The 57,671-nt window shown below is 62.7% G+C and carries 48 protein-coding genes (1 of these 48 running past the window's edge); 23 read left to right on the top strand and 25 right to left on the bottom strand.

Annotated elements, in window-relative coordinates; all coding sequences use genetic code 11:
• Both SAB01S_RS12695 and SAB01S_RS12690 read right to left on the bottom strand, forming a co-directional pair.
• A protein-coding gene (locus SAB01S_RS12695) for an aspartyl protease family protein (RefSeq protein ID WP_013039112.1) crosses the window boundary here: on the bottom strand, nucleotides 1-522 show its 5' portion. Its footprint begins 681 nt before the window's first position; 522 of the gene's 1,203 nt are visible here — the first part of the coding sequence; its start codon is at nucleotides 520-522; the stop codon falls past the left edge of the window.
• Between the two features lie 289 nt (nucleotides 523-811).
• Nucleotides 812-1,384, bottom strand: a complete 573-nt coding sequence (locus SAB01S_RS12690) for a recombinase family protein (protein WP_009824027.1) — start codon at nucleotides 1,382-1,384, stop codon at nucleotides 812-814.
• Between the two features lie 191 nt (nucleotides 1,385-1,575).
• Between SAB01S_RS12690 and SAB01S_RS12685 the strand changes: the two genes are divergently transcribed.
• From SAB01S_RS12685 to SAB01S_RS12675, 3 genes are all read left to right on the top strand, one after another.
• On the top strand, nucleotides 1,576-2,976 hold the full coding sequence (locus SAB01S_RS12685) for a TnsB C-terminal domain-containing protein (RefSeq protein ID WP_004212864.1): 1,401 nt from the start codon (nucleotides 1,576-1,578) through the stop codon (nucleotides 2,974-2,976).
• The gene (locus tag SAB01S_RS18125) at nucleotides 2,903-3,781 is read left to right on the top strand and encodes an AAA family ATPase (RefSeq protein WP_009824028.1); all 879 of its coding nucleotides are present in this window, start codon (nucleotides 2,903-2,905) and stop codon (nucleotides 3,779-3,781) included. The genes SAB01S_RS12685 and SAB01S_RS18125 overlap by 74 nt, the downstream gene beginning before the upstream one ends.
• Nucleotides 3,782-3,934: 153 nt before the next feature.
• Nucleotides 3,935-6,901 (top strand): Tn3 family transposase, encoded by a 2,967-nt coding sequence (locus tag SAB01S_RS12675; RefSeq protein ID WP_021224430.1) that lies wholly within the window; start codon nucleotides 3,935-3,937, stop codon nucleotides 6,899-6,901.
• A 520-nt stretch (nucleotides 6,902-7,421) separates the two neighbouring features.
• On the opposite strand, the gene SAB01S_RS12670 is transcribed toward SAB01S_RS12675, so the two are convergent.
• From SAB01S_RS12670 to SAB01S_RS12630, 9 genes are all read right to left on the bottom strand, one after another.
• Nucleotides 7,422-8,909 (bottom strand): efflux transporter outer membrane subunit, encoded by a 1,488-nt coding sequence (locus SAB01S_RS12670; protein WP_050763085.1) that lies wholly within the window; start codon nucleotides 8,907-8,909, stop codon nucleotides 7,422-7,424.
• 7 nt (nucleotides 8,910-8,916) lie between these two features.
• A complete protein-coding gene (locus tag SAB01S_RS12665) occupies nucleotides 8,917-10,422 on the bottom strand; it encodes an MDR family MFS transporter (RefSeq protein WP_009824031.1) in 1,506 nt (501 codons plus the stop codon).
• Between the two features lie 53 nt (nucleotides 10,423-10,475).
• Nucleotides 10,476-11,624 carry an HlyD family secretion protein gene (locus SAB01S_RS12660; protein ID WP_009824032.1) on the bottom strand — a complete coding sequence of 383 codons (1,149 nt, stop codon included), beginning with the start codon at nucleotides 11,622-11,624 and terminating at the stop codon, nucleotides 10,476-10,478.
• Nucleotides 11,625-12,192: 568 nt separating this feature from the next.
• Nucleotides 12,193-12,666 carry a hypothetical protein gene (locus SAB01S_RS18120; protein ID WP_009824033.1) on the bottom strand — a complete coding sequence of 158 codons (474 nt, stop codon included), beginning with the start codon at nucleotides 12,664-12,666 and terminating at the stop codon, nucleotides 12,193-12,195.
• A 149-nt stretch (nucleotides 12,667-12,815) separates the two neighbouring features.
• Entirely contained in the window at nucleotides 12,816-13,394 is a 579-nt protein-coding gene (locus SAB01S_RS12650; RefSeq protein ID WP_225870697.1) for a DUF4142 domain-containing protein, read from the bottom strand.
• 399 nt (nucleotides 13,395-13,793) lie between these two features.
• A complete protein-coding gene (locus tag SAB01S_RS12645; protein WP_186378984.1) occupies nucleotides 13,794-14,378 on the bottom strand; it encodes an ABC-type transport auxiliary lipoprotein family protein in 585 nt (194 codons plus the stop codon).
• A gap of 110 nt (nucleotides 14,379-14,488) precedes the next feature.
• Nucleotides 14,489-15,418: an MlaD family protein gene (locus tag SAB01S_RS12640; RefSeq protein WP_009824036.1), complete on the bottom strand. Its 930-nt coding sequence runs from the start codon at nucleotides 15,416-15,418 to the stop codon at nucleotides 14,489-14,491.
• Entirely contained in the window at nucleotides 15,418-16,206 is a 789-nt protein-coding gene (locus SAB01S_RS12635) for an ABC transporter ATP-binding protein (RefSeq protein ID WP_009824037.1), read from the bottom strand. The genes SAB01S_RS12640 and SAB01S_RS12635 overlap by 1 nt, the downstream gene beginning before the upstream one ends.
• Nucleotides 16,203-17,312 (bottom strand): ABC transporter permease, encoded by a 1,110-nt coding sequence (locus tag SAB01S_RS12630; RefSeq protein WP_031291247.1) that lies wholly within the window; start codon nucleotides 17,310-17,312, stop codon nucleotides 16,203-16,205. The genes SAB01S_RS12635 and SAB01S_RS12630 overlap by 4 nt, the downstream gene beginning before the upstream one ends.
• A gap of 222 nt (nucleotides 17,313-17,534) precedes the next feature.
• Here SAB01S_RS12630 and SAB01S_RS12625 point away from each other — a divergent pair, with 222 nt between their 5' ends.
• The 6 genes from SAB01S_RS12625 (at nucleotide 17,535) to SAB01S_RS18720 (ending at nucleotide 23,256) form a co-directional block, all read left to right on the top strand.
• Entirely contained in the window at nucleotides 17,535-18,029 is a 495-nt protein-coding gene (locus SAB01S_RS12625) for a MarR family winged helix-turn-helix transcriptional regulator (protein WP_009824040.1), read from the top strand.
• Nucleotides 18,022-19,635, top strand: coding sequence for an ABC1 kinase family protein (locus SAB01S_RS12620; protein WP_009824041.1), 1,614 nt, complete (start codon nucleotides 18,022-18,024; stop codon nucleotides 19,633-19,635). The genes SAB01S_RS12625 and SAB01S_RS12620 overlap by 8 nt, the downstream gene beginning before the upstream one ends.
• Nucleotides 19,636-19,705: 70 nt before the next feature.
• Nucleotides 19,706-20,647, top strand: coding sequence for an MlaD family protein (locus SAB01S_RS12615; protein ID WP_009824042.1), 942 nt, complete (start codon nucleotides 19,706-19,708; stop codon nucleotides 20,645-20,647).
• 215 nt (nucleotides 20,648-20,862) lie between these two features.
• Nucleotides 20,863-21,735: an alpha/beta fold hydrolase gene (locus SAB01S_RS12610; RefSeq protein ID WP_021245287.1), complete on the top strand. Its 873-nt coding sequence runs from the start codon at nucleotides 20,863-20,865 to the stop codon at nucleotides 21,733-21,735.
• Between the two features lie 160 nt (nucleotides 21,736-21,895).
• On the top strand, nucleotides 21,896-22,660 hold the full coding sequence (locus SAB01S_RS18115; RefSeq protein WP_021245286.1) for a class I SAM-dependent methyltransferase: 765 nt from the start codon (nucleotides 21,896-21,898) through the stop codon (nucleotides 22,658-22,660).
• 92 nt (nucleotides 22,661-22,752) lie between these two features.
• Entirely contained in the window at nucleotides 22,753-23,256 is a 504-nt protein-coding gene (locus SAB01S_RS18720; protein ID WP_174401673.1) for a hypothetical protein, read from the top strand.
• Between the two features lie 148 nt (nucleotides 23,257-23,404).
• Here the strand turns inward: SAB01S_RS18720 and SAB01S_RS12595 are convergent, their stop codons facing one another.
• Entirely contained in the window at nucleotides 23,405-24,643 is a 1,239-nt protein-coding gene (locus tag SAB01S_RS12595; protein ID WP_021245284.1) for a site-specific integrase, read from the bottom strand.
• A 176-nt stretch (nucleotides 24,644-24,819) separates the two neighbouring features.
• Here SAB01S_RS12595 and SAB01S_RS12590 point away from each other — a divergent pair, with 176 nt between their 5' ends.
• From SAB01S_RS12590 to SAB01S_RS12555, 8 genes are all read left to right on the top strand, one after another.
• On the top strand, nucleotides 24,820-26,475 hold the full coding sequence (locus tag SAB01S_RS12590) for a TnsB C-terminal domain-containing protein (RefSeq protein WP_169802572.1): 1,656 nt from the start codon (nucleotides 24,820-24,822) through the stop codon (nucleotides 26,473-26,475).
• Entirely contained in the window at nucleotides 26,472-27,395 is a 924-nt protein-coding gene (locus tag SAB01S_RS12585; RefSeq protein ID WP_062733450.1) for a TniB family NTP-binding protein, read from the top strand. The genes SAB01S_RS12590 and SAB01S_RS12585 overlap by 4 nt, the downstream gene beginning before the upstream one ends.
• Nucleotides 27,313-28,575: a TniQ family protein gene (locus tag SAB01S_RS18110; RefSeq protein ID WP_083951338.1), complete on the top strand. Its 1,263-nt coding sequence runs from the start codon at nucleotides 27,313-27,315 to the stop codon at nucleotides 28,573-28,575. Before SAB01S_RS12585 ends, SAB01S_RS18110 begins: the two co-directional genes overlap by 83 nt.
• A 63-nt stretch (nucleotides 28,576-28,638) precedes the next feature.
• Nucleotides 28,639-29,052, top strand: a complete 414-nt coding sequence (locus SAB01S_RS12575; protein ID WP_127691887.1) for a hypothetical protein — start codon at nucleotides 28,639-28,641, stop codon at nucleotides 29,050-29,052.
• 59 nt (nucleotides 29,053-29,111) lie between these two features.
• On the top strand, nucleotides 29,112-30,392 hold the full coding sequence (locus SAB01S_RS12570) for a TolC family protein (protein WP_062733445.1): 1,281 nt from the start codon (nucleotides 29,112-29,114) through the stop codon (nucleotides 30,390-30,392).
• Nucleotides 30,392-31,639 (top strand): efflux RND transporter periplasmic adaptor subunit, encoded by a 1,248-nt coding sequence (locus SAB01S_RS12565; RefSeq protein ID WP_062733443.1) that lies wholly within the window; start codon nucleotides 30,392-30,394, stop codon nucleotides 31,637-31,639. Before SAB01S_RS12570 ends, SAB01S_RS12565 begins: the two co-directional genes overlap by 1 nt.
• Complete coding sequence (locus tag SAB01S_RS12560) at nucleotides 31,629-34,835, top strand: efflux RND transporter permease subunit (RefSeq protein ID WP_062733441.1); 3,207 nt, start codon at nucleotides 31,629-31,631, stop codon at nucleotides 34,833-34,835. Before SAB01S_RS12565 ends, SAB01S_RS12560 begins: the two co-directional genes overlap by 11 nt.
• Before the next feature lie 60 nt (nucleotides 34,836-34,895).
• Nucleotides 34,896-36,227: an MFS transporter gene (locus SAB01S_RS12555; protein ID WP_062733439.1), complete on the top strand. Its 1,332-nt coding sequence runs from the start codon at nucleotides 34,896-34,898 to the stop codon at nucleotides 36,225-36,227.
• 42 nt (nucleotides 36,228-36,269) lie between these two features.
• On the opposite strand, the gene SAB01S_RS12550 is transcribed toward SAB01S_RS12555, so the two are convergent.
• The 7 genes from SAB01S_RS12550 to SAB01S_RS12520 all read right to left on the bottom strand — a co-directional run bounded on the left by SAB01S_RS12550 (nucleotide 36,270) and on the right by SAB01S_RS12520 (nucleotide 41,626).
• Nucleotides 36,270-36,599: a DUF6488 family protein gene (locus SAB01S_RS12550; RefSeq protein ID WP_062733437.1), complete on the bottom strand. Its 330-nt coding sequence runs from the start codon at nucleotides 36,597-36,599 to the stop codon at nucleotides 36,270-36,272.
• Nucleotides 36,600-36,629: 30 nt separating this feature from the next.
• On the bottom strand, nucleotides 36,630-37,223 hold the full coding sequence (locus SAB01S_RS12545) for a hypothetical protein (protein WP_062733436.1): 594 nt from the start codon (nucleotides 37,221-37,223) through the stop codon (nucleotides 36,630-36,632).
• Nucleotides 37,220-37,882 carry a HupE/UreJ family protein gene (locus SAB01S_RS12540; protein WP_157078342.1) on the bottom strand — a complete coding sequence of 221 codons (663 nt, stop codon included), beginning with the start codon at nucleotides 37,880-37,882 and terminating at the stop codon, nucleotides 37,220-37,222. Before SAB01S_RS12540 ends, SAB01S_RS12545 begins: the two co-directional genes overlap by 4 nt.
• Before the next feature lie 168 nt (nucleotides 37,883-38,050).
• Complete coding sequence (locus tag SAB01S_RS12535; protein WP_157078341.1) at nucleotides 38,051-38,377, bottom strand: hypothetical protein; 327 nt, start codon at nucleotides 38,375-38,377, stop codon at nucleotides 38,051-38,053.
• A gap of 153 nt (nucleotides 38,378-38,530) precedes the next feature.
• Nucleotides 38,531-39,199 (bottom strand): superoxide dismutase, encoded by a 669-nt coding sequence (locus tag SAB01S_RS12530; RefSeq protein WP_157078340.1) that lies wholly within the window; start codon nucleotides 39,197-39,199, stop codon nucleotides 38,531-38,533.
• Nucleotides 39,200-39,269: 70 nt separating this feature from the next.
• Entirely contained in the window at nucleotides 39,270-40,670 is a 1,401-nt protein-coding gene (gene chrA, locus SAB01S_RS12525; protein ID WP_174525652.1) for a chromate efflux transporter, read from the bottom strand.
• A complete protein-coding gene (locus tag SAB01S_RS12520) occupies nucleotides 40,667-41,626 on the bottom strand; it encodes a chromate resistance protein ChrB domain-containing protein (protein WP_062733429.1) in 960 nt (319 codons plus the stop codon). Before SAB01S_RS12520 ends, chrA begins: the two co-directional genes overlap by 4 nt.
• A 29-nt stretch (nucleotides 41,627-41,655) precedes the next feature.
• Between SAB01S_RS12520 and SAB01S_RS12515 the strand changes: the two genes are divergently transcribed.
• Complete coding sequence (locus tag SAB01S_RS12515) at nucleotides 41,656-43,029, top strand: alginate export family protein (RefSeq protein ID WP_083951334.1); 1,374 nt, start codon at nucleotides 41,656-41,658, stop codon at nucleotides 43,027-43,029.
• 74 nt (nucleotides 43,030-43,103) lie between these two features.
• Here the strand turns inward: SAB01S_RS12515 and SAB01S_RS12510 are convergent, their stop codons facing one another.
• The gene (locus SAB01S_RS12510; RefSeq protein ID WP_062733427.1) at nucleotides 43,104-43,988 is read right to left on the bottom strand and encodes a recombinase family protein; all 885 of its coding nucleotides are present in this window, start codon (nucleotides 43,986-43,988) and stop codon (nucleotides 43,104-43,106) included.
• Between the two features lie 458 nt (nucleotides 43,989-44,446).
• Here SAB01S_RS12510 and SAB01S_RS12505 point away from each other — a divergent pair, with 458 nt between their 5' ends.
• Both SAB01S_RS12505 and SAB01S_RS12500 read left to right on the top strand, forming a co-directional pair.
• Nucleotides 44,447-45,613, top strand: a complete 1,167-nt coding sequence (locus SAB01S_RS12505; protein WP_009824067.1) for a hypothetical protein — start codon at nucleotides 44,447-44,449, stop codon at nucleotides 45,611-45,613.
• Nucleotides 45,614-45,694: 81 nt separating this feature from the next.
• Nucleotides 45,695-46,102: an antitoxin Xre-like helix-turn-helix domain-containing protein gene (locus SAB01S_RS12500; protein WP_009824068.1), complete on the top strand. Its 408-nt coding sequence runs from the start codon at nucleotides 45,695-45,697 to the stop codon at nucleotides 46,100-46,102.
• 6 nt (nucleotides 46,103-46,108) lie between these two features.
• Here the strand turns inward: SAB01S_RS12500 and SAB01S_RS12495 are convergent, their stop codons facing one another.
• The 5 genes from SAB01S_RS12495 to SAB01S_RS12475 all read right to left on the bottom strand — a co-directional run bounded on the left by SAB01S_RS12495 (nucleotide 46,109) and on the right by SAB01S_RS12475 (nucleotide 51,996).
• Entirely contained in the window at nucleotides 46,109-46,627 is a 519-nt protein-coding gene (locus tag SAB01S_RS12495) for an RES family NAD+ phosphorylase (RefSeq protein ID WP_009824069.1), read from the bottom strand.
• 65 nt (nucleotides 46,628-46,692) lie between these two features.
• Nucleotides 46,693-47,043: an antitoxin Xre/MbcA/ParS toxin-binding domain-containing protein gene (locus SAB01S_RS12490; protein ID WP_009824070.1), complete on the bottom strand. Its 351-nt coding sequence runs from the start codon at nucleotides 47,041-47,043 to the stop codon at nucleotides 46,693-46,695.
• A gap of 1,296 nt (nucleotides 47,044-48,339) precedes the next feature.
• Entirely contained in the window at nucleotides 48,340-49,605 is a 1,266-nt protein-coding gene (locus SAB01S_RS12485) for a replication initiator protein A (protein WP_021224606.1), read from the bottom strand.
• 184 nt (nucleotides 49,606-49,789) lie between these two features.
• Nucleotides 49,790-50,800: a ParB/RepB/Spo0J family partition protein gene (locus tag SAB01S_RS12480; protein ID WP_009824073.1), complete on the bottom strand. Its 1,011-nt coding sequence runs from the start codon at nucleotides 50,798-50,800 to the stop codon at nucleotides 49,790-49,792.
• Nucleotides 50,797-51,996: an AAA family ATPase gene (locus SAB01S_RS12475; RefSeq protein WP_031297396.1), complete on the bottom strand. Its 1,200-nt coding sequence runs from the start codon at nucleotides 51,994-51,996 to the stop codon at nucleotides 50,797-50,799. The genes SAB01S_RS12480 and SAB01S_RS12475 overlap by 4 nt, the downstream gene beginning before the upstream one ends.
• A gap of 404 nt (nucleotides 51,997-52,400) precedes the next feature.
• On the opposite strand from SAB01S_RS12475, the gene SAB01S_RS12470 reads away from it, so the two are divergent.
• From SAB01S_RS12470 to SAB01S_RS12460, 3 genes are all read left to right on the top strand, one after another.
• Nucleotides 52,401-52,727 carry a single-stranded DNA-binding protein gene (locus tag SAB01S_RS12470; protein ID WP_009824075.1) on the top strand — a complete coding sequence of 109 codons (327 nt, stop codon included), beginning with the start codon at nucleotides 52,401-52,403 and terminating at the stop codon, nucleotides 52,725-52,727.
• Between the two features lie 61 nt (nucleotides 52,728-52,788).
• Nucleotides 52,789-53,655, top strand: coding sequence for a DUF7146 domain-containing protein (locus SAB01S_RS12465; protein WP_007688081.1), 867 nt, complete (start codon nucleotides 52,789-52,791; stop codon nucleotides 53,653-53,655).
• Nucleotides 53,656-53,721: 66 nt separating this feature from the next.
• A partial coding sequence (locus SAB01S_RS12460) for a strawberry notch-like NTP hydrolase domain-containing protein (protein ID WP_174525651.1) occupies nucleotides 53,722-57,671 on the top strand: 3,950 nt, incomplete at its 3' end.

Below are 57,671 nucleotides of genomic sequence, written 5' to 3'. Positions count from 1 at the left end.
GAGAAACGTGCCTGACTTGACGACCGCCATACGCCTTTTCGCGAAATCGAGCGCGATGCAGCTACCCGTGAACATATCGGCACCGAGGAGGATATCGATCGGTCGTCCGAAGGCCGCCGACACTGAACTCAGATCACCAACGACGGCAAAGGGTAAGCGACGGGTTTCGCGGGCGAGCTGTACGTCGATGTCGCGGACCAGCAGCACCGGGGCCTTGGCGCTCAGCCCGCTAATCATGCGCCGCTCACCATCGTTCAAGCCGAGCTTCGCCGCGAGCGCCGTGCTCATGATCGACGCGCCGCTGCCACTGTCGAGCACCGCCCGCACCGGCACTCCGCGCACTTGTGCCGAAACAAGGAGGGTATCACCCGTGCCGACTTCCAGCGGCTCCCATTCGAGGTGAGCCGCACCGAAGTTCCACGAGCCCGCAGACCGGGAAGTCTGTCGCGCGAGCGTTGGAGAACCGAGCACCAAGCCGGTTCCACAGGCCACCAGCCGCGCCACTAATGAGCGTCGAGACATACCGATTGCTTCAACACGGGCCGTCAAAAAGCCACCTCCAGCCCCCCGTCCGCAGGAGAGCAAATTGCGGTTACATGCTCCAGCCACTGGAGGAGCAAGTGCTTTTGGTGCGCCCGAAAATCCTCAGAAGCGCTTGGAGAACTTTAGATGAAGGATGGTGCAGACCGCTTAGATGCCTTCCCGATAACGAACGGTTCCGGGGGACGCTGGGCCGATCGGGACCGCGAACGGTGTAAACGCTCGCGCTAAGTGGCGGCATTCTGATCGCGCTATTTGTCGGCGAGCGTCGCTACGCGGCTACCGGCTTGGTCTCGGCCGATCGCACATAGGCGTAGAGTTTTGGCTTGGAGATGCCGAGCATCGAGCAAATCTTGGCGATCGGCATCGTGTTCTCGTGGTAGAGCCTGACGGGCAGGTCGCGCTTGTCCTTGCCGAGTGCGGCCGGCCGGCCACCCTTCTTGCCGCGAGCGCGGGCTGCGGTGAGACCGGCCTGGGTCCGCTCGCGGATCAGGTTGCGCTCGAACTCCGCCAATGCCCCGAACAGGTGGAAGGTAAGCTTGCCCGACGTGGTGGTCGTGTCGATCGCCTCGTGCAGGCTCAGCAGCCCGACCTTTTCCTCGTCGAGGTAGGTCATCCATCCGATCAGATCACGGAGCGAGCGGCCGAGCCTGTCGAGGCGCCAGACCACCAGTGTGTCGCCGGCGCGAAGCAGCTCCTTCACCTTTTCCAATCCAGGGCGAGCGGCAGTCGCCCCGGAGGCCTTGTCGGTGATGACCTTCTCGCAGCCGGCAGCCTTCAGCGCATCACGCTGGAGGTCCAGGTTCTGCTCGGCGGTCGATACGCGGGCGTAACCGATTTTCATGCGTAGGGCCGGTGGCGCCCCGATCGGGCGCGGTTTGGGAAGAAAGTCGTCATCGGCAGGTCTATGTTGCCCTAGTTTTCTTTACCGGGTAGATTTACGTCGAACAGGCCGGTTTGGCAACGCGAGCGGACTCGCATGGCGATGGGCAGGCAAATCTCCGTTTTCCTTACCTGCGACACGGACCGTCGGCGGTGACGCATCCGGCGCTTGTCCCGCCGCTGGCGATCGAGCGCTACCGCGTCCTTGAACCGCACCTCGCCGATGGCATCCCGCTCGCGGACCTCGCCCGCACCGGCACGCTGAGCGAGCGGACGTTGCAGCGCTGGCTCGGGCGCTACCGTGCCGAAGGACTTGCCGGTCTCGCGCGTCTGCCGCGCAACGATCGGGGCAGGCTGCACCTGCCGGAACATCTGGTCGAACTGACCCGCACTCTCGCCACCAAGCGCCCGCGACCCCCGGTCGCCGCCATTCACCGAAAGGTGCAGGAACTCGCCATCGCGCATGGACACCGAACCCCCAGCTATGCGGCCGTCGCGCGTGTCGTCAGGGCGATACCGGCAAGCCAGATCGCCGCAGCCTCCGATCCGGCCGTCTACCGCGACCAGCACGAGCTAGTGCATCGGCGCGAAGCCGCGACCTCGAACGAGATGTGGCAGGCCGATCATACCGTTCTCGACATTCTCGTGCTCGATGATGCCGGAACCCCGGTGCGTCCTTGGCTGACCGTCATCGTTGACGATCACAGCCGAGCCATCGCCGGTTACTTCCTCAGCCTCGATGCCCCCAGTGCCCTCAACACGGCGCTCGCCTTGCGGCAGGCGATCTGGCGCAAGCCCAATCCCGAATGGATCGTCAGCGGCATTCCCGAACAGCTTTACGTCGACAACGGCTCGGATTTCATCTCCGAGCATATCGAGCAGGCGTGCATCGCCCTCAAAATCCGCCTCATCCATTCGCTGCCGGGGCGTCCTCGCGGGCGCGGCAAGATCGAGCGGCTGTTCCGCACCATCAACGACATGTTCCTGCCCGACCTGCCCGGCCACCTGATCGCGGGCAAGCCGCTGTCGGCGCCAGTGCTCACGCTCGACGAGCTGCGCGCCCGCTTCGAGGCGTTCGTGTGCGGCGTCTATCATCGTCGCCCGCATGGCAGCACCGGCGAACCGCCGATCACGCGCTGGCAGAAGGGCGGGTTCCTGCCCGCAATGCCCGACAGCCTTGAACAGCTCGACATGCTGCTCGTGCACGTGCCCAAGCCCCGTAAAGTGCTGCGCGACGGCATCCGTCTGATGGGCAGGCGCTATGTCGAACCCACGCTCGCGGCCTTCGTCGGCGAGCAGGTCGAGGCGGTCTATGACCCCCGCGACCTGACCGAGATCCACGTCTACCACCAGGGCCGGTTCGTCTGCCGTGCGCTCAGCTCCGAGCACGCTGGGCACCCGTCGTTGCGCGCGATCCAGCGCGCCCGGCGCGGCGCGAAGGAGCGCGACAAGCAGGTGCCTGCCCCCACGGAGACCTTCGATGGCGACCAAGAGGATACGGCTTCCCGGCCCACCACCTACCGAGGGCTCCGGCTCTACGCCGCTGACGATTGAGTTCCTGGTCGAGCAGCCGTTCCTGGCGACCCGCGAACATGCCCGGTTCGTCGAGTTTGCCGAAGCCTGCGCGCACTACCGCTATATCGGCGTGTGTCATGGCCGGCCGGGCGTCGGAAAGACGCGATCGGCGCGCGAGTTTTCCAGCTTCCCCGACCTGGGGGAATATGCCGCGCTCCGTCCCATTGCCGCGCTCCTTGGCGAAAAGGTCGCTCGCTGCCGCGCCGTCTTCTACACCGTGTCGGTCAGCAACACGCCCAAGACGATCGACGCGGTGTTGGGCCTCAACCTCATTAAGCTGGGCTATGCCCGGCTGACGGTCGCGGGCGGCTCGCAGGACGAAATCACCCATGACGCCGCCCGCATCGCCTGCCCCCTCGTCATCGTCGACGAGGCCGACCGCCTGACCATAAAGTCGCTCGAACATCTCCGCGACATGGCCGATCGCCACGGCTTCGGGCTGATCCTGATGGGTATGCCGGGCTTGGAGAAGCGCCTCGCCCGCTATGCCCAGCTCTACTCGCGGATCGGCTTCGTCCACGAGTTCAAACCGCTTACCGAGACCGAAATGCGGCTGCTGCTCGCGACCCACGCCGGCGATTTCGGGATCAGCTTCGACCCGGCCCAACTCGACGCGATCGAAGCGCAGGCAGCCGTGATCCGCATCACGCGCGGCAACTTCCGGCTCATGGAGCGCCTGTTCGCGCAGATGCGGCGGATCATGACCCTCAACCGCGTCGAGGAGGTCACCGCTGACATCGTTCAGGCCGCGCGCGATTGCCTCGTCATCGGACCCGGCAACTGACAAATAGCGCGATCAGAACGCCGCCATTTAGCGCGAGCGTTTACACCAGATTTTCCGTGTGGTCCCGATCTGTCGCGGAACTTACAAGTTTTGCGAAACCTCGCGTCCCTGGCGCGGCAAGGCTACGCTTACTGGTTGACGGGAGTGAGTCGTATGGCCCGACGCGACCTTCTGACAGGAGACGAGCGCCGAGCACTGTTCGGCGTACCGCTCGACCGCGCCTCGCTCGCCAAGTTCTACACCGTCATGCCCGAGCATCGGTCGCTGATCGAGGCGAGGCGTGGCGACGCCAACCGGCTTGGCTTCGCGCTCCACTTGGCGCTTCTGCAGTATCCAGGCTTTGGATTACGACACGACGAGGTGGTGCCCGACTTTCTGGCCCATTACATAGCGGACCAACTCGGCTTGCGATCGAGCACGCTGGCTGGCTATGCCCACCGCGCACAGACCCGGCTCGAGCACGCCTGGGAAGCAATGGGAAGTCTGGGCCTGCGCGGCTTCGAGCCCGGCGACGTGGGGCGCGCACTTGACGTCGCGACCGAGGCGGCGAGAGGAACCGAGCGCGGCATGGCCATTGCGACTGCGATCATCGACGACCTTCGCGCAGGCCGCATCGTTCTTCCGGCGCCAGCCCGCATCGAGCGGATCGGGATCGCAGGAAGGGCAAGGGCGCGCAAGCTCGCGGCCGACATCGTGGTGGCCGCACTCACGCCAGGGCAGGTCGGCGCCCTCGACGCTTTGCTGGTCGCCGATCAGAAAAGTGGGGTGACCCCGCTCGCGTGGTTGCGCGACACGGGCGACAGCCCATCCGCCCGAAATCTCGCCGGCATCCTCGCTCGCCTGTCCTACGTCCGCGGCATCGGCATCGACGCGCGGGTGGCCGAGAGCATCCACGAGCGCCGATTTCGCCAACTCGTACGTGAAGGAGCAGTTGCGCCGGCATTCCTCCTCTCGGACTATTCGCTCCGTCGCCGGCGAGCGACCTTGGCCGCGGCCATGATCGACCTTGAAGCCCGGCTCGCCGATGCCGCGATCGAGATGTTCGCCAAGCAGACCGGGCTCCTATTCGCCAAGGCGCGAGCCTCGCAAAAACGCCGCTACGAGGCGACCACCAAGGACGTCGGCCGCCTCATGCGAATGTTCGGATCGACGATCGGTACGCTTCGTGTCGCGCGCGAAGACGGGCTTGATCCTTGGTCTGCGCTCGAGACCGGCGTTGGCTGGGACCGGTTGATGGGTGTGGCCGATGAGGTGTCCGCGATCGCCGATCTCGCTCGTGACGAGCCGTTGGTCAGGGCGTCCGACAAGTACATGACGCTTCGTCGATATGCGCCGGCTTTCCTGGACGCATTCCGGTTCAAGGCCACGGGGTCGCGCGATGGCGTGCTCGCGGCCGTAAAGCTGGTGCGCGAGTTGAACGCGACCGGCAAGCGCGAGGTGCCGATCGACGCACCCATGCCATTCCCGAAGAGCTGGAAAGCCGCGATCACGGAGGGCGGAAGCATCGATCGGAGACGATATGAGACGGCAACCGTCGCTATGGTGCGCGAGCGGCTTGGCTCGGGAGACCTGTGGGTGGAGGGTACCCGCGACCACCTTCGCTTCGATGCCTATCTGCTGCCCCGCTCCGAGGCCGCAGCAATCGCCGGTAATCTGCCTTTCGACACCGACGTGGACCGCTACCTCGACGGACGTGCCAAGTTGCTCGACTGGCGGCTGCGCCGGTTCGGCAATGCACTGAAGCGCGGCACGCTCGACGGCGTCGAGCTGAGGGGCAACGAATTGCGCGTCACCCCGGTCGCGGCAACGACACCCGCGGCAGCCGACCAGCTCGATGCACTCGTTGATCGGATCATGCCTAAGGTCCGCATCACCGAGCTTCTGGCCGAGGTGGCGAGACGCACCGGCTTTGTGTCAGCTTTCCCCGAACTCCGTTCGGGGCGGACGCATCCCAATCCCGAGGCCCTTCTTGCGGCCATCCTGGCGGACGCGACCAATCTCGGGATCGAGCGAATGGCTAACGCCAGTCAGGGTATCAGTTACGCGCAGTTGGCGTGGACACACAGCTGGTATCTCTCGGACGAGAACTATGCGGGCGCGCTGCGCCACCTGATCGATGCGCAGGCCGCCCTGCCGCTCACCCGGCTCTGGGGAGACGGCACCACGTCGAGTTCGGATGGGCAGTTCTTCAGGAGCGGTCGCCGCGGGTCCGCCGGTAGCGTCAACCTGCATTACGGCTCGGAACCCGGGCAGAAGATCTATACCCACGTCGCCGACACCTATGCCCCGTTCCACGCCCGGCTGATCTCGGCGACCGCGGCCGAGGCGCCCTACGTCCTCAACGGTTTGGTCGCCCACGGAACCGGCATCGAACCGGCCACCCATTACGCCGACACCGGCGGCAGTTCCGACCATGTGTTCAGCCTGGCGCATCTGCTCGGTTTCCGGTTTGTCCCGCGCCTGCGCGACTTGGCAGACCGCAAGCTCGGCACATTCGAGGGCCAGAGTCGCTACCCTTCGCTGGCGCCCCTGATCGGCCGCCCGATCAACACCTCGGTGATCCGCGAGAGCTGGGACGAGCTGGTCCGTCTGGCCGCATCCATCAAGGCCCATGCCGTGCTGCCGTCGGTCATGCTGAAGAAGCTGGCCGCGCACCGCCGTCAGAACCGTCTCGATTTCGCGCTCCAGGAGGTGGGCCGCATCGAGCGCGCACTGTTCACAATCGACTGGTTGGAATCGAAGCAGCTCCGGCAGCAGTGCCAGGCCGGACTGAACAAGGGCGAAGCGCGGCATTTCCTCGCCCAGGCCGTCTTCGCGCACAAGCAGGGCCGGTTGCGGGATCGCACGTTCGAGGACCAGGCGCTCAAGGCATCGGGGCTGAACTTTGTCACCGCCGCCATCATCTATTGGAACACACTTTATATGGGCCGGGCAGTCGATCACCTACGCCGATCGGGCGAGCCTGCCCCCAACGAGTTGCTTGCGCATGTCGCGCCGCTGGGCTGGCGGCATATCAGCCTCACCGGCGACTATCTTTGGCAGAACACCGGCCATGGCGTCGATAACGACGGCTTCAGGCCGCTCAATCTTGGCGTCGAACCCATCGACCAAGTTGCATGAAGGGGGTCGAAGCTCATCTGACCCCGCAATGTTGCCTCTATGTTCAACTTACCGCTGTCCGTGTAACAAACCTTGAAGTGCCCCCTTCGTCGATCTATGGTCGTGAGGTCGTAAGCTTGGCTGGTCTTACAAGCGCCCCCATCTTCCGTCTGCGGGTGATGCCGTCTGTCGGGTACAAGGTCGTATACGCGGTCAGGACAACTCCCCGCGGGATAGATCTTCGTCGGACAGAAAATTCTATTCAATCACACGTCGAGGCCGATAAACTGCTCTATGGTTGTCTCCGGTCCGATGTTGCGTCCGGCTATGCGGTCGTGAATCCGTATTTCATCCTATCGGGGGCAACCCCCGTCAAACACATCGCAATCGCCCCGGGGCGCGTTACCCCGCGAAACTCTGTATAATCGCAAGGGCCGCAGGATGGATGCCGAACAGGCGGGTTGCCCTGTGCCAAAAGTCATCATTGGCGGTGGGCAGGGCCGCCGATTCTTGTATTGGCAAGTCCGGACAGATACCATCATTATTTGCTCATAAGGGCTGAGGCTTGACTCCCAGCTTCTGTCCATCCCAGTCCAAGCGACTTCTGTATGGCAACATAGCTGGCGGTGAGGGCCGCAACCGCACTGTGCAGGTTTGCCTCTGCAAGCCGCTGCTGGCGGTCAGCCTCAAGAGCGTCGCCTCTCGAAATGACCTGCCGCGCATAGCGCTGCCGCATCAGCGTTGCCGCTTCATCTGCTGACCGCTTGATTTCGGCAAAAGCGGCGACGTTTCGCCTTTGCTGTGCAAAGCGCGCAAGCGACGTCTCCGCATCCTCAAGCGCGCCGAGCACTACCTGCCGATATTGTGCCTCGGCTTCATCGCGACCAGAGCGTGCCTGTGATATCGCCGCTGACGTTCGTCCAAAATCGAGCAAGCCCCATTGCAGCTGAGGGACGGCGATGTTGGAAATATTGCCCAGATCTACCAGGTCTCCGATCGACGTGCCGCCAATCCCGAGAATCCCCATGAAGCTGATTTTCGGAAAACGAGCTGCTTCCGCGACTCCTATCCGGGAAGTTGTGGCAGCGAGACTGCGCTCCGCAGCGCGGATGTCGGGACGGCGACGCAGGAGCGCCGAAGGGTCTCCGATCGACACCCGCGCAGGGGGCATCGGGATATCGCGCCGTGGCGTCAATAGCGGATCGAGAGATCCCGGCGCTTCACCGGCGAGAACCGCTAGCGCATTCATATATATTACGATCTCAGCATCGGCTGCGGCGAGATCGCTGATCGTGGCCTGAACCGCGCGGTTCGCTTGGCCGACAGTAAAGGCCGGGATTGTGCCTTGCCCGAAACGCTGCCGGGCTAGGGCGAGCTGCTGCCGCTGAATGTCGAGACCTTCGCGAAAAGCGGCGGCGCGCTGCTGCCGGTCACGAAGATTGGTATAGGTCTGCGCGACTTCAGCGCTGAGCTGGACCTTTGCGTCTGCAACATTATACGCCGCTGCCGCCGCCAGCGCGTTTGCCGCTTCGATTTTTCGCACCTGCCCGCCCGCGAGATCTATTTCCCAGTTTGCGTTCAGACCAAGGTTGTAGAAACGCAGAGACGTGTCCGCATCCTGGGCGGATGAAGGCGCCGGAACAGGTGTGGGTGTAGTACTTCCTTGACTGGTCTGGAGATCGATCCCGGGAAGATCGGCAAATATGGCCGTGCCCTGAGCACCAGCCGTCGGCAGGCGGTTTGCTCGCTCCTGGCGTACAGACGCACGGGCTTGGCGAAGTCGGGCCTGCGCAACATCAATCGAGGGATTCGCGACAAGAGTGCGCCGCTCGAGCTCATCGAGAACCGGATCTTGCAGCGTCGCCCACCATTCGGCGAGTTCAGGCTCGCTGGTCGATGCATCTGCTGGTTGACGAACGAATGTTGGCCGCGGCGCGGCTTGGCCGAGCTCTGGTGGTCCGGAATAGTCCGGGCCGACCACACATCCACCAAGGAGCAGCGGAAGGATGAGACCACTTAACTTTGCCATTACCACCTCAATGCATCGTCAGCGACATCCCCTTGGGGAGCGGGCGAAGGAAAAACACGAACGGGAGCGTCACAAAAGTCGCTACCGCCATCGTCAAAAATATGTCGTTATAGGTCATGACGAACGCCTGCTGCTGAATAGTGCCAGCGAGCGACTGAAGGCCGGCGTCCATATTTCCCAGAGTATGAGACATCCCCGCGATATACTCCTGCACGCTTGGATCGTTTGCCCACAGCGTTTCCTCCATCCGTCGGCTGTGGAGTGACATGCGCTGGTCCTGGAACGACGTCAGGGCCGCCAGAGCGAATGAGCCACCGAGGTTTCGCGCAGCATTGAAGATGCCCGAGGCATCTCCAGCATCCTCCTTGCTGACTGAGGTAATGGCGGCTTGGTTCAGAAAGAGCATGACAAAGATCATCCCCACCCCGCGCAGCAGCTGACCGGTAGTAAAGGCTTCGCCTGCGGATTCCACTGTGAGACTGGTGTTCACAAAGCAGCTAGCAGCCATAAGCGCGAGGCCAGCACCAACGGCCAGCCTGATGTCGACAAACCGCATCAGAAACGGTACGAATGGCATCACAAAGAAGGCAGGAACGCCCATGAGAAAAATGACCTGTCCGGTCTCGAGGGCATTATAGTCGGCGATAAGCGACAGGAATTGCGGGATGACGAAGGTCGATCCGTACATCACCATGCCCAGCGCTAGCGCCATTATAACGACGCTGCCGAACTGTCTGCTCATGACGATTCGCAACTTAAGGACGGGCTTTGTTGCCCGGATCTGTCCGATCCCCAACATCACAAACCCTGCTACTGTTATAAACGTCAGCCGGATGATAAGCGTCGATTCGAACCAGTCTTCACGGTGCCCCTCCTCGAGCACGATCGTCAGTCCTCCAAGGCCAAGGATCAGGCCTATAATACCCAACCAGTCGGCCTCGCGAAGATAGACCCAATTCGTACGTTCGTGCGGCAGGCCGAGCAACAGGAGCAAGAGGAGTATCCCGCAGACCGGCACATTGACGAAGAAGGCATAATGCCAGCTCAAATTTTCCGTCAGCCAGCCACCGAGCAAGGGGCCAAGAACGGGCCCCAAGATTACTGTCATTCCGAAAAGGGCCATCCCGATAGGCTGCTGGGGTGGCGGGAGTCGCTTTGCGACAATCGTCATGGCGGTCGGTATCAGCAGCCCTCCCATAAGGCCCTGCCCGGTTCGTCCGATGATCATCGTCATAAGGTCGGTGGCGATGCCGCATAGGATGGAGAACCCGGTAAAGGCAGTCACGGAAATGAGAAGGAGGGTTCTCAGTCCCAAAAGCCGCTCCAGCCAAGCGCTCAGCGGAATGACGACGATCTCGGCAACGAGAAAGGCGGTGGCGATCCACGTTCCCTCAGTGCCGGTTGCTCCGATTTCGCCTTGGATCGTTGGCAGTGCCGAGTTGACGATCGAGATGTCGAGGGTCGCCAGCAGTGCGCCGAGCGAGCCGGCAGCCACAGCGATCCAAGCGGTCAAGTCCGCACGCGCGGAACGAGCTGCGTCTGGAGATGCTGTGACCGTGACCACTGTCAACGCTTCCGGCTTACGGCCTGACGGAGTCGATCCATCTCTCCTCTGGCTGAACGCGTATCGACCGTTACTCCAACCGACATTCCCGGCACAAGGAGCCTGCGCACTTCGAGAGGAGCATCGATTGCAATGCGTACAGGCACGCGCTGTACGATCTTTGTGAAGTTTCCGGTCGCATTCTGGGGGGGGAGCACCGAGAACTGGGCGCCCGTGCCAGGAGCGACACTGGCAATACGCCCGGTCAGTTCGACGCCAGGGAGCGCATCGATTTCGATGCCAACAGGCTGGCCGACGCGCATAAGCCCCAGTTGAGTCTCTTTGAAATTCGCCTCTATGAACAATCGATCGACAGGAACCAGTGTCATCAGGCGCGTACCGGGCTGCACGAATTGCCCGACACGGACAGCCAGGTCGCCCACACGGCCATTGATGGCAGCCTTAAGCACTGTCGATTCGACGTTGACGCGCGCCACCTTGAGTTGGGCACGCGCGGCCTCTGCTTGCGACTGGGCCTGACGTACCTGCGCGCTCAGTGTACCGACACGCCGTTGCGCGGCAATCAGCGCGGCATGCGCAGCATTGGTTCGCTCGCGAGCTTGCCGTGCCTGCGTCTGAAGCTGCGCGAAACGCTCCCCTGGCTCGGCGCCGGATGCGGCAAGCGGCTGATATCGCGTAACCTGCTGTGCGGCGAAAGCAGCCTCGGCGCGCGCCGCGTCGAGCTGGGCTTGCGCTTGCGCTATGGTTGCCTGTTGTTCGGAAATCTGAGAGCGCGTCGTATCCCCCGCAGCCGTTGCCGTTTCGATCTGGCTGGTAATCTGTTCAGTCTGCGCCCGATATTCGCGGGGATCGAGTTCAGCTAGAGACTGCCCCTGCCGAACCGTCTGATTCTCGATAACGAACACCCGTTCAACATATCCGGCGATCTTGGGCGCTGTGATGACGGAATCCGCCGCAACATAGGCGTTGTCGGTCACCTGCATGTATCGGCCCCGGTTCTGATGATCCAAGTACCAGACAAGGCCACCAATGAGCAGCAAGATCGCGCTAATGAGCATCGCCAGGCGAACGCGTGGCGATTTAAGCGGGGACGCTGCCGATTCGCCGAGGCCCTCAGGATCCGCCGAAGCAGTGGCCGACTTGTCCGCCATATAAATTACAATTCCCCATGATGCGCGGTGCGGTTCTGCTCTTGCAGCATTAAAGGGCGCTCGGCAATTGCATATTATATGGAACCTCAGCGTTTACGCCCCTATCATTCGCTCTTGCCCGACGCCGCTGGACCGGTACTAACCATCAGCCGCCCTATCAGGCTGTAGCTCCCCCCAACTTCACGTCAGAATCAGAATATACCGAGGAACGATTTGTTAAGCTGGGGCACAAATACAGAAGCTGAACGCGCATGATGCCCACCATTTCGGCGAGAAGATTACTGGTGCCTACAGGACGGTCGATAAAAACTGAGCCGAGATCCGATGTCCAGGTTCAATCCGCGCAACGATGGGCTATCGTGATATGAGCAGCGCCATCCGAAAATTGCCGTGCCACTTTGATTGGATGGGTGCCGTCACCTTGTCCGACAGCGATATTATGGGCGGTCTCGACCGCTAGTACTTTCTTGTTAGTCTCGCCGGAGTTATTGCCCTGCAATGCCAAGCTCACGAGATAATGCGCAGCCTCACACAGCGGCATTGAATTCAATAGCGTCAGCTTTCGTCGTTAATTTTTACTACCCGGACAGCGCCGTGCGAGCGCTGTTCCACGAAGAAAGCCGCGGCGCGCGAAGCCGGCGTCGATTGCTGACGCCAGGCGTCTTTCGGCCGGAGCTGCGCCCGAAATCTCCCGAACTAAGCCCCGAAACGGTATGATTGTGTTAACAATAGTTTTTCCTCCAGCCTCGGCTAGCCGACCAGGCCTGTTCTCTTTTTTGTTGTTGCCGACGGCAAAATCAGGTCCGAGGACGCTATCGAGCTCCGTGGTTGCGGCCTTGATCTGCGCACAGGATTTCAAACCGGAGAGGCCATATGGATTTTCTTGCGCTCTTTCCAGAATAACTGGAATTTCAGTTTTGGCCGCGCCAATATCTTTCGCCGGCTGAGTGACGATTTCCCGACCGCGGTCAACTGTCTCATCTTTTCTGGCGGGTTGCTCGGGGCTTTGTCCAAGAGCCGCCATGGCAAAAATAAGTATCATCATCCGCCAAATATCCTGAAGACAAGGTTGAAAGCATAAACACGACCGCTGTGGGGTTCACTGTTGCCGCGCTTGAAATAACAGCAGATGCCCACAAGGGCATGACGATCACATTGAGTGGCGCCCGTGAAGAACGGGCGCCACTATGATCATTGACCGCCGGTCAATGCTGAAGGAAGAAGTGCCTTCCCGTTGGTGAGTTCTTGCTCAAGTGTGGGAACGGCGGTGCCCGCGACTTGCTTCAAGGCTGGGTCGGTGCCGTCTTGCGCATAGCCTTTGTTGATGGCCCATGCCGCCTGCAGTACCTGGGCGGACTGGGATAGATAAAGATTATCGAAGCTGCCGCGCGGCGTCTTCTGGAGCAGCTTCACGAGTGCGGCTCTGTCGGAGGAAAGCGATGACGATGGCGCTTTTATCGTCCGCTGATCGTTGCGCAGCGCCGCCATGAGAGCTTTCTGGGCGATTTGCGCTTCTGTCTGAACACGTTTGGCATAAGCCTTCACATCGTCACGCTGGGCCTTGGTCACGGCGAGCTGCGCCGCTTTTATTTGATAGAGGTTCGCATCCGATGCAGCCATCACAAACGCTGGCTCATTCTGTCCAGCTATCGGTGTCGTGCCGGTATCCATGCTCGACATTGAACCTGTGTTCGTTGGCGAAACAGCTTGGGCAAGAGCCCCTGAACCTGAAAGCGCTAGCGCGCCCGCGGCCATAATGACTTTCAGCATAGTACCTTCTCCGTAGAATAGATTGCGAGCGGTCAAGTGGCCGCATCACGTTAAACGTGACCACGTCGTAACGATGCTGTTGGATAATCGTTCCACCATCACCCGCATTGCATAAATTGAATTGTCAAATCAATAGCAATTGAATCGGCAGCAGATTCCATTGGCTAATCGGATAGAAATATTAGGAATTGCAAGATTTGACTTATCACATGGTCGATATGCTATCGCTTATTAAGACCTGGAACCCGATATTCACTATCTTACTTAATTTGGCTCCGATCGGGTCGGTCCTTCAAATAAAAACAAAACTCGTAGATACCTACGAAGGTATCCGGCGCATGGCGATTTTGTACATGCAATTACGCCCGAAAGTTGCTGAGATCGGCGACAGGCTCATGATCAATTTATCTCCTGCTTGCGATCCATCCGATCCTTGGATGTATCTAGCGCGCGCTCTGTGGAATGCTTCCGCGCTGTATCCGCGGACCAATCCGTCAATTCTGTGGTTGAGCGAGCTACTGCACGATCGAAAGCGGCGACTATCCCACTTGTGGTATTTGCGGAAGCTGGCTCCTGCACCAAGAAGCGCTTGGCCTCGACGGGACGACGATCAGAAAGATCAAACAGGGTTGCATCGCCTTCGATAATGACAGTGGGCGGTGCTTTTTCACCCCCATCTAGGGCATACCTTGCTTCGAATCGCTCGATATCAATCTGCAGCGCATGCGATGCCCCGGTGGCGTTTCTCACGCCCGTCAGGCGCACGTCAGGTGCCCGCGCCGCATATTGACGCATCAGCGCCTGGGTGAAAAGATCGGGGACCGGCGCCACCCAACGAACCCCCTTGAGGTAGAGCGCACGCTCCCCCCGCGTGGTGAGCATGCGATCGCCCTCCACCTCCTGCGAGAACCGGGGGCGAAGCAGAGATACAGAGCGAGTCGGGAGCGCACCCTGCATCCCGGTGACGGGCGTGGGGTCAACCACGCCAAACCTGAAAAGGTCAGCGCGCTCGCCGCCGCCTAGCAGGTTTCCACAGCTAGCCAGCAGCAAGGCGCTCGACAGAAGTGCAAAAGTCCGATTCCTGGTTGATAATGTCACTTAGGCAACTCCAGTTCAGTACCCCGGCTTTTGGCCAGAGCTTCGCGGGGACTTTGTCGGATCCCGCGAATTAGCCCGTCCAGCGATTCAGCTGTTTCTTGCAATGTCAGCATAGTCGCATTGATATTAGGGATCGTGGTCGTGCCGATATCGGCGCTTTGCGTGTCGAGTTTGGCGATCACGCCGCGAGCCTCATGAACTGCCGATTTGAGCTCGTTTGCCGCTTGGGAGATGTCGGCGAAGGCGCGCTTGCCATCGCCATCGGCAATCTGCCGAACGGACGAGGCCGCGCCCTGAATATCGTCAGCCGCCCGATCCAGTTTGGCGAGCGCAGAACCGGCATGGGCGAACATGGTCCGATTGGCCGCCAGTTCCGCCGTAGTCATTCGGACATCGCGAATGGCGCCGCCGATGTTGGCGATATTACGGTCAGACAGGACCTTGTTCACACGGCTCAGTGCCTCGGTCGCGCTTGCCACCACCTGTCCGCCGCCTTGCAGCAACGAAGACATAGCGTTGGGCTTGCTGGGGATGACAGGTCGCTTACCGTGATCATTGGTCTTGAGAAGGGGCTTGCTCGGCGTGCCAGCGCTGATTTGAACGATGCTGACCCCTGAGATGCCCTGACTTTCAGAGGATGCGACCGAATCTTCGCGGACCGGTGTCCCGCGCGTCAGTTCGATATCCGTGATAACACGGTTGGGGTCGCGTTGGTCGAGGCGGATTCCGCCGATTTCCCCGACCTTGATGCCGTTGAACTGCACTTCGCCTCCAACGCTTAAGCCTCTGACCGGCCCATGAAACACGATCTGGTAAGAATCACTTCCTTTGGCCGAACCGCCGAGCCAGACAACAAAAACAAGCGTGGCGATAAGCAACGCGATGGAGGCGGCGCCTACCAGAGCATAGTTGGCATGGCGTTCCATCAGCTTTCTTTCTCTTTTTTGGCGGCACGGCCTCGCGGTCCCAGAAGATAGCTCCGGATCCACGGGTGATCTGACCGTTCAAGTTCTTTGATCGTTGCAACAGCGGCGATTTTCTTGTCAGCGACAACCGCAACGCGGTCGCAAATCGCGTACAGAGTATCGAGGTCGTGGGTGATTATGAACACGGTGAAGCCAAGAGCATCCCGCAATGTTCTGATAAGATCATCGAATTCGGCTGCAGCAATTGGATCGAGGCCGGCAGTCGGCTCGTCGAGAAAGAGGATATCCGGATCCAGCGCGATTGCGCGGGCTACCCCCGCGCGCTTGCGCATTCCGCCAGATAGCTCGGCAGGCTTCAAGCAGCCTGCATCTTCCGGCAAACCAGCAAGCTTGATCTTCAGCCTTGCAAGATCGTGCACATACTCATGTGTGAGTTTCGTATGTTCTAGAAGTGGCGCCTCGACATTTTCCTGTACGGTGAGAAAGGAGAATAATGCGCCTTGCTGGAACATCACCCCAATCCGACGCTCGACTTCACTGTGCGCTTGCGGATCGCGGATGTCCTGCCCGAATATCTCGACGGATCCGCCATCGGGCTGCTTGAGGCCCAGGATAGTGTTGAGCAGCACCGACTTACCGGAACCCGATCCGCCAACCACACCCAATATCTCACCGCGCTTGACCTCAAGGCCGAGATCCTCATGGATGACCTTGTCGCCAAAAGCCGTGCGCAGGCCTTTGACGCGAATGGGCACGTCTTCGGCATCGGTTTCCAGAGGCGCGCTCACAGATCGAGCGCCATGAAGATCACCGCGAAAATCGCATCGAACATAATGACCATGAAGATTGACTGGACGACCGCGGATGTCACATTTTGACCAAGGCTTTGGACATCGCCGCCGACCATAAGGCCATGCCGACAGCCCGCAGCAGCGATGATCAGAGCCAGAAACGGCGCTTTGCACATGCCTATCCAGAAATGCTTAATGTCTACCGTTTCGAGCGTACGCTGGATGAAAAAGACCGGGCTGATATCAATCGTCACCCAACTGACCAACAGTCCGCCAGCAAGACCGCCGATATCCGCGCAGAAGGTCATGAGAGGCATCATGAGAAGCGCGGCTAATATGCGCGGGATTACCAGCGCATCGAAACGGTCCACACCCATAACCTGCATCGCATCGGTTTCCTGGTTCATCCGCATCGAACCGATCTGAGCGGCAAAGGAAGATGCGGAACGTCCAGACAGAAGGATGGCGGTGATCACTACGCCGAACTCGCGCAGGATGGCCACGCCCACCAACTGGATCGTGAACACCTCAACGCCAAGCGTTGTCAAAAGGTTGGTGCCAACAAGCGCAATGACCGCGCCGATGAAGAAGGTCATGATAAAAACTATCGGAAGCCCATTAATGCCCGCGTCCTGCATGAAAGCGACAAGCGGCGTCATGCGCAATCGGCGAGGATTGCCAAGCGTACGGCCGAGCGCGATAATAAGCTGTCCAGTGAACACCAGCATCTGGTAGGCGTCACCGGCGGTCCCGATTACCTGACGGCCGAAGCGCTCGAAAAATCCTAGAACACCAGTGACGCCAGCCTTACCGGACGACTCTTGTTCAAGGGCAGGTCGAACAAGGTCTATCAGCCTTTGCAAATCCTCTCTTTCGCCAAAGTCAATTTCGGCGCCTGGAGCCATGGACCGCAAAAGTAGGAGGGCACCAGCAGTGTCGATCCGCCCTAGAGCAGAAAGATCGAGACGCTGCACGTCTAGACTCCTGGCCGCCTGGGCATCCAGGCGCCCTTCCGCATCGCCCAAAGCAAGCGAAGTCCAGTCACCGCTCACATGCAGAGTCTGGCCGCCACCCTCGTCAATATGCCAATCTGCCGCGATCATCGCACTGGCAGCATGGGAATTGAACAGCGGACGATTTCGGCTGCTGCTGGCATCAACGCCACGCAGCGCATATCTTGAACTACGCCATGGTCAAGCATTGGGGTCTCACGATGACGATCGAGCAATGGCGCGCCAAAGGCCAAGAGCGGTCAGCTTCGTCGCAGTCATAACTTTATCCTCTCCTCTTGCCATGCCATCAAAGATTGAGCAAGGACATAACATATGGAACCTCAGGAAGTTCATTTGCGCGCGCTCGCGACGGCCTTTGGCTGGACCTGGTACAGAATGCGGCGGCTGATCGACGCGCACCTTGCGTCCCAAGGTGCATCGATGGCCCGTCTTAAGCTGCTAGTATATCTCGCCGAGCAACCCAGCCGCTCAACCGATATTGCAAGCTTCTTCGATCAGGCCCCGCGCACGGTAACCCAGGCGATTGACTGGTTGGAGCAGAATGGTCTGGTCACACGCTCGCCCGTTGAAGAGGACCGCCGTGTAAAGCTCGTGGAAATCACGGACGCAGGCAGGGCGATGCTGGAGCAGGCCCTGCCACTCTACGATGGCATTGTGGCAAAGACCTTCGGCAGCTTGACCGCGGAAGAACTGGAAGCATTGGATAGGGCGATCCTTCACCTCGACAAGGTCGTGGATCAACTCGAAACGCAAGCTGGCTTCCGCCAAGGTCGGGTCCCCACGCTCAAGGCACATAACGATGGCTGATCCTCATTTGATGGACGGGCCTGAAGCGGTCGCATTGAAGGAGCGGGAGCGGTTCGCACAAATCCTGCTTCTGTTCGGGCGACATGGCCTCAAGGGAATGGCCTCCCGGCTAGGTCTCAGACTGGGTGGTGAGGAACCATTTGATAGCGCTCGACCAGAAGCAGTCGTTGCGCTGCTGCAAGATATCGGTCCTGCGGCGGTCAAGTTCGGGCAGATTCTTGCAATGCGAAGTGATCTGTTGGAGCCCGATTGGATCGATGCGCTTTCGAAACTTCAGGACCGGGTTCCGCCGCTGCCGTTCGCCACCGTGCGACCACTTATCGAAGAGGCGATCGGCGGAACTGTGGAAAGCTATTTCGCCTCGTTTGAAGACGAAGCGATTGCGGCCGGCTCGATCGCTCAGGTCCATGCAGCAACGCTGCTCGACGGCCGGGACGTTATCGTCAAGGTCCGTCGTCCCGGGATCGAGCGGATTGTCGACGCCGACCTTCGGCTGCTGCGCCGCGTCGCCCGGATCGCAGAGCGCCGCATCCCCGAGATCGCGCGACTCAAGCCGGACGAACTGCTGCGCCACTTCGCTGAAAGTATCGATCGGGAAATGGACCTCGGCGCGGAAGCTCGCGCCAGCGATACGATCGGAGAGTATCTCAAAGCTTTCGGCGTGCGAACGGCTCGCTTCGACTGGGAGTTGTCCGGCAGGCGTGTCAACATACAGGAGCGGTTTCGAGGCCTCGCGGCAAGCGATCTGGAGGCGGCACGGCAGGGCGACCTTGATCTCACGAGCCTCGCCAGCACCTATGCGCAGGCGATCCTCCACATGATCGTCATCAATGGTCATTTCCACGCCGATCCCCACCCCGGCAACGTCTTTTTCCTGGAGGACGGAACGCTGGCGCTTATCGACTTCGGAGCGGTGGGGACGCTTCTGCCGAGACGCCGGGAGGAATTGGTACGGCTTGGCCTGGCGATCGCGGCGGCGGACACAAGCGGGGTCGTCGATATTCTGCTGCTTTGGGCGGGCGACCCTGATGTTGACCGTGTCAGGCTGGAAGAGGCCCTGGACGAACTGATCAACCGTTTCAGCAATGTTCTGCTGGAGCAAATTGACCTTACCGACATTTTCAAGATGGTCTTTGCGATACTGCGCGACTTTCATCTCGCGCTCCCGCCCGATCTGGCACTGGTGCTCCGGACGCTGCTCACAGCAGAGGGATTTGTCCGGCGCATCGATCCGACATTTGACATCACTCGAGAACTGGCTCCGCTGGCAAAGGAACTGATGCGCGAGCGAACGAGTCCTGCGCGATTGCGTGGCGAAGCGGGCAAGCTATTTGCAGCGCTTGGAAGAGCCGCCTTGTCAACGCCGAGCCTGGTGGGACAGATCGAGAGAGTTGCGCGTACCGGGTCTATCACCGTCAGTATCGCACCCAGGGATCTTGAACGATTGCGCGGCGATGAGCGCAACAGCAGAGCCACTCCCCAGCTCTACCCCGCAGCATTGGGAATATGTGCTGCAATCCTTTTCGCCTCGGAACCGATGATCGCCGGGCTGCTGGCGGTGCTTTCCATTGCCCTGGCAATTGGCGAACGAGTGAAGCGGCGATGATCACGTTCCAAATCTCGCGAAAAGTCAAAGCTTATTTGTCGCGCTGCCGGCTCCAGGATTTCTAGGTCGCATGGAAACGCGTTCGAACTGGTTGAAGGTGAGCCTTGTTGTCGGCCTGCTCATAGCCGCCGTCATTGGGTTCACCCTGTGGCTCATCCAGTCGCGTGAGGCTGACGGGGCCACGTATGAGGTGCAGTTTAAACAATCGGTCGACGGCGTTCAAATCGGATCGGGCGTCAACCTTCTTGGTGTTCCCGTCGGGAAAGTAACCCAGGTCCGGCTCCAACCTTCAAATCCGGGTACGGTGATGGTCCGGTTCGTCCTTACCAAGGACATCTTACTCCATCGCGGCGTGACAGCGTCGATCGATAAATCATTCTTCGATGGATCGGCAGAAATAAGCCTGGCGGGAAGCAACAAGCGTGAACCGGCACTTACAGTTCAAGCGGGACAGCCATTCCCGCTTGTGCCAGTGAAGACCGGCGGTCTCCTGAGCGGTGATCTCAATCCAGGCGAGATGATCGCCAAGATATCGTCAGGTGCCGAGAGCATCTCAAAGAAGCTGGACCCTGCCGGTCAGCGATCAATCGAGGAACGTCTTGGCCAACTCGCGCTGCGCTCGCGGGACTGGAAAAGCGATGCCAGTCAAATCGCGGCGGAGGTCCTGCAGGAAGACAGGATCCATTCTCTAGGGAATGTGATGGCTCGGGCGGGAGACGACGCGGAGAGGCTTCGCCTGAGGCTCGAGGCATCGCGGGGCGGTCTTCGCGACAGCCTCGGCCGGCCCTTGCATGATGCCGAAGGCAAGGCCCGGTCTCTGGGCCTATCCATTGCACACGCACGGCCCCGGATCAGGCAATTGGAAGGGGATGCGCAACAAATCGCCGAAACCGCCCGCTCCGTTCGCGAACCAGTTCGACGCGTGGGCGATGCGGCCAAGAAGATTGACCGGGAAGGCTTGGGATCTCCCAAACTACCTGACTACCGGCCCACGACTGAGGAACGGAAATAGATGATCGCGATCGACCGCTCAGGAACGGACCAACCCTCGTCTTCATGCACAGGCGCGCAATCAGCTTCTGTGAAGCACGAAGTCAGGACGATAGAACGACCCTCTCAATTCTTCGCGCGTGTGTGGATGCAACGTCCTGAAGTGGCGCAAAGGCAACGCCAAAAATGGACTAAGGGGTTTATCTTCAATCGGGCCTGCAAGACCGAGACTGGTGGATGACCGGGAAGAATCGCACAATCGATGGAGCCGCTGGTATCAGCCTGGCTGTTGAAGTGAAGGGCGAGTGCGGGGCGATGCCCGTCTTGCTTGCCCACGGGGCGGGTCAGACTCGCCGCGCCTGGAAGCGGGTAATGCAAGATCTGGTCGAGGCGGGGTTTCGCGCTATCGCTATCGACATGCGTGGGCATGGCGACAGCGACTGGTCGAGCGCAGGTGCCTATGACGTGCGCGACTTTGCGGCCGATCTCGTCGCGGTAGCATCAAGAATGGATCGCAAACCGGCTCTGGTAGGCGCCTCCCTTGGCGGCCTTGCCGGAATGATAGCCGAAGGAGACCTCGCCCCAGGCAGCTTCGCGTCGCTCACTCTTGTAGATATAGCCCCGCGTATCGATCCGGGCGGCGTGATGCGGGTGGTCAGCTTCATGCAAGAACATGTCGAGACTGGCTTTTCGTCTCCGGAAGAAGCTGCACAAGTCATTGCGCGCTACATGCCTCATCGTCGCAAGCGCAGAGCGGGTGATGGCCTGCGGCACTATCTCCGGCATAAAGAGGATGGCCGCTATTACTGGCACTGGGATCCAGCATTTATTAGCAATATGGTGGCTGCACATTGCAGCGATACCGCGCATCAGGAGCAGCAAGTCAATATATTATACAAGGCTGCCGCTAATTTGACGCTACCGCTTCATCTGATCAGGGGCGGATCTAGTGATCTTGTCTCGAAAGGCGCTGTCGAACATCTACGCGAATTGGCGCCGCATGCTGAATATACCGACATAATCGATGCCACGCATATGGTCGCAGGCGATGCAAACGACGCCTTTTCTGCCGCAATTCTCGGCTTTTTAGGGCGCCAGTCGACCTCCTAGAGGGACGAGCATGGGAGAAGAGATTTTGCTCCAGATCATCGAGGGTCGGACGACTTGCTGTGCAGAGCGCCATACATTGGTGGGTTTGCCTAAGATGACACTCGGTAACTGGCTGCTGCCTCGCTCACTGGACTGCTATCCATAACGAAGGTGACGAAAGTTGACGACCAAAAATCTGACCGGCATGCTGGCCAAAAAGATGCCGCAGGAAACAGGCACCGCGCGCACAAAGGGCGAAACCCTGTTCCAGCTATTCTTTGCGCTCATCCAATGGCCTTGGCTGTTGAAAAGCCTTTATGGGGGAAACAAAGCTGAAAAAAATGCTGTTCTTGAGCGTATAAACCTTGAACAGGACGCCTTGCCTCATCTTGGCAGCTGGAAAGCAGACACTTACCTTCTTCACAGGATTGTTGATGAGATTGAAGTCCGACAACCGAAAAATGTTGTGGAATTAGGTTCCGGAGTAACTTCGCTGGTTATCGCCAAAGCATTGTCGCTTCACGGTGGCGGGCATTTATACAGCTACGATCAGTATGAACCGTTCGTTGAGCAGATGGGCATTTGGCTCGCTGAGCACCACCTGTCGGCAAGTTTCAGCCATGCTCCGCTGAACTTTCGGGACAAGGCCTGGCCTGGATTATGGTATGTCTTGCATCACCTTCCAAAGACAATTGATCTGCTTGTCATAGATGGACCGCCTTGGTCAATACATCCCTTTACCCGAGGAATGGCGGAACGCCTTTTCGAACGTATCGCACCGGGAGGCCTTATCATGCTCGATGATGCAGCAAGACCAGGAGAAAGATACGTGGCGCGACGCTGGAGGAAAACCTGGAGAGACTTCGAGTTCAAGTTCGAAGGCAAGGGCGCCAAAGGCCTGCTAACGGGACGGAGGATCGACGGATCAGATAATCGCCAAAAGTGACGCTGCAATGCATTATCGACTTCCGTTGCTGATTCGGTTTGATCATTCCCAAGGGTTCCGGACGAGTCTTTGAAGGGCACGTCCGGAGCCTTTTGAGCACCAATGCTGCATTGGAGCGGATCATCTTGCCCATCCTCGAAGCATGGCGCAGCATGCGCAGCCAGACCGCAGAGCTCGGGAAGCAGCTCGTTTGCGGGGCACCAGAGCGACGCGTGCAAGCTGGCAGTCATAATGCATCAGATGCTGAAGACTGGCGAGCTGTTCGACAGGTCAGCAAACGCAAAGCCTTAAACCAGTTCACGAGGAAGCTAGAAGGAAAAACCATAGCCGATCACGCCGGTATCCGGCGCCCGGTCGTCTCGTCGGGACGTTGGTCAGGCCATTCCGTCCAACAACGTTCCAGTTGCAATTACTGTCGGCAAAATGCGCGCACCACACTGGAAGGCCTCTCTTGCGAAACCCATCATGCGGCGGAACATGTCGACCGCGCAGACAACCATGCTCCTGGCAGCGCCCACCTTAAAGGCGCCAGGGTACCGAGCCTGTCGATCTTTATGACTGCAGCTGCCTGTCATCCCGCCACGGCAGCCCAGTGATGTTGCGAAAAGGTGCTTGCTCAGCGGTTCGCGATTAGACAACACCTTGGGCACAATCTAAGAAAGCCGTTGCACCGCCCCGTGCTGGCACCAAAGAAGGCCTCGAAATACAAAGGGGCTAGGGAGCAGCTGTCGATACCGGGCGCGGTCATTTCAACCTGTCCATCAGGCGGCCGACGGCGCCCGCTTCGGCGGCCAAATTACGGTTGTAGCTCAGTGGCATTCGTGGCGACTTCCACCGCAAAGCATCCATGATACCCGCGAGATCCTCGCCACTCGCGAACAAATCCTGGTTCAGCCCGATCCGTGTCGAGTGCGCGCTGATCCCTTTTAGCAATCTGGCCAAATCCTCGGCTGTCAGATCGGGCAGCGCGCCGAGGTCGAACGCCCGCTTGATGATCGACCGGAAAATCGGCCCGATCGAGCCCGGGTGGAGCGCCAGGCTGCCGATGTCATATTCGACGCGCGCCTTCACGGCAGGCTTCGAGAGTGTCTTGCGCAGGTCCCAAGCCTCACGACCTGAAATGCTGTCGATCGCCCGACCGCGCACGGCGGCGCGCGCCTTGTAGCGCCGCACCTGCACCCGCCGGAACAGCGGCCCGGCCGATAGCTCGGCAGCCTCGGTCCAGGCCATGATCGCCGCGACGGTGCGGGGGCTAAGATAGGCGGTCGCCCCCTCCCCGTCCTGATCGCCCTTACTGCGCAGGATCTGCAGCAGGCGTGACTCGGGGTCGATCGCCTCCTCGATATGCTCGACGGCCACCGCCACGAGTTCGGAGGCTCGCAGGCCGGTATCATAGGCCGCCGACAGCAATGCACGATCGCGAAGGCCCGGCAGATCGTCTCCGCAGCTCTCTAGCAGCGCGCGGATGTTGAGCCCACGCGCCTTGTCACGCTCGACGTCGCGCACCGGGCCCTTGAACCGCAGCGGCCGCGCCTGCTTCTGCGCCGTCCCCTTCTCACGGCGCACGGCCTGCAGCCGCAACTTGACCAGCGGCGCCGGCGTCGGATCCTGGCGGTCGAGCAGTTGATGAATCTTGGCGATCGACGCCTTGTACCGGGATAGCGACGCTGGACGGCTCCCCTTCCCCGCCCGCGCATCCAGATAATCGGCCACGGTCTCAGCCGTCGCCGGCAGCGCGATCCGGTTGGTGCGCCGACACCAGCTGTCGAATGCTTCGATGTCGGACTTGAGCGCGCGGATGCTGTGAGGCGACGAAGCGGCCTGATAGGCGGCGATCAGCGCCTCGTTGACGGCAATGCGCTCGCCCGCGCGCATCTGCACGATCGTCCAGGCAAGGTCGGCCGGCGCGCTAACGGTTGGCAGGATCGCCTCAGGCGCCGCCACAGCGTTTTCTGACCCTTCTAAGCCGGTTTCGGTGCCCATCCTGCGCCACGCTCCTCAGCGGCTGTCAGCTTGACCAAACCGACAGACCGAAATTGCTAGGTTTTTCAATCTTCATCTATCCCAAATACCTCCGGACTCTCGCCCGTCCATCCCGTTTCTGATACAATACCGGTGGACCCGGCAACACGAGTCCCTGGCAAGATCGGGGATAGGTCATGGCCGAAACGGGCACAGCTCTTACGAGAGCGGATTCTACAGCCTGGAGCATTGCTTGCAATCGCGAGCCGGCTATTCGTTCGCTTGCCAGCCTGCCCAAGATTACCCGCGCCGCGATGTTGAATGCGAGCGCGGAGCTGGGCCTGAGCAGGTCGCGCGTTTTTGAGCTTGTCGCCCGCTATCGCGCAGAGCCCGTTACCAGCTCCCTGGTCGATCGGCCCGAAGGTTTTCCCAAAGGGCGTCGCCGATTGGCGCCGGAGATCGACCAGGTAGTCGCCTCCGAAATCGAGCGGTTCTACTTGACGCGCCCCAAGCCGACCCTCGCGCGATTGCTACGCGAGATTCGGCATGCCTGTTATGAACGCGGCCTTCGCGCCCCGACACGCAAGACCATCGCCGCGCGCGTTGCCGCGATTGACCGAGAACGCCTCACCAGGGCGCGCGACGGTGCGAAGGCAGCGTCTGATCGATACCGACCCGTGACGCGATCTTACACTGCCGACTACCCGCTGCAGATCGTACAAATAGACCACACACCTGCCGATATCATCATCGTCGACGAGCATTTCCGCAAACCGCTTGGTCGACCAACGCTGACCCTTCAGATCGACGTAGCGACGCGGGTCATTCCGGGCTTCTACATCTCGCTTGAGAGACCCTCAGCCACGTCTGTAGGCATGGCGATCCGCCATGCAGTCCTGCCGAAGGCAACCTGGCTTCAGGAGCGGGAGATCAACCTCGACTATCCCGTTTTCGGCATCCCCGAAACTCTGCATCTCGACAATGCCGCAGAGTTTTGGTCCCGGGCACTCGAGCGCGGCTGCGAGCAGCATGGCATCGACCTCAAGCACCGCCCCCGGCGCACGCCGCACTACGGTGGCCACATCGAACGCTTGATCGGAACCGCGGTCGGCGCCGTGCATCTCCTGCCCGGTACGACCTTTGCAAACATAAAGGCCAAAGGCGACTATGACGCCGAAGGCCGGGCCTGTATGACGCTGCGCGAGTTCGAGCAGTGGTTCGCGCTCGAAGTCGGCGTCTATCATGGCTCGATTCACAGCGAGCTTGGCGTCCCGCCGCTCACGGCCTGGGCCGACGGGCTGGGCAACCGCGCTGATCCGCTCCGGCTCCCCGCCGATCCCGCTCGCTTCCTTTTCAACTTTCTCCCGTTTGAGATGCGGAAGGTCAGGCGCGAGGGGATCGAGCTGTTCCATGCGTTCTACTGGCATGGCAGTCTGGCCGGCCTCATCGCGAACTGCGACCACAAGCTCCCGATCAAATATAATCCGCTCAACCTCTCGGCTGTTTACGTCGAGTTGTCCGATACCGAGCATTTGACGGTTCCGCTTCGTGATCGGCGACGGCCTGCCATCACGAAGTTCGAGCACGACCTGGCAGTGCGAGCACTGCGCGAGCGCGGGCGCCAGGCCGTCGACGAGCAATCGCTGTTTGACATGGTGAACGAGCAGCGGCGCATCGTCCTCGAAGCGGCCCACAAGACCAAGACAGCGCGAAAATCCGCCCAGCGCATCGCCTATGCTCTGGAGGCTGGCCTTCCTCCTGCCACCGCAGCCCCTTCAATGGCTTTGCCGGTATCGTCCGAGCCGGAGGATAGCGCGCCTATCGTTCCATTCCAGATCGAGGAGCGACTATGACCGACCTTTACGATCACCTGTTTCCGGCATATCGCGAGCAGGCAGGGCTATCCGACGACGAACGCATCGACTGGCTGAGACGCGATCGATGGCTATCGCTGCCACAATCCGAAGCCGCGCTCGGCAGGCTAGAAGATCTGCTGACCTATCCCCCGCGCGGCCGCATGCCCTGCCTCCTGCTTTTCGGTTCCACTGGTATGGGCAAAAGCGAGATCCTCAATCGCTTCGCAGAGCTGCACGCAACCCGGTATGATAAAGGCGCCGGCCTTACGATCATGCCTGTCGTCAAGGTGCAGATGCCGCCACAGCCTACCGAGGACGAGTTCTACACCGAGCTTATGCTGGCGATGAACTACTCCGAGTTCGACCATATCTCCCTGCGATCACTGCGCTCTCTGGCTCGTCGCACCCTTGGGGAATTCGGGACGAAGGTGCTGGTCCTCGACGAAATCGACAAGATGCTGGCAGGCTCGCCGCGCCAACAGCGGATTTTTCTCAACACCATTCGCTTTCTGACCAACGACCTCAGAATCCCGATCGTGTGCGCGGGCACCGAAGATGCACGTATCGCGATACTCACCGATCCTAATCTCGCCGACCGCTTCGCCGCCTTCGAGCTGTCTCCATGGCGCAACGATCACGCCCTGCGCCAGCTCATGGCGAGCTTCGCCGGTCTGCTGCCTTTGCGCCGCCCTTCCCTGCTCGATGAACCTGATGTCCGCCAGCGCGTCATCGCATTGAGCGAGGGCGTGACAGGCCGAATATTCCGATTGATGGAGGCTGTCGCAATCGCGGCGATCCGAAGCGGCCGCGAGATGATCGACGCCGACAGCTTCGATGATGAGCAACTATTGCTCCCGCTCGTCTCGATGCAAGTCATCGCCAGTACCAAGCGGGCGTTGCGGCGCCGTGCGGCATGAATATCCTTTCGCTGACGAACTGCTGACGTCCTGGCACGCGCGTCAGCGCCATTCCCGCCGAGGGCGAGGGCTACCGGCGCCAAAGGCTGTCCGAGATCGCATGGGCGACTGGCGCCACCCGGATATTCGCCCGACAATGGCCTGGATCAATGCGACTGCCGACGACCTCAACGTGTCGGCAGCGTGCTTGGTCGAACATAGTCTCGCGAAACATTATCCCGCTTTGCCGCCCGATTTTCTGGCCTGGGAACACCTCCCAGGGTCAGCCAGTTCTACGGGGCTGATCCCGATACCACGGTTGCACGTCAGTTGGTGCAGCCGGTGTCTCGCGGAAGATTTCGCATCCGACCGGCCAGCACACGTCCGGCGTCAGTGGGTGCTGGCCGCCGTGGGCTTTTGCCATCGGCACCGCTGGCCGCTGGAGGATCGTTGCAATAGTTGCGGGTCGCGGACATGGCGATTTGCGATGCCCGCGCGCGGTCCGCTGCGGATGATTTGCGAAGCCTGCTGGCAACCGATGGAAAGAACCTCGGCGCCGGCCCTTTATGCCGGGAAGGATACCCTGGTCCGCTGGGATCATATCATTGCGTTCGAGCAGCAATGCATGGGCGCGATTAGGGGTAGGACCCCTGACCAGTTCCGCTTCAACTTCACGTCGGCCGGCCAACTCCTCAACGAGGTTCGAGACGTTTGCAGCCTCCTGACCAAGAAGCCGCCAAACGACGAATATTGGTGGTGCAGGACACGGAATATCGCGCTGAACGATTTCGCGTGCGATGCGATGACGCCCGGTTACATCGGTCTCCAATTCTATTCGAGCGACACTCGCAACCCGCTGGCCACCGCATCGCCGCTCCTGCGCCGGTGCCTGCTTGCCGCCGCTTGCGGCATCATCGAAACCAATCCCGATGTAGGTGCCGCGCTTTTTGGTCCTGAAGCACCGCCAGCGATCGAAAAGTTCATAGCCAGGACAGATCGCGGCGGGCTCGATCGCTTGCTGATGGCAGACGGCCACTGGTCTTCCGCCTTTATCCTTCAGATCAAAGCCGCACGAGAGCGAATGGCTCGCCGGTTCATGATCTCAAAGCTGGAAGCGGCGCATCGAGCGATACGCAACGCATTCGCGCATTCATCGTCCAACGAACAAACCAAATTTAACCGTTCCACCGGCCAAATCTGATTCCATGTCGTGGGAAGTAGTTCCTGATTGAGCCACCGCCCTTCACCGGCTAGAACCCCATCCATGCGCATTTCGAGGCTCTTCCTCGCGAACCGGTTTTGGGCGATGCTTTGTATCGCCTTGGCCGTCGTCTTCGCCGGCACCTCGCTCTCCACGTCTATCGACAAGATCCAGCATGCGCCGGGTGTTTCGTTCGAACACGACCATTCCTTGTTCAGCGAAACTTCCATCATACAAGACCATGCCGACGATCATCACGCGCCCCAACCCGGCGACAAAGATCCGGCCGACCATCTGCCCGGCAGCCATCACCATCATGGCGATGGCGGATCGGCTGTACCGGTGACGGCTGCAGCGGAGGCTGCTCAACTCGTCTTGTCCGGCGCGCTGCATGGGTTTGCGCCGGATAACCAGACACCAAGCTTGCGCATTTCCGGCCCCGAACGACCTCCCAAGAGCCTCGCGATCCCAAGCTGAGCCGCCGCGTCACATGAGGCGCGGCATCTGCCACGCCTGCTCGTGAGGCCGTCTCTGTCATGTTTTCCCTTCTTGTTGCGCGCCCATCGGCGCGTCTGCGGCGCACGCTTGCGATAAGCGCAGCGCTGGCCACATTGTCCGCGCCTTCGATCGGCGCGGCGCAGACCCTCAGCCTGTCCGATGCGTTGTCGCGCGTCGCGTCCGGCGATCCTTCCGTTGCGGCCAATGCCGCGCGGCTCCGGGCGGCCGATGCCGCCATCACCCAGGCCGACGTGCGGCCGCGCGATGTTATCGGCGTCGATGTCGAGGATTTCATGGGCACCGGCCCCTATTCACCGGTCGATCGCTCCCAGACCACGGCCTGGTATGAACGCACCTGGGAACGCGGCGGCAAGCGCGAGGCACGGATTGGCGCCGCCCGTTCCGATCTCGACGCGACCTCGACACGCAATCGCCTGCGGATGCTCGATCTCATGGCGCAGGTCCAGGCCGCGTGGGTCGAGGCGCTGGCGGCCGAGGCGGCGATTCCGATCGCGCAGCAGCGGCTCGCCGCCGCCCAGCGCGTCGAAGCGGAAACCGCCCGGCGCGTGGGCCGTGCGCTCGATCCGCTGTTCGCGGGCGAGCGGGCGAGAACCGCCGTGGCGCAAGCTCGGATCGCGCTCGACCAGGCGCGCGAGAACGCCCGCATCGCGCGCGCCACGCTCGCATCCTGGTGGGGTGGCGGTAGCGATTACAGCCTCGATACGGCGCCCTTCGCCATCGTGAACGCGGCGATGACATCGGACGATGACAGCCCGGACCTTGCCCTGCTCGCAGCCGAGCGTGATGCGGCGGGTGCGCGGGTCCGGCTCGCCGAGACCGGCAATGTCTCCGACCCGACCGCGCGCGTAGGCCTGCGCCACTTCGGGCAAGGCAATGACGTGGCGATCATGGTCGGCGGCTCGATCCCGCTCGGGAGCCGCGCCGCAAATCGCGGCAATGTCGCGCGCGCCAATGCCGACGCCGAGGCGGCCGAGGCCGAGATCGCGGTGGCGCGGGCGCAAATCCGCCGCGACATCGACCGGCTCGTGCCCGAGCGTGCAGCGCTTGCCACCGAGATCGCCCGGATCGACCGCGAGGTGCTGCCGAGCGCCGAGCGCGCGTTGGTGCTGGTGCAGGACGGCTTTGCGCGCGGCGGGACGGCCTTCACCTTCCTCGAAATCAACCAGGCGAGCCAAGCCCTGACCGATGCGCGCTCGCGACGGGTCGAGCTGCTGCGCCGCTTCCACCTCGCGGGCGTCCGTCTCGACCGGCTGACCGGCCGCCACGCTCCCCTTCTTGCCAGCGCGGAGAACCGCTGATGACACGATCCATTCCTATCGCGGGCACGCTGCTCGCTTTTGCCCTGCTCGCCGGTTGCGGCGAGTCCCCGACAACGACTGAGACCACCGAACCGAAGGCCGCCGCCGCAGGCGAATATGAACGCGGCCCGCATCGCGGGCGAATGCTGCGCGACGGCGAGTTTGCGCTCGAAGTGACCATCTTCGAGGATGGCGTCGATCCCGAGTTCCACGTCTATGCCTATCGGAACGACAAGCCGATGGCGCCGGGCGACGTGCAGCTTTCCATCGAGCTGTCGCGCCTCGGCGGCAAGGTCGATCGCTTCGCCTTCACGCCGCAGGAGGACTATCTGCGCGGCGGCGGCGTGGTGATCGAGCCGCACTCGTTCGACGTGAAGGTCCGCGCGGTCGAAGGCGGCCGGACCCACAACTGGACCTATGCCTCCTACGAAGGCCGGACCACCATCGCGGCCCAGGCGGCGCAGGCCGGCGGTGTGCGTTCCGAGCGTGCCGGTTCCGCCACGGTTGCCGAGCTGATCGACATGGCGGGCCGGATCGAGATCACGCCCGAAGGCAAGGCCGATGTTCGTGCCCGGCTTCCCGGCCAGATTATGTGGATGACCGGCCAGCTCGGTCAGGCCGTGCGCAAGGGACAGACCCTGCTCCGCGTCGAGTCCAGCCATTCGCTCCAGACCTATGCGGTGACGGCGCCGATCAGCGGCATCATCGTCGAGAAGAACGCCAATGTCGGCGACACCACCGGCGACCGCGCGCTGTTCGTGATCGCGGATCCTACCCAGCTCCATGCCGAGTTCTTCGTCTATCCCCGAGATGCCGAGCGTGTGCGGGTCGGCCAGCGTGTGTCGCTGCGTAGTCTGTCAGGTGAAGCGCGGCTTGAAGCGGAGGTGGAGGCGATCCTGCCGACCGCCGATCTCGCCAGCCAGACATTGATGGCGCACGTCCATCTGCCGGCGTCCGCCTCTCAGACTTTCCGGCCCGGCATGGGCGTCGAGGGATCGTTCGCGGTCGCCTCCGCGAATGTGCCACTCGCTGTCAGGACCAAGGCCATCCAGCGGTTCCGCGATTTCGAGGTCGTCTATGCCAAGGTCGGCAACACCTATGAGGTGCGGATGCTGGAGATCGGGCGGCGCACGCCCGAATGGACCGAAATACTCGGCGGCCTCGAACCCGGCACCGAATATGTGACCGATGGCGCGTTCCTGATCCGGGCCGACATCGACAAGTCGGGGGCCAGCCATGACCACTGAGACCATCCCCGAGCCCGCAAGCACGGGCTTTCTCGAACATATCGTTGCGGCCGCAATCCGCTTCCGATGGGCGGTTCTCGCTATCGTCGTGCTGCTGTGCGGGATCGGCGTCTGGGCCTTCCAGCGCCTGCCCATCGACGCGACGCCCGACATCACCAATGTCCAGGTGCAGATCAACAGCGAGGCTACGGGCTTCTCGCCGCTGGAGGCCGAGCAGCGTGTCACCTTCCCGGTCGAGACGGCGATCGCCGGCCTGCCGGGCCTGCAATATACCCGCTCGGTGTCGCGCTACGGGTTGTCCCAGGTGACGGCGGTGTTCGCCGACGGCACCGACATCTATTTCGCGCGGCAGCTCGTCAACGAACGGCTCCAGACCGCGCGCGATCAGCTCCCCGAAGGCGTCGTGCCGGAGATGGGACCGATCGCCACCGGCCTTGGCGAAATCTTCATGTATACGCTGGAGGCGCAGCCCAATGCCCGCAAGCCGGACGGCAAACCCTATACCGCCGAAGACCTGCGCACATTGCAGGATTGGGTGATCCGGCCGCAGCTCAGGAACACGCCGGGCGTCACCGAGGTCAACAGCATCGGGGGCTATGAGCGGCAATATCATGTGACGCCGCTGCCCGACCGGCTTTCGGCCTATGGCTTGACGCTCAACGATGTGGTCGAGGCGCTCGGCCGCAACAACGCCAATGTCGGCGCCGGCTATGTCGAACGCTATGGCGAGCAATATCTGGTCCGGGTTCCGGGCCAGGCATCGGGAATCGATGATCTGAAGTCGATCATCGTCACCAATCGCGGCGGCGTGCCGATCCGCGTGGCCGATGTCGCCGATGTCGGCATGGGTGAAGAACTGCGCACCGGAGCGGCGACCGAGAACGGGCAGGAAGTGGTGCTCGGCACCGTATTCATGCTCGCGGGCGAAAACAGCCGCATCGTCGCCCGCGCGGTAGCCGAGCGGCTTGAGGAAGCCGCCAAGGCGCTTCCGGCAGGCGTCAAGGCGGTGGCGATCTACGACCGCACCGATCTGGTCGAGCGCGCGATCGGCACGGTCGAGAAGAACTTGCTCGAAGGCGCCTTGCTGGTCATCGTCGTGCTGTTCCTGCTCCTAGGCAATATACGGGCGGCGCTCATCACGGCGGCGGTCATCCCGATCACCATGCTGATGACGATCACCGGGATGCTCCGTGCTGGTGTGTCCGGCAATCTCATGAGTCTCGGCGCGCTCGATTTCGGGCTGATCGTCGATGGTGCGGTCATCATCGTCGAGAACTGCCTGCGCAGGTTCGGCGAGGCGCAGCACCGATTGGGGCGTCTGCTCGATCGCGAAGAGCGGTTCTCGCTGGCCGCGTCGGCCACCTCCGAGGTGATCCGCCCGTCGCTGTTCGGTGTGCTCATCATCGCGCTCGTCTATGTGCCGATCTTCGCGCTCACCGGCGTCGAGGGGAAGATGTTCCATCCGATGGCGATCACGGTGGTCATGGCGCTGAGCTTCGCGCTGATCCTGTCGCTCTCCTTCGTGCCAGCGGCGGTCGCGCTGTTCGTCAGCGGCAAGGTCGAGGAGAAGGAGAGCCGCCTCATGGGCTGGGCGCGCAAGCTCTATGCACCCGCGCTCGATGCCGCCTTGCGACTGCGGGTCGCGTTCGTCGCAGGGGCCATCGCCCTTGTGGCGATCTCCGGCTTCGCCGCGACGCGCATGGGATCGGAGTTCGTCCCCAATCTCGACGAAGGCGACATCGCGCTTCATGCGCTGCGCATCCCCGGCACCAGCCTCACACAAGCCATCGGGATGCAGACCACGCTCGAAGCCCGGCTCAAGCAGTTCCCCGAGGTCGAGCGGATTGTCGCAAAGATCGGCACCGCCGAAGTGGCGACCGACCCGATGCCGCCCTCGGTCGCCGATACCTTCGTCATGCTCAAGGACCGCAGCGAATGGCCGGACCCGCGCAAGCCCAAGGCGGAACTGGTTCGCGAGATGCAGGAAGCGGCAGCGACGATCCCCGGCAACAATTATGAGTTCACCCAGCCCATCCAGATGCGGTTCAACGAGCTGCTGTCGGGTGTTCGGGCCGATGTCGCGATCAAGGTGTTCGGTGACGATCTCGACCGGCTCCATGAGATCGGCCAGTCGATCGAAGGGGTGGTGAGCGGCATCGAGGGCGCGCAGGATGTGAGCGTCGAGCAGGTTACGGGTCTGCCCGTCCTCCAGATCACGCCCGATCGGGCGGCGCTGGCCCGGCTCGGCCTCAACATCGGCGACGTCCAGGATGTGGTGGCCGTCTCAATCGGCGGCCGGGAAGCTGGCCAGATGTTCGAAGGCGATCGGCGTTTTCCGGTGATCGTGCGTCTACCGGAGGTCATCAGGAGCAAGGCCGACGAAATCGGACGCTTGCGTATCCCACTGGCCGGCAATGGCGCCGACCCGCGCGGGTTCGTGCCGCTCGCCGATGTGGCCAGGGTCGAGGTCGTGATCGGCCCCAACCAGATCAGCCGCGAGGACGGCAAGCGCCGCGTGGTCGTGACCGCCAATGTGCGCGGGCGCGATCTCGGCTCGTTCATCGAGGAGCTGCGCGCGAAAGTGGGCGCCGAAGTCGAAGTCCCGCCCGGTTATTGGGTGAGCTATGGCGGCACGTTCGAGCAGCTTATCTCGGCGGCCGAACGGCTGAGGCTGGTCGTTCCAGCCGCGCTGCTGCTGATCTTCGGGTTGCTCTATTGGCTGTTCCGGTCGGGCAAGGACGCCGCCATCGTGTTCTCCGGCGTGCCGCTGGCGCTCACCGGAGGCGTGGCGGCGCTGCTGATCCGGGGGATGCCGCTCTCGATCTCAGCGGGGGTCGGATTCATCGCGCTCTCGGGTGTGGCGGTCTTGAACGGCGTGGTGATGCTGAGCTTCATCCGCCAGCTCCGCGAGTCCGGCGGCGGCCTTGAGGACGCGATCCGAGAAGGCGCGCTCACGAGGCTCCGCCCGGTGCTGATGACCGCCCTGGTGGCGAGCCTCGGCTTCGTGCCGATGGCCTTCAACGTCGGCGCGGGCGCCGAGGTGCAACGGCCGCTGGCAACCGTGGTGATCGGCGGCATCCTCTCCTCAACGGTGCTGACATTGCTGGTGCTGCCCGCGCTCTACCGCCTCGTGCATGGCCGCAAGGCTGAGCCGGAAGCGCGGACGCGGCCGGACACCGTGCCAGCCGTAAGCTGACCCCATGCCGCTCCCATGCGCCGAGCGCGCATGGGAGCGGACCCACCAAGGACATCCGCCATGCTTTCGGTTCTCGCCAATCGCACCTATCGCCATCTGTTCCTGGCGCAGGTCATCGCGCTAGTCGGCACCGGCCTCGCCACGGTCGCGCTCGGCCTGCTTGCCTATGACATCGCCGGGGCCGATGCGGGCGCGGTGCTCGGCACCGCGATGGCGATCAAGATGGTCGCCTATATCGGCGTCGCTCCCATCGTCGGCGCCTATGCGAGCCGCCTGCCGCGCCGCAGCTTCCTCGTCGCGATGGACGTGATCCGCGGACTGGTGGCGCTCGCGCTGCCGTTCGTCGATCAGGTCTGGCAGGTCTATGTGCTGATCTTCGTGCTGCAATCGGCCTCGGCCGGGTTCACGCCGACCTTCCAGGCCACCATCCCCGATGTGCTGCCCGAAGAGAAGGACTATACCAACGCGCTGTCGCTCTCGCGGCTTGCCTACGACATGGAGAGCCTGACCAGCCCGATGCTCGCCGCCGCGCTGCTGACGGTGATGAACTTCCACTGGCTGTTCTCGGGCACCGCAATCGGGTTCGCCTGCTCGGCGCTGCTGGTGCTGACCACGGTGCTGCCGCGCTCCGCCGCCAAACCGAAGGGCGGCATCTACGACAACACGACGCGGGGCGCCCGGCTCTATCTCAAGACGCCCCGGTTGCGCGGGCTGCTCGCGGTGACGCTCGCCGCCGCCGCCGCGAGCGCGATGGTGATCGTCAATACGCCGGTGCTGGTGCAGGCGGCGCTCGGGCGCGGGCAAAGCGCGGTAGCGATCACGCTCGCCGCGTTCGGCGGCGGCTCGATGCTAGCCGCGCTGTTGCTGCCACGCCTGCTCGACAAGCTGCCCGACCGGACGGTGATGCTGTCGGCGGCTGCCGCGATGACGCTGGCGCTGGCGGCGCTGGCCGTCTCATGGGGCGGCCATGCCGCACCTGGTTACTGGGGCGTGATCCTCGCGGGCTGGCTGGTGCTCGGTATCGCCTATTCGGCGAGCATCACGCCGGGTGGGCGCCTGCTGCGCCGCTCGTCGGGCGCGGAAGATCGCCCAGCCCTGTTCGCCGCGCAGTTCGCGCTCAGCCATCTGTGCTGGCTCGTCGCCTATCCGCTCGCCGGCCAGACCGGCGCGCTGGGCGGCATGGGCCTCGCGTTCGCGGCCGCCGCCATATTGGGGCTGCTTGGCACCATTACCGCGTTCATGATCTGGCCGAGGGACGACCCCGAAGTGGTGGCGCATGACCATGACGGTTTGCCGCCGGGTCATCCTCATTTGGTCGAAGGCCATCCGGAAGGCCGCGCCGCCCATGCGTTCATGATCGACGAGCTGCATCCACATTGGCCGATCCGCTAGGCATAGGGACGCCGGGGGAATAGCCCCGGCGTCCCTTGAGGATCAGGGCTGGCGGAAGTCGCCCGAAACGAACGCGCCGTCCGTCGTCAACACGACATGGAACAGTTTGCGTGCCGGATCGGATTCCGCGTCGTTGCGGAAGGTCACGATCGTCTGGTGCTGGCCCCGGCTGGTCCGCTCGCGCGTGCCCGCCACGGTTGCCCGCGACCAGCTCGCCGGCAGCTTCGCCTGGCTGACGAGCCGGATCACATTGTCGCGGGCGGTCTGCTGGGGCGTGCGGGCCTCCTGCTCCTCGTCGTCATGATCGGGATGGGCGAGCGCGGCGCCGGCGTGGAGCGCGAAGGCGGCAAGAGCGATCAGTGCAATACGCATGGTGATGTCCTTTCAGAATGAAGTGAGATGTCAGGGAAGCGCGGCGAATTTCTCGAAGTCACCGGTAGCGGTGACGGTGATGGTGACGGGCCGGTCGGTGCGGCTGCGCCAATACCAGCCATGCGTGCCGTCGAAGGGCGCGCGGAACTTGCCCGATGCGCCCGCCGAGCTGCCTTTCTCATAGCTGGTATAATCGCCCTCGGCGGCGCCGGTCTGCTCGCCGTGCAGCTCGAACCGTACCTCCGGCCCGTCGGTTGCCCAGCGATAGTCGAACTCGCCGCCCGCCTTCATGGTCGCCTTGACCTCGCGGCCCTCATTGGGGGCGAGGGTCAGCGTCACCTCGACGGGTTCCCCGGCCTTCAGGGCGGGCGTCGGCGAGGCGGCGGGCGCCGCGACCGCGGGCGGCGCCGGGGCGGCATGGCTTGCGGCGTCGGCCTGCTTGGTCTCGCCCATCTCGGTCAGCCCGAGCAAGCGGCCGACGCCGGTGGGATCGACGCCATATTCGGCCGGAAGCACGGTCGTCACGAGGATGACGGCGGCGGCGCCGAACGCGATCAGGGTCGCGCGGTTGAGCTGGCGCAGGCTCGGCAACTCGCCGATGCCGGGTTGCGGAACTTGGGTCATGATGCGGCTCCTTCCAGAGCATAGCCCGCAAGCTGATAGCCGGTGAGCACGAAGCCGGCGGTCATCAGCAGGACGTTGGCGGTGAAGGCATGGGCCGAGAAGCTGCGCGTGCGCCGCCAATAGCCCATGACGATAAGGATGGCGGCGAGGGCGAGGATCTGGCCGATCTCGACGCCGACATTGAACGAGAGGAGATTGACGATCAGGCCGTCCGAGGAGAGCGAGAAGTCTTGCAGCTTGGTCGCCAGGCCGAAGCCGTGGAACAGGCCGAAGATCAGCACCGCCGCCTTGGTATTGGGCTGGACGCCGAACCATCGCTGGAACGCGCCGAGATTGTCGAGCGCCTTGTAAACGACCGACAGGCCGATGATCGCATCGACCAGATGGGCGCTGACATTTGTGCCCATGAGGACGCCCGCGCTCAGCGTCGTCGAGTGGCCGATGGCGAACAGCGTCACATAGGCGGCGACATCCTTCATCCGGTAGAGGAAGAAGATGACGCCGAACAGGAACAGCAGGTGATCGTAGCCCGTCACCATATGCTTGGCGCCGAGATAGAGGAACGCGCTGATCTGCGGCCCGCTCGTCTGCTCGATATAGCCCTGATCGCCCTCTGCAACGCCATGCGCGAAAGCCGCGCCAGCGAAGGAGAAGGCCATCAGGGCAAGAAGAACCGTGCGGCCGAGCGCCGAGGGTCTGGCCCGGAATGGATACATGATATGACTTTCCTGGGCGCCGGACGGGCAAGCAGCCCGCCGGCACATGCCTGGGGAAACGGCGCGGGACAGGCCCGCACCGTGTTCATGCGGCGGCTGCCGCAGCCAGGCTCAGGCGGCGGGCGGTTCGAGCAGCGGCGCGAGAACGGCTGAAGGCAGTTGCGGTTGGTTGTGCGGCCAGTGCCGGGGCGCTCGGTCGAGCCTCGTCGCCGGGACCGGCGCTGCATGGGCGAGCCGGTCGACGAGCAGATGAACATGGGCGCTGGTCCCGTCCGATTCATGATCGGCATCGGGCGCATCGCTATGGCTATGGCCATGCTCAGCGTGATGATGTTCGGCCGCTACGACATGATCGTGGCTGACCGACGCCACCGGACCGCCGTGGGAGAAGGCCAGCGTCAGAACGAACAACAAAGAAAGCAGCCGGACGATCAGCATGGCAGGGTCGGATGCGGCCTTTCTTTCCGGCGAGACGGGTCGGCACGAATCCTGTGATCCCGCCGAGGCTTCGGCCTTTATCTGCGAATTATTCGCAAAAGGAAAGCCCAAGTTCACCCGCCCGATGCGGGCCATTCCCCGTTATGCGTGGGGTCAGCTCCGCGCGGCCGCCGCCGCCTGCCCATAGCGGCGATCGACGGCTTCCCAATCGAGGTTCTTGAACCAGGCGTCGATATATCTGGCGGCCTGCGTGCCAAAGTCCATGTGGAAGCTGTGCTCATACATATCGAGCGCCAGCAGTGGCACACCCGCCGCCGCGCCGTGCATATGGTCCCAGGCCCAATGGGTGTGGAGCGAGCGCGTGTGGAGATTATAGGCGAGGATCGTCCAGCCCGAGCCGCCCGCGAGGCTCATGCCGGTGCGGCGGAACTCTGCTTCCCAGGTGGCGAACGACCCGAACGCGGCGGCGATCGCCTCGCGCACCGCGCCGCCCGCCTGGCCGTTGCCGCCCAGCCCGTCGAAATAGACCTCGTGCAGCACGACCGAGCCGGTGCGGTGCAGCTCCTCGCGCTTGAGGCCGCCATAAACGACCGGCGGCAGGTCGGGATCGGCGAGCGCGGCCGCCAGCCGGGTCTCGATCATGTTCAGCGTTCGCACCGAGCCGATATAGTTGTTCTCCCAATGCGATTTGACGAGCCGTTCCGAAAGCCCGTCGAGCTTCGCGGGATCGAATTTGAGCGGCTTGGGCTGATGCTGGCCTGCAAAGGCCGGCGGCCGCGCTGCCCTGGGTTCCTGTGCTTCGACGCTGTCCATCACTGCCATTGCCACTGCTCCCATCCCAAGGGCCTTCACCGCCGATCTGCGCGATACATCCGTCACCGGGCTTCTCCGTTCATCTGAGGAGGACATAGGCCGCGCCGAGGCCGGCGCAGGCGAACAGCACCGGGATCATGCCGGCCTTGAACCGGAACACGGCAATCGCGGCCACCGCTGCCAGCAGCAGTGCCGGGATGTTGAGCGAAGCCAGAACCGGCACCTCGAAGCGCGTGCCCGCGATACCGACCTCGCGCACCTCACCGAACAATGTGTGGATGGCGAACCAAAGCGCGAGGTTGAGGATCACGCCGACCACGGCGGCCGTGATTGCGCCGAGCGCGCCAGAGAGCGCCCTGTTGCCGCGCAGCGTTTCGACGAAGGGGGCACCCGCGAAAATCCACAGGAAGCAAGGCACGAACGTCACCCAGGTCGTGAGGATCGCCCCCAAGGTCGCGGCGACCAGCGGGTGCAAGGCGCCAGATTCGCGGAACGCCGCAAGGAAGCCGACGAACTGCGTCACCATGATGAGCGGACCCGGCGTGGACTCGGCAAGGCCCAGCCCGTCGAGCATTTCGCCGGGCTTGAGCCAGCCATAGGTATCGACCGCTTCCTGCGCGACATAGGCCAGCACCGCATAGGCGCCGCCGAACGTTACCACCGCCATCTGGCTGAAGAAGGCAGCGATGCGCGAGAACACGTCGTCGGGACCGAGCAGCGCGAGCATCGCCGCGACCGGCGCGAGCCAGAGGACAAGCAGCGCCGCCGTGATCTTGAGCGACCAGGCGAGATTGGGGCGGGCATGGTCGGGCAGCCCCTCGCCGAGCGCGGTGTCGCGGTCATGGACCACATTGCCCCCCGCCGCGCCGTGCCCGCCGCCGCTCTTGAACGCAGGAAGCCCGAGGCGCCCGCCGACATAACCGCCAAGCGCGGCCGCCAGCACGATCAGCGGAAAGGGTGCATCGAGGAAAAAGATGGCGACGAAGGCGGCGACCGCGATCCCGCGCATGACGTTGTTCCTGAGCGCGCGCGAGCCGACCCGGACCACAGCCTGGATCACTACCGCCAGCACCGCGGCCTTGAGGCCGAAGAACAGCCCCTCGACCAGCGGCGAAGCGCCAAGCAGCACATAGAGGAAGCTCAACGCCAGGATGGCGAGGAAGCCGGGCAGCACGAACAGCGCGCCCGCGACCAGCCCGCCCTTGGTCTTGTGCAGAAGCCAGCCGATATAGGCGGCGAGCTGCTGCGCCTCGGGGCCGGGCAGCAACATGCAATAGTTGAGCGCGTGCAGGAACCGCTCCTCGCCGATCCAGCGTTTCTCGTCGACGAGAATGCGGTGCATCACCGCGATCTGCCCGGCCGGACCGCCGAAGCTCAGCGATGCGATCCGCGCCCACACCTTGACGGCTTCGCCGAAGGGAATGCCGTGATCGTGGGCCGCCTCCGACCGCTCCAGTTGCTCGGTGACGGCGACGCTCACCGCTCGGCCTTCCGGCTGCTGAAATAGGCGTGAAACTGGCCGAGCGCGTCGCCGCCGCGCGCGATGCGCTCCAGATCGTCGTCGGTGGACGCGCAGACGCCCGACAGCATCGCGCCCAGCCCGGCCGCCTCGGGCCGGTCGAACTTGCCGTCTCCGATGTCCAGCTCGTGGATGATCTCCGAAATCGCCACCAGCGCCGCATCGCCGTCGAGCGCGGCGCGATGCACCAGCGTCTCGAAGCTGCACCGATCGCCCTCATGGGTGAACTCGGCATCGACCATGTCGAAGCGCAGCTCCCCGGCCTCGGGCGTATAGCTCTTGCCGTCGATGAACTTGAAGCTGGCCTTCGGGTCGATGAAGCGCCGAATGAGCCAGGCGCAGGCGATGCGATCGACATGGACGCCGCGCCGCGTCACCCAGACGCGGTTCGCAAGGTCGGAGGGCGCCAGCTCGGGGGCCGCGTCCGAGCGGCCGACATCAGGATGGGCATATCGCTGCTCGTCCAGCTCGCGCAGCGCCGCTTCGGCACCTTGCCGTCCATGCGCGCCGAAGAAGTCGAGCCGGACGATCTCGGCAAGCCGCCGCTGGAGCCTGGCGATGTCCGCGCCGGAGGCCGGTCCCGTATCGAGCAGATTGCGCGCGGCCTGCGCCAGCTCATCATAGTCGGCGTCGCGCGCGGCATCGAACAGCGCGCGCAGCTCGGCGTCGCTCTGGCCCTCGATCAGCCGCGCGTCGATCAGCACCGCCTCGCCGCCGCTCGATGTGATCTCGGCGAGCAGGTCGCGGAAGGCGGCCTCCGTCTCCTCGCGGCGCGGCAGCACATGGACGGCGTTCTTGAGCGGCACCGCGCCCGCCGCCTGCAAGCGGCGCCAGATCTTCACGCGCAGATAGGGCGGCTTCGCGGGGAGCTGGTGCAGCAGCGCGAGCCAGGTATCGGGGTCGGTTGTGTCGTTCATAGTGCATATGTATCATCGTAAGTGATTCGATGAAACATCTATATCCCATATCCGCAACCGCGCTGATTGCAGCCGTCGCGCAACCCGCTTGGGCGCAGCAGCCGCCAGCGCGTGCCGAGGCGCCCCCGCCCGACGATGGCCTCGCGTTCTCGGGTTCGATCCGCTTGCGCTACGAGGCGATCGACGGCCAGGCCCGGTCCGGGTTCAACACCAGCGACGAACTGGTAAACCTTCGCACCAATATTCTCGCCGAATACCGCAAAGGCGTTGTCCGCGTCGGGGTCGAGCTGTTCGACAGCCGCGTCTGGGGCGACGATGCGGGAACGCCGGTGACGACAAACGAGGTGAACGCGCTGGAGCCGGTCCAGGCTTATGTCGCGGCCAACTTCGACGGAGCCTTCGGCCGGGGCACGAAGCTTACGCTCACCGCCGGTCGCATGATGCTCAATCTGGGCTCGCGGCGGCTCGTGGCCGCGGACGATTATCGCAACACCACCAATGGCTATACCGGGCTTCGCGCCGACATCGCTGCACCGCAGGGGTGGAAGGCGACGCTCATCTACACGCTGCCGCAGATCCGTCTGCCTGACGACAATGAGGGCATCCGCGACGCCAGAGTGCGGCTTGATCGGGAGAGCTTCAACCTCGTGCTCTGGGGTGGTCAAGTCAGCAAGGCCAGAGTGATCGGCCCGACAATGGGGGAACTGACCTATTTCCATCTCGACGAGCGCGACGCGCCGGGTCGCCCGACTCGAGACCGCGCCCTTGACACCTTCGGCGGGAGAGTCATCGCCGAGCCGCGAAGCGGTGCGTTCGACTACGAGATCGAGGCACTCTATCAGACCGGCCATATCAGCGCGTCGCTGGCGCCGACCGCGGCCCGGCAGTCGGTCAGCGCGAGCTTCATCCATGCCGATGTCGGCTACAGCTTCGCTGGACGCTGGAGGCCGCGCCTCTCGGTCGAGTTCGATCGCGCCAGTGGAGACAAGCCTGGCGGACGCTTCGGCCGGTTCGACACGTTGTTCGGAATGCGACGTGCCGAGCTTGCGCCGGCCGGTCTCTACAACGCGGTCGGTCGCGCCAACATCGTGACGCCGGGCATCCGGCTTGAAGCAACGCCCAGCAAACGGCTTGACTGGTTCGCGGTCTATCGCGCGATATGGCTTGCCGCCAACGAAGACAGCTTCTCCACAACCGGCGTGCGCGACGCCTCGAGCGGATCGGGCGATTTTGCCGGCCACCAGATCGAGGCGCGCGTCCGCTACTGGATCGTGCCCGCGCGGCTCAGGTTCGAGTTCGACGGCCTGCTGCTTGCTAAAGGACGCTTCTTGCGAGACGCGCCCAATGCGCCGCCGAGACGATGGACGCGCTATGGCTCGTTCAATCTCACCGCGAGCTTCTAATCATTCAGTTGCCGATTCTTTCGGCGATTCATCTCCATAGCGCCTGCCTGGACAGACCACATTCCCGCTGCAATCTAGATCAACGACAGCTTCTCGGCTTGGCCAATCACCCGGCGGACACCTTCAGGCGACCACGCCAGTCCACGGCGCGGCGTTGGCTCTCGCAGATCGCGGGTCAGCCAGGATGCGATATCCCGCAGCGACGAATTCGGATGCGTCTTCAGCCGATCAGCGACGAGGCGCGCGACGCGCGTGTCAGGCGGCAGCCTTGGTGCCGGCTCGAGGATCGCTGCGTCGGCGTAGCCGGCCTTGACCAGCGTTCGGCAAGCTTTCACGAGCGTCCGCTCGCTAAACGAACGCACCGCCGGCGTAATGGCGCGGATTTGCCGCAAGACCAGCGCCCAGGGCAAGTGCGGCCGCAGGCGTGCTACCGTGGGCAACCACCGGTGCCGATCGTTGAGCAGTTCATTGAGATAGCGCTCCTTGAGGCTGTACCGGATGTCGGCGATCGCCGCCGGATCGCGAGAACGCATCTTCGGGTTTCCGGGCCGCGCGCCGCGCGCGACAGCTGCCTTGAGGCCTGCCCTGGTCCGTTCGCGGACAAGCGCCCGCTCAAACTCAGCGAAAGCGCCCAGCATCTGGGTCATCAACATGCCCTGCGCGCTCGAGGTGTCGATCGGATCGTGTATCGAGCGGAAAAAGGCCCCCTTCTCTCGCAGGGTCTCGACGATCTCGAGCAGATGCGACAGCGATCGCGCCAGTCGATCGATCCGGACCACCAGCAGCGTATCGCCGTGCCGCACGCGTTCGAGCGCTCGCGCGAGGTTCGGCCGATCGCGACTGCCTCCGCTGGCCTTGTCTTCAAGGACAATCGAGCAGCCTTCGGCACGCAGTGCGCTGAGTTGGGCAGCCGTGTCCTGTTCGTCGGTCGAGACGCGTGCGTAGCCGATCAAGGCCATTTGTCACATTCCATATAACGGGGTCAAACGTTCGGTTGTCCCCGTATGATAGAGTTACGAGCCAGTGGCGGCTAGTCCAGATCGCCATGAAGGCGCGCCGGTGATCCAAGGAGAGAATGTTGCGCACCGCGCCAGCGCCTATGCCCGTGAGGGATTGAGCCCCCTCCCCGCTCCGAGGTTCAAGAACGGCCCAGTCCGCGACTTTCCGCCGCTTTGCCAATGCCAGTCCAGTGGTTTGGTATCGGAATCCGGAGGTTTGGGATCAGCCTGACCCGCTACATCGCGGGAAACGCTGGAGTCCGGTCGTATAGGGAAACCGACAGCTCCTCAGCCGCGCTTGTAGCCCACCTTATAAAGAACGGTCAAATCTGCTTATGTGATAAGTGCAATTATCGCATGTTCATTCACTGACCCTCCGAGCGGTTGTGCAGTGTTTAGCCATTCACTACACATTCGGCATGGAGCGCTTCCATCCCCTCGCCGCCGACACCGACGTCCCGCCCGAGAAGCTGGCGCTCGCGCAAGGCGAATGCGCGCTGGCGCTCGGCCGGCTCGACGGGCTGCTCGCCGGACTCACGGAGGACGAGAAGGCGTTGTTCTGCATGGGATTGGTGCGCGCGGTGCTGCTCTCAAGCCTGACCCAGAGCGGATTCGCCGATGCCGAATTGCGCTTCAATTCCTGGTTCGCCGGGCTCGACCGTGGCCCCCGAGAGACGCCGCTCACCGCCTGCTCCGCCACTGCCGTGGTCCGCGCGCTGCTGGGCGAACTCAGCCATCATCCGTGGGAACAGCTCGCCGACGCCGCGCAGACCATCGCTCTGGCCGCGCGCTTCGGGGCCGACCGCCCGATGCAAGCCGAAGATGCGCTGGCGGAGGAGGCGATCGGCAGGGCGATCACGCTGGTGAGCCAGGCCGGCGCGGAGGACGAGACCCCCCTGCCCTTTGCGGGTCTGGGCCACCTGTACGCGCTGCTGCGCGCCGATCCGCTGTTCGCGCCGGTGGAGCGCGCGGTGCACATCCGTTCGCTTGGGAACCGCGCGGTGGCGATCGAGCAGGCCGCCCCGCGCACACCGCTCTGGGCGGTCGACGCCGCGCTGGGGCGGCTGCTGACCGCGTGCGGCGCGTGGCAGCTTGCCCTCCCCTGCCCCGGCGCCGTGACCGCCGAACCGCTTCAGCCGCAGCTCTGGCCGGGCGAACGCGCCATTGTCTCAGCGCGCACGCTTCGCGCCAGCGCTACCCGGCTTGCAGATCTGGTCGTGAAAGCGCGGCGGCGCGCGGCGCTGATGGACGCGCAGCTGGGGCACCTGCGCGCGAGCGCGCGGGCGCCGCAGGTGTGGATCGTCCTTGCCGCGTTCGCGCCGCTCGGGCTCGATCAGATGGCCTCGGCCTTCGGGATCAGCCGGCGCGGCACCTATGCGATTCGCGACGCCCTTGTGGCGGCGCGCATGGCACGGCGGGAGACGGTCAAGGGGAAGGTCCTGCTGGTCGCCGAAGAACCGCGAAGGGAGCGATTGTCGGCCCCCCTGGACCAAGCACCCGCGCTCTCCCATCCAGCGCTCGCCGAGTTCGACGCGGCGATGACCGATATCGACCAACTGCTGGCGCGCACTTCTGGCCCAGGTTGACCAAGCCGCGCGCGAGAGATGATGTTTCGGAATTCGCTTTTTGGGCGAATGCGATAGAGTTGGACGGAGAAAGGGAAGCCGATGGTCAAGTCAGCCGATGCTGACACGCTTAGCCGCAAGGCTCTGACGGCTCCGGCGCTGCGCACATTCTTCCGCATCGCCGACGCCTGGGGCCTCCAAGAAGCCGAGCAGATGAAGCTGCTCGGGCTCGACAGCCGCTCGACCTTTCAGACCTGGAAGCGCGGCGCGGTCGCGGCGATTTCCAGGGACGCGCTCGAGCGAATTTCCTATGTCATGGGGATCTACAAGGGGCTGCAGATGCTTGTGCCGCGTACCGCCGACGAATGGGTGCGCAAACCCAACGAGGCGCCGCTGTTCGCCGGACGTCCGGCGATCGAGCGGATGGCCTCAGGCAATGTCGCCGATCTCTATGTGGTGCGCCAATATATCGACACACAGTGCAGCGGACAAACGCGTGTGTGTGGCTAGATTCGTCTAGCCTGGAGGCCTCAAGGCATCGTCAGGATCAAGGACAGTCAGCGCGGCGCCCTCCCCTTGCATATCCTTCTCATGCCATTGCCACAGCACCAGGTTCCGCCCACCCGGATTCTGGACAGATGGCACCAACGCACCTTGCGCACCCGCCGCGATCAGCTCGTCCGCCAGCGCCCAGCTCGGCGGCGTCTGGCGTTCGAGCAACGCGATGGTCTTCCAGTTCGCCCCCAGGGCCTCCCCTACCCGCGTGTCGCACGGTTCGGCCGTGCCGGTGGTGAGATCCGCGATTGCCGCCGCGTCGAGGTGATAAGGGACAAGTGTTCCGGGCTTGGGCAGCCCTTGATAGTATTCCGCCACCGCCGTGACTGCATCGGCCGCGAGATAGAGCGCTGACTTCCCCTTCCTGTTCCAGCGTCCGCCATAAAGCCGCGCGCCTTCTCCCGACGTCGGACTGAACTGGTGGCGGATCCGGATCATCCGCCAAAGCGGAAGTGACAACGGCGCAAGAGCATAGGTCATTGCGCCGCACTACCAGCGTGCGGAAACATGGCCACGGTCAAGCCTGTGAACCAGAGTCAATCGCGTCAGGAATAAACACCGGCGGCCATACGATCGAGATCCTCGATCACGACATCAGCATGGCCATCCTCGACCAACTCCTCAGCCGTCTTGCCAAATCCAGGCAGAGGCTGATGCTTGAACCAGATGATCGCCTTGCCTTCATCGCCGGCCAGATCGGCGGCGCGCGCGATGATCCGGGCAATTTCCCCCAGCTTGGCCTGCACAGCCGGGCTGCCGGGATGTGTGGTCATGGTGTTGCGATTGAGGTGCGCAAGTCGCGATAGACGCGTCATCGGCAGGCGCAGGCGTTCCGCCATGCGGCGCGGCGCGATCATGTCGCCCTCGCGAATGTCATCCAAAAAAGCAGCAAGCATGAGTGCACTCCATGCCTTATATATGCACTCAAAAGCGTATCATTTCAATGAGTGTGTCACGCTACGAGATTTCCGCAGTGATTCTCGCGATCTGGATCGAATCACAGCGCTTACCAAGTACACCGGAGAAGGAGCACATCAGTGCCGGTCGAGCAGCGGTCTCCGCTTCAGCGCGCATGCGTCAGCAAGGTAAGTTGCGACCTTTGTAATCCACAGCCTTGTCTGACCTCTTGGGGATCGGCGGACAGCACGAGCTGCAGGTATGACGCCGGCACTGCCATCGGCACCACGCGAACGGCCTACGCCTTGATCCTTGATCCTGGGATCCCGCGGGACGGCAAAGGCTGCCATCAGTTCCGCCAGCCGCGTAGTTCGTATTCTCTTGCTCATCCACTCCCTTCTACACAGAATTGCACCGGTGCAGGCGCTGGAAATGTCAGCGAGGGATCGACGATCCGGCACCCGTTTTCGGGCATGCCGTGAAAAGGGCCTGTATAAGCTCGATCGCCTACGCGAGCATCAGTGGGCGCGGACGGCTGTGGTGGTGCTGGTCGGTCGAGGTGTACCCCCTCCCCTTTTTCTTCAAAATCAAGAAGCAGAAAATCAATGATCCGCCGTAGGCGCGGCGTTAAGGAGAGTTATCTCTTGAAGTTAAAAGGTTACTGTCGCGGATCATGGGCGAAAGTAGCGAAAATCCGGCGATTCGCGACGTGTGGATAGAATCTGATAACACGGTGCCGACGATCTGATAGCACGATGGAGCGATTCCAAAAACACGATGGATCTTATCCGATAACACGTCGGCCACCACGGGAGCTGTGGATAAGTTTGATCCCTGACCATACCAACGCATCAGGTTGGCGTTCTGATTCGCTATTGGCCAGTGATCTCCAAACCGCACACTCGAGATCGTCGGGCTCGTCCTGACATGTCGTGTTATCGGAAATGTCGATCCCCTTCGTCGTGTTTTCGGGAATGCGGTTTCACCTCCCTCCCCTCGTTGAGATCTGAGAGGCCACCTCCGTCCAAGGCGGAGGATGGTGGTACGCTGAGCATCCGAGCCAACTAGCATCCGGGCGACTGCGAATTCGCGGTTCTGCGGCCCGATGCTCGGGACTGCAGAACGTGTTTTTAGAATCACGCTGCGGTCGCTGTCGCAGATCCCACAATGGCATAGGGACGGCAAAATTTCGCGCGAACAAACATCCGCTGCGTGAGCGTGCGACGATTTCTGAAAACACGTCGGCCGGGGGACCCAAATGCCAGCCTCTGACGGCGCGGACGGCCGGCGTACGATCAGAAGCCGGGGAGAGAGTGTTTATTGCGCTCGTGGTGCTTCTTCATGAAGCCGTAGAAGCGCTTCGAGTAGTTTCGCGGCATCTCGTTCGGGTTCGCGTTCAAGAAGGCGTCGAATTGCTTCATGAGGACGTCGAGGTCCCAGCCTGGGCATTCGGCGCGGATCGCGTCATATATATCGCGATCGAGCACATCCTGCGCACGTCCGGTACGAGCGCGGGGCATCGTAGCGGCTGCCGCTGCATAGCCGGGATCATGAGGATCGGTACTCGATGCCGGATCTACCACCTTGAGGCCGGCAACCGCTTTTGCGATCAGCCCACGTGTCAGGCTCGCGTTGACGAACGATGCGGGCTCCGGAACCTCAGCCGCGGGCTTAGCGCGAGTCGGAGCAGGGCGGGCGGCCTGAGGCGGAGGCAAGGCGGACTGGGCAACTTCCAAGGCCTTGGCGCTCTGCTCTTCGAGATGGCGGCGCATCACCATCTTGAGCTTCGGGCGCGGGGTGTCGGCGCCGATCACCTCCAGGCTTATCTCGGGCAGGCTGTTCGCTCGCGCCAATTCGAGGATCTTGTTCTTGAAAGAGGGTAGGGAGCTTTCGCTTCCGCTCTTCTGGTGAAGCGTCTCGAACCCGATCGTGAAACCTTCGACACCGTTCCCGCCAGCATGCTTGCGGCTTGCTCGATAGAGCCATTTGCCGAGGCCACTGGTGATTTCGAAATAAAGTGGCGAGATCGCGAGGACGTTCCGCTTGTCCATTACGCCGTCGAAGAACCACTTAGAGAGCGTGATCTCCATGCCCAACGATCGCTGGGTTCGTTCGTCGACCAGATGGGTATAGCTGTCGATCCACGAAAAGGTGGTTTCGCGCGACTTCGAATTCGCCCGAATGTTGGTCTTGATCGTCGTCGCCTGCAGGCGATCAAGCGCGCCGATCAAACGCTCGTAAGCGCGGCCGCTGATCCCCCAGCAGACGCGCTTAAGGAGATCGCCTGGCTGAAGCCTGATCGTTGGCGACAAGTCATTCTCGCCGCGTTCTCGCAGCTCGTTGAGATGCGAGGCAAGATAGATCATGATATCCGCGTCCCAGATCGTCGCCATTCCGTACGCAGGGTTTGCAGACACGTGGACGGTAACGGACTTGTCGGGGCTTACATACTCGATGGGCTTGATCCGCTTTTTCTTCGACAGGCTGAAGAAGGGACGCTGCATCGTCTCTTGATAATCGCGCAGGGAAATGTCGCTGAAATCAGGCAGCGTAAAGAACATCTCAAACTGGACCCGGCGGCCTCCAAGGACCGTCGGCGACGTCTCGGAACTCACACAAAAACCCTATTGAAGAGGTGCATGTCCCACGCGTGGGACATGCGCACTAAGATGTTGATAAAAAACAGAAACATACCCTTTTGCAGAGTTGCAAAAATCGTGTTGGGCGAAAGGGCGGGGTGCGGTTTCACCGGCCCGCCTTCTTGAGGATCTTCGCGTTCTCGATGAGCGGGCGGAGGGCCTCCAATATGTCGTCGGCCGAGAGCTCGGTGGGATTCAGCGTGATCGTCAGGCCCCGGCTACGGTCCCGATCGACCTGGCCGATCGCGGCGCCCTTAACCTCGATCGTCGCCTTTTGCGCGCGGCCCGGTCGGGTCGAGGTGGGCTTGGTTAGCCGGGCCACAACCTCCGAACCGCTGATAGGCTCTTCGTCGCCAGACTGGCGGAAGCTTTGCTCGGCCGCGATTACCTTCGCCGTCTCTTCCATCTTGCTCCGCATCCCGGGGTTGCGGAGCAGAGGGAGCAGCTTGTCGCCATGGCGGACCTGCAAGTCCATTGGTGACGCGAACGCACTGACGATCGTCTGTGGGATGTCGGTCAAACCGATGTACCGAGCGAGGGTGGACTTCGACAGCTTGACGCGATCGGCCATGCGCGACTGCACGCCGTCATAGTAAGCGTCGACCGCTGCCTTGTAGTTTAACCCGCGCTCGAGATCCGAAATGTCCTCGCGTTCCCGGTTCTCGATATCGGCGAGCCGGAACGCTGCTTCGTCGTCGATATCCTCGATGATCGCGACCAGCTCGATGTCCGGATAGTGATTGGTGTTGAGCCAGGAGATCGCCCAATGCCGGCGTGTACCGATCACCAGCTCGTAGGCCAGATCGGCCTTGGGCGTCCTGCGGACGACAACCGGAATGCGGTTGCCATTCTCGGCCTGGATGGAATCGATAAGCGTCCGAAGCCGATCTTCGGTCAACAGGGCATAATCACGCGCATTGCCGGGCCAGATCGAGCATTCCGACGGTTTCAGCCGGATCGTCGGCCGTTTGACCATCCGCGAGGCTTCGCCGAACGCATCGAGGCGCTTGCTCGTGAAGGTTGTGCGCGGCTCAGAGGCGACCGCTTCCTCAAGAAGCGGCACCGGCTCGGCCGGTCCGGAGGCAAGGGCTTCGCCGATCAGTGACCGCCGGCTCACGCTGCAGCACTCGTGACTGTCTCGCCGGCCCGCCCGGCGATGCTCTTCGACGGCCATTGCTGGCGGACTTGCTGCACCACCTCGCCGAACACTGAGTCCAGATTGTCCCGGCACCGCTGGTAGGTGGCATGTGACGCCGAAGGCTTGCTCTCATAGACTGAGCGAAACGCCTGCGTCGCATTCTTGATCTCCTCCGAGGCGAGGATCGGTTGGCTGAGCAGAAAATTCGCGTAGGTCGCCTGCATCATCTTCCACATGTCGTTCTCGCCCGGCTTACTGGGCGTATAGGCAGAACAGACAATACGGATGAAGCCATAGTCCACTGGCGTCCCGTTGGCCTCGAGGACTTCAATATTCTCAGCGATCGTGTCCATGAAATGGATCGTCGAGAGATAATCGAGCTGACGGGCCGGGACAGGAACGAGCAAGCCCGTCGCCGCGGCCATCACGTTAAGCCCGAGAAAGCCCATCGCCGGCGGTGGGTCGAGCAGGATCACGTCGTAATCCTTCACGATACTGGAGATTCCGATGCGCAAGCGCTGCAAGCCCTCGCGAACCGCCTGACCGCCTTCGCGAAGCGTCGCGGTGAGATCCCACTCGGCATCTTGCAACCCGAGGCTCGATGGCACGATCTTGATGGTCGGCCATGCGGTGTCGCGGATCGCCTGACGGAAATTGTCGAACGTGCTGCGCGGCGACAGGAACTGGCCGAGCGTCTCTTCGTCATCGATGAGCGTTTCGGGTTGAATGTCGAACATCGTCGTCGTCGATGCCTGCGGATCGCAGTCGATTACGAGCACACGATAGCCGTGAAGCGCCAAGTAATCTGCGAAGTGCTTCGTGATCGTTGACTTGCCCACGCCGCCTTTGAAGTTCTGAACGGCGATGATGACGGCATCTTCATCGGGCGCTTTGCCGGCATGAATGCCCAGCGCTTCGCGAATATGCGTCAGGTCTTCCAGCGTATAGTAACGCCGCCCGTTGCTGAGCTGCTTGGGAGCGGCGAGACGGCCTTCCTTTTCTGCCTTGGCCAAAGCTTCGGGGGTACGCCCGACGAGATCGGCTGCGATCCCGGGGCCGAACGTCAGGTCGAGCGTCTTGCGATCTTCGGGTTTGAACACAATCGACTTCACCCGATCGCGCATCTCCTCGCACGACCGCGTCATCGCTCGCAGCGTGTTTACGGTATACGACATGCCCGCTTTCGCCCCCTTCGAATCAGATAGCCTGGTTCGGTTCGCATTTAATGAACAAAAATTGTTCTAAAAGTCAAACCTCGGCTATTTCCTGTCCCCGACGGCGAATGCGCGTCGCCACAAGAAGTCATTTGCCAACCGTTCCAGCTGTGGAGAAATGGCAAGGCAACATGGCAATGTGTCGCTGTCCGCCCGTGCCGACGGAGCGCTCAGACGTTCGTTTCAGCAATGCGCCCGCGATATTCTCATCCCCGCGTCGCTGATTGCGAAGCGAAAAGATTCCGCGAGATAGGGAGCCGCGTCGTGCCTGAAGCAATCGTTCAATCCCCCTGTCTGGAGGGATACGCGAAGTCCGCCATCCACGGTAGGCTCCCTGGCCAAATGACGTCGCCAATGGAGGGTGCATGATCAACTTCGCCAAGTTCGAGATCATCGGCCGAATCGGAGAAATCGACGCGCGGCCGAAAGTCACCCTGCTGTCAGTCTGCGCGAATTATCGCCGCAAGGGCGAGGATAACGAGTGGCAGGAAGACAGCCACTGGAACCGGGTCAGCGTGTTCAGCGAAGGCCAGCGGAAGCATATCGCCGACCGGGCTCAAGTCGGGGATCTCGTGCGCATAGCCGGGCGGCTCAAGGACAGCTCCTATGAACGCGACGGCGCGACGCACTACACAACCGATCGCATCGTCGAGGAATTCGGGATCCTGGCACCCAAAGGCATGCCGGGGTGAAATATCGGGGAGGGGAGGGCGCAATCAGCAGCGGCGCTCCACCACTTCCGAGGATTAGTCGATGCCCATAGCTGCTCCCCATCGCGCCAAAGCCATTGTCGAAGCCCTGGGTGGGATCTGGCGCGGTACGCGCGGCGAATGCCGGTGCCCGGCACATAACGATCATGGTCCCAGCCTGTCGGTACGCCTGGGCGAGCGGGCGATCCTGTTCCACTGCTTTGCCGGCTGCGACACGCGCGATGTTCTGGCTGCTTTGCGCCGGCGCAAACTTCACGATGCGGAGCCGCTCACAATGCCGCGCCCGAAGGCGGCCGCGGACCATCGCGCTCTTGCACTTCGCCTATGGAAGGCGAGCCAGCCCATCGCCGGATCTCCAGCGGCCGATTATCTGGCGGCGCGCGGTCTGCCGCCTCCCTATCCGCGTTGCCTGCGCTACAACCCGCGCACCATCGTCGGGGCCGGTGAGCGCCGCCGGTTCTTTCCGGCGATGATCGCCGCGGTCGAGAATGATCTGGGGGTTGTCGCCGTCCAGCGGACCTGCCTCGATCTCGCCGACATCCTGCACAAACCCATGCCAAAGCCGAAGATTGCCCTTGGCCTTCTCGGCGACGCGGCCATTCGTCTGGCGCCGGCCGGCGAGGAGCTTGGCCTTGCCGAAGGCATCGAGGACGCCCTTTCAGCAATGGCCTGGTTCGGAACGCCCACCTGGGCGCTGGGCGGGGTCGAACGCCTTGGGCTTGTCGCCATCCCCGAACGGGTCAAGCGTATCATCGTCTATGGCGATCGCGGTGCCGCCGCTGCCGCCATGCTCAAAAAAGCCCGCCCCCATCTCACAGCCAATGGACGCGAACTGGTGCTCCGGCTGCCGGAACGGCACGCGGACTGGAATGATGCTTGGCGTGTCCGCCGGGCCGCCGAGGCGGCCTGAAAGGGGAGGGAGCCTTCCGGCTGATGACCTGGCGCTGATGCCAGGTGTCAGACCTGGAGATGCCCCATGGCCACACACCCCCTCGCGCTCACGCTGCCGCTCGATGATCCCGCCCGTACCGCTGCTCAAGGCATAGCCGACCGGCTGTCCGAAGGATGTCCGGTTGCACGTAACGACCTCCTTGCCGAAATGACCTCCGCTTTCGGTGGCTCGAGCGCCGATGGCCTGTGGTCATTGCGCGACGCCTACGATGTGCTCGAACTCGCGCAGGTCCTCCATCTGAAGAACGCGACGCTCCCGGCAGATGCGAATGCGCGGCTCGCCCAGCTGATCGCTATGACGGCGGCGCTTCCCACGCAAAGCGTGCGTAGCGAAACGCAGATCGCGTTCCAGCAATTCTCGACACCGGCGCCGATCGGCTTCCTTGCCGCCAAGGCAGCCGCGATCACGGCACACGATATCGTGCTCGAGCCCTCGGCCGGGACCGGCCTCCTGGCCGTACACGCCCATCTCGCCGGCGCGCGCCTCCTTCTCAATGATATCGATGCCTGGCGCACGCGTTTGCTGCGTCACGCCTTTCCCGAAGGCAGGCTGAGCACGCATGATGGCGAACTGATCGACGATATGCTCGATCCGCAACTGGTGCCGAGCGTCGTGCTCCTCAATCCGCCCTTCTCGCGAAGCCAGGGGCGCGCGCGCGATCGCCATGCCGCGCTTCGCCATTTGCGCTCCGCGCTGTTGCGGCTTGCTCCAGGCGGGCGCTGCGCCGTTATTCTCCCCGACCGCATCGAGACGGAGGACGCGGATTGGCTGCACGCCACTGCGGGCGCGCATGCCCGGCTGCATCTCGACCTGCCGCCCGATGCCTATGCCAAGCACGGCACCGGCCAGGCAGTCCAGCTCATACTCCTCGAAAAGGACGGGGCAGGGGGCTCGGTCCCGCGCCAGACCTGCACGACGCTCGGCGCTGCGCTTGCGGCCATCGATGCGATGGCGACCCCATGCGCGCCGCAGCCGCAGCCGATCTCCCGCCCCAGCGGATTGTTCCGGGGCCTCACGCGGCGGACCCGCCCCGTCTGCTCGCGTGCGGCGGTGACCCTGCCCACGACCCGCGCGGTCGCCTATCACCGTCTCGACGCGCCCGCACCCGCGGGCGAACCGCAAGGGATTTACCTGCCCTATCGGCCGAGCCGTCTGCTGATTGCCGATGCTCGTGAGCACCCAAGCGCGCTGGTCGAATCGCAGGCAATGGGATCGATTGCCGCACCCCCGGTCGCTTATGAACCCGTGCTGCCGGCCAGGATCCTGGACGACGGCCTGCTCTCGGACGCGCAGCTCGAAACGCTGATCTACGCTGGCGCGGCGTTCGAGCGCGATCTTCCCGGGCGGTTCATATCCAGCGAGGAGGGTCTTTCGCTGTCGCCGGCAGAGGCCGGTAACGCCTATCGGACCGGCTTTTTCCTTGGCGATGGCACGGGCGCCGGCAAGGGGCGGCAGGTGGCGGGCGTCCTCCTCGACCAGTGGTTGCGCGGCAACCGCCGCCACCTCTGGATATCCAAGAGCGAGACGCTGATCGAAGACGCTCGTCGGGACTGGTCGGCGCTTGGCGGCTTGCCGCTCGACATCCAGCATCTCAACCAGTGGAAGCTCGGCACCCCGATCGCGCTGGGCGATGGGATCCTCTTCCTGACCTATGCCACCCTGCGCTCCAACCGCGGCGACAGGGGCACGCGGCTGCGCCAGCTGATCGAATGGATGGGTGAGGATTTCAGCGGCGTCATCGTTTTCGACGAGGCGCATGAAATGGCCGGGGTGGCCGGCGGCGAGGGCCGGTTCGGCGCCACGAAAGGGTCCGAGCAGGGCATCGCCGGCGTCCGCCTGCAAAATCTCGCTCCGCGCGCCCGGATTCTCTACGCCTCGGCGACGGGCGCCTCGGACGTCAACAATCTTGCCTATGCGACACGCCTCGGATTGTGGGGACCGCAGACGGCCTTCGCCGACCGGCGGGCCTTCGTGGAATCCCTGCGCCGCGGCGGCATCGCAGCGATGGAGTTGATCGCCCGCGACCTCAAGGCGCAGGGCCTCTATGCCGCGCGGGCGCTCAGCTTCGCCGGCGTCGAATATGACATCCTCGAGCATCGGCTCAGCGAAGAACAGATCGCCGTCTACAATGCCTATGCCGATGCCTGGGCGATCATTCACAACAATCTGCAGGCCGCGCTCGCCGCCACGCGCGTCACCGACGGCTTCAGCGGTGCCACCTATAATAGCGGCGCGAAGGCCGCGGCATTGTCGATCTTCGAATCGACCAAGCAACGCTTCTTCGGCCAGATCCTGCTGTCGATGAAGCTGCCGTCGCTGATCCCGGCGATCGCCGCCGATCTCGCGCGCGGCGACTGCGCCGTCGTCCAGCTCGTGTCGACGTCGGAAGCCATGCTCGACCGTGCCCTTGCCGACCTGTCCCCCGAGGAGCGCGCCTGGCTCGATATCGAGCTGTCCCCGCGCGAATTCCTGGTCGACTATCTGACGGCAGCCTTTCCCGTGCGCCAGATGCGCACCTATACCGACGATAGCGGCACGGTGCGCTCGGAACCGATGATCGACGAGGCCGGGCAGCCGGTGCTGTGCCGGGAAGCGATCGCCATGCGCGATCAGCTCCTCGAGCAACTCTGTGCGCTGCCGGTCGTCGGCTCGGCGCTCGATCACATAATCGGGCATTTCGGGACGGAGGCCGTGGCCGAGGTGACGGGTCGCAGCCGGCGGATCATCGTCGATGCCGACGGCCGTCAGCGGATCGAACGGCGCAGCGCGCGCACGAACCTCGCGGAGACCGACATCTTCATGCGCGGCGAAAAGCGCATCCTGATCTTCTCCGACGCCGGCGGCACGGGGCGGAGCTACCACGCCAGCCTCGACGCGCCCAATCAGAGCCGCCGCATCCACTATCTGCTCGAGCCCGGTTGGCGCGCGGACGCGGCGATCCAGGGGCTGGGCCGCACGCACCGCACCCACCAAGCCTGCCCGCCCTTGTTTCGGCCCGTTTCCACCGATTGCCGCGGCGAACGGCGGTTCATCTCGACCATCGCCCGGCGCCTCGACAGCCTGGGCGCGCTGACCCGCGGCCAACGCCAGACCGGCGGGCAGGGACTTTTCGACCCCCGCGACAATCTGGAGTCCGACTTCGCGCGGGAATCGCTCGACCAGTGGTTTCGCCTGCTGTTCCAGGCAAAACTCCAATCGGTCCACTTCGATCAGTTCCAGGCGCTCACCGGTTTGAACCTGGCCGGGGAGGGCGGGGGGCTCACCGAGACCTTGCCCACGATCCAGCGGTGGTTGAACCGCATCCTGGCGCTGCGCATCGACCTGCAGAACGCGATCTTCGACGAATATCTCGGCTTGATCGAAGCACGGGTGGAAAAGGCACGCGAGGCCGGCACCCTCGATCTTGGCGTCGAAACGATCGCGGCCGACCGTATTTCGATCCTCGACCGGACGGTGATCCGGCGCGATCCCGTGAGCGGCGCCGAAACCGAAATCCTGCGCATCGAAACCGAGGAACGATATCGGCCACTGACCCTGGAACGAGCGCATTGGCTTCTCGCCGACCCGGAAGCGCGCCGATTGATCAACCCGCGTTCCGGCAAGGCCGCCATTTGCCGGCCGACCTTCTCGCTGACGGACGAAGAGGGGCGGACCGTGCGCCGCTACGAGCTGGTGCGGCCGACGCGCACCGAACGGCACCGGCAGGACCTCTTCGCCGAAACCCATTGGACCGACGTGGACCGGGCGAGCTTCGACGAAGCCTGGCAGGCCGAATGCGACGCAATGGCGGCGCAGACGCGCACGCAGATCATCTATCTGGTCACTGGCCTGCTGCTTCCGGTGTGGGGCAAGCTGCCCGACGATCATGTCCAGGTCTGGCGGCTGACGAGCGATGACGGCCAGTCGCTTCTCGGGCGTCTTATTCCGGCGCCGCTGGTTGAGCGGATTGCCAGCGCATTCGGCATCGCGGCCCA

This window comes from Sphingobium abikonense NBRC 16140, assembly GCF_001598335.1.
GTDB classification, from domain to species: domain Bacteria; phylum Pseudomonadota; class Alphaproteobacteria; order Sphingomonadales; family Sphingomonadaceae; genus Sphingobium; species Sphingobium abikonense.
This window is presented reverse-complemented; position numbering and strand designations above follow the sequence as displayed.

Bases quoted from the DNA above. Each gene is read 5' to 3' on its own strand.
- SAB01S_RS12540 (WP_157078342.1), bottom strand. From the start codon at position 37,882: ATGGCCTTCTCCTTCGCTGGCGCGGCTTTCGCGCATGGCGTTGCAGAG.
- SAB01S_RS12505 (WP_009824067.1), top strand. From the start codon at position 44,447: ATGGAGCGCTTCCATCCCCTCGCCGCCGACACCGACGTCCCGCCCGAG.
- SAB01S_RS12675 (WP_021224430.1), top strand. From the start codon at position 3,935: ATGGCCCGACGCGACCTTCTGACAGGAGACGAGCGCCGAGCACTGTTC.
- SAB01S_RS12490 (WP_009824070.1), bottom strand. From the start codon at position 47,043: ATGCTTGCTGCTTTTTTGGATGACATTCGCGAGGGCGACATGATCGCG.
- SAB01S_RS12595 (WP_021245284.1), bottom strand. From the start codon at position 24,643: ATGGGCACCGAAACCGGCTTAGAAGGGTCAGAAAACGCTGTGGCGGCG.
- SAB01S_RS12515 (WP_083951334.1), top strand. From the start codon at position 41,656: ATGAAACATCTATATCCCATATCCGCAACCGCGCTGATTGCAGCCGTC.
- SAB01S_RS12565 (WP_062733443.1), top strand. From the start codon at position 30,392: ATGACACGATCCATTCCTATCGCGGGCACGCTGCTCGCTTTTGCCCTG.
- SAB01S_RS12570 (WP_062733445.1), top strand. From the start codon at position 29,112: ATGTTTTCCCTTCTTGTTGCGCGCCCATCGGCGCGTCTGCGGCGCACG.
- SAB01S_RS12585 (WP_062733450.1), top strand. From the start codon at position 26,472: ATGACCGACCTTTACGATCACCTGTTTCCGGCATATCGCGAGCAGGCA.
- SAB01S_RS12650 (WP_225870697.1), bottom strand. From the start codon at position 13,394: ATGCTGAAAGTCATTATGGCCGCGGGCGCGCTAGCGCTTTCAGGTTCA.
- SAB01S_RS12620 (WP_009824041.1), top strand. From the start codon at position 18,022: ATGGCTGATCCTCATTTGATGGACGGGCCTGAAGCGGTCGCATTGAAG.
- SAB01S_RS12495 (WP_009824069.1), bottom strand. From the start codon at position 46,627: ATGACCTATGCTCTTGCGCCGTTGTCACTTCCGCTTTGGCGGATGATC.
- SAB01S_RS12575 (WP_127691887.1), top strand. From the start codon at position 28,639: ATGCGCATTTCGAGGCTCTTCCTCGCGAACCGGTTTTGGGCGATGCTT.
- SAB01S_RS12640 (WP_009824036.1), bottom strand. From the start codon at position 15,418: ATGGAACGCCATGCCAACTATGCTCTGGTAGGCGCCGCCTCCATCGCG.
- SAB01S_RS12510 (WP_062733427.1), bottom strand. From the start codon at position 43,988: ATGGCCTTGATCGGCTACGCACGCGTCTCGACCGACGAACAGGACACG.
- SAB01S_RS12660 (WP_009824032.1), bottom strand. From the start codon at position 11,624: ATGGCGGACAAGTCGGCCACTGCTTCGGCGGATCCTGAGGGCCTCGGC.
- SAB01S_RS12545 (WP_062733436.1), bottom strand. From the start codon at position 37,223: ATGACCCAAGTTCCGCAACCCGGCATCGGCGAGTTGCCGAGCCTGCGC.
- SAB01S_RS12500 (WP_009824068.1), top strand. From the start codon at position 45,695: ATGGTCAAGTCAGCCGATGCTGACACGCTTAGCCGCAAGGCTCTGACG.
- SAB01S_RS12625 (WP_009824040.1), top strand. From the start codon at position 17,535: ATGGAACCTCAGGAAGTTCATTTGCGCGCGCTCGCGACGGCCTTTGGC.
- SAB01S_RS12550 (WP_062733437.1), bottom strand. From the start codon at position 36,599: ATGCGTATTGCACTGATCGCTCTTGCCGCCTTCGCGCTCCACGCCGGC.
- SAB01S_RS12470 (WP_009824075.1), top strand. From the start codon at position 52,401: ATGATCAACTTCGCCAAGTTCGAGATCATCGGCCGAATCGGAGAAATC.
- SAB01S_RS12560 (WP_062733441.1), top strand. From the start codon at position 31,629: ATGACCACTGAGACCATCCCCGAGCCCGCAAGCACGGGCTTTCTCGAA.
- SAB01S_RS12615 (WP_009824042.1), top strand. From the start codon at position 19,706: ATGGAAACGCGTTCGAACTGGTTGAAGGTGAGCCTTGTTGTCGGCCTG.
- SAB01S_RS18110 (WP_083951338.1), top strand. From the start codon at position 27,313: ATGATGAGCAACTATTGCTCCCGCTCGTCTCGATGCAAGTCATCGCCA.
- SAB01S_RS12475 (WP_031297396.1), bottom strand. From the start codon at position 51,996: ATGTCGTATACCGTAAACACGCTGCGAGCGATGACGCGGTCGTGCGAG.
- SAB01S_RS12520 (WP_062733429.1), bottom strand. From the start codon at position 41,626: ATGAACGACACAACCGACCCCGATACCTGGCTCGCGCTGCTGCACCAG.
- SAB01S_RS12530 (WP_157078340.1), bottom strand. From the start codon at position 39,199: ATGGCAGTGATGGACAGCGTCGAAGCACAGGAACCCAGGGCAGCGCGG.
- SAB01S_RS12465 (WP_007688081.1), top strand. From the start codon at position 52,789: ATGCCCATAGCTGCTCCCCATCGCGCCAAAGCCATTGTCGAAGCCCTG.
- SAB01S_RS18125 (WP_009824028.1), top strand. From the start codon at position 2,903: ATGGCGACCAAGAGGATACGGCTTCCCGGCCCACCACCTACCGAGGGC.
- SAB01S_RS12485 (WP_021224606.1), bottom strand. From the start codon at position 49,605: ATGTTCTTTACGCTGCCTGATTTCAGCGACATTTCCCTGCGCGATTAT.
- SAB01S_RS12630 (WP_031291247.1), bottom strand. From the start codon at position 17,312: ATGATCGCGGCAGATTGGCATATTGACGAGGGTGGCGGCCAGACTCTG.
- SAB01S_RS12535 (WP_157078341.1), bottom strand. From the start codon at position 38,377: ATGCTGATCGTCCGGCTGCTTTCTTTGTTGTTCGTTCTGACGCTGGCC.
- SAB01S_RS12690 (WP_009824027.1), bottom strand. From the start codon at position 1,384: ATGAAAATCGGTTACGCCCGCGTATCGACCGCCGAGCAGAACCTGGAC.
- SAB01S_RS12590 (WP_169802572.1), top strand. From the start codon at position 24,820: ATGGCCGAAACGGGCACAGCTCTTACGAGAGCGGATTCTACAGCCTGG.
- SAB01S_RS18120 (WP_009824033.1), bottom strand. From the start codon at position 12,666: ATGATACTTATTTTTGCCATGGCGGCTCTTGGACAAAGCCCCGAGCAA.
- SAB01S_RS12555 (WP_062733439.1), top strand. From the start codon at position 34,896: ATGCTTTCGGTTCTCGCCAATCGCACCTATCGCCATCTGTTCCTGGCG.
- SAB01S_RS12670 (WP_050763085.1), bottom strand. From the start codon at position 8,909: ATGGCAAAGTTAAGTGGTCTCATCCTTCCGCTGCTCCTTGGTGGATGT.
- SAB01S_RS12610 (WP_021245287.1), top strand. From the start codon at position 20,863: ATGACCGGGAAGAATCGCACAATCGATGGAGCCGCTGGTATCAGCCTG.